Annotated in this window: 60 protein-coding genes, 9 tRNA genes, 6 rRNA genes and 2 other annotated features (2 of these 77 running past the window's edge); all 75 genes read left to right on the forward strand. The window is 45.6% G+C overall.

Translation table 11 applies throughout. From position 1 onward, the window contains the following. A 16S ribosomal RNA gene (locus tag RBH91_RS00505) occupies positions 1-1,242 on the forward strand; it begins 307 nt to the left of the window's first position. A gap of 162 nt (positions 1,243-1,404) precedes the next feature. Then, positions 1,405-4,335: ribosomal RNA gene (locus RBH91_RS00510) — 23S ribosomal RNA — on the forward strand. A gap of 132 nt (positions 4,336-4,467) precedes the next feature. Further along, positions 4,468-4,583, forward strand: a 5S ribosomal RNA gene (gene rrf, locus RBH91_RS00515). A 20-nt stretch (positions 4,584-4,603) separates the two neighbouring features. Continuing rightward, positions 4,604-4,679 (forward strand) — tRNA-Val (locus RBH91_RS00520). A gap of 18 nt (positions 4,680-4,697) precedes the next feature. Beyond that, positions 4,698-4,773 (forward strand) — tRNA-Thr (locus tag RBH91_RS00525). Between the two features lie 35 nt (positions 4,774-4,808). Further along, a tRNA-Lys gene (locus tag RBH91_RS00530) sits at positions 4,809-4,884 on the forward strand. A 6-nt stretch (positions 4,885-4,890) separates the two neighbouring features. Next, positions 4,891-4,973, forward strand: a tRNA-Leu gene (locus RBH91_RS00535). 19 nt (positions 4,974-4,992) lie between these two features. Next, a tRNA-Gly gene (locus tag RBH91_RS00540) sits at positions 4,993-5,067 on the forward strand. A 9-nt stretch (positions 5,068-5,076) separates the two neighbouring features. Then, a tRNA-Leu gene (locus RBH91_RS00545) sits at positions 5,077-5,162 on the forward strand. Between the two features lie 9 nt (positions 5,163-5,171). Beyond that, positions 5,172-5,248 (forward strand) — tRNA-Arg (locus RBH91_RS00550). Positions 5,249-5,258: 10 nt separating this feature from the next. Further along, positions 5,259-5,335, forward strand: a tRNA-Pro gene (locus RBH91_RS00555). Positions 5,336-5,341: 6 nt separating this feature from the next. After that, positions 5,342-5,417: transfer RNA gene (locus RBH91_RS00560), tRNA-Ala, on the forward strand. A 152-nt stretch (positions 5,418-5,569) separates the two neighbouring features. Further along, positions 5,570-7,118: ribosomal RNA gene (locus RBH91_RS00565) — 16S ribosomal RNA — on the forward strand. Between the two features lie 162 nt (positions 7,119-7,280). Then, a 23S ribosomal RNA gene (locus tag RBH91_RS00570) occupies positions 7,281-10,211 on the forward strand. Positions 10,212-10,268: 57 nt separating this feature from the next. Continuing rightward, positions 10,269-10,384: ribosomal RNA gene (rrf, locus tag RBH91_RS00575) — 5S ribosomal RNA — on the forward strand. The 16S, 23S and 5S rRNA genes sit together here with 9 tRNA genes alongside, the layout of an rRNA operon. 184 nt (positions 10,385-10,568) lie before the next feature. Next, positions 10,569-11,033, forward strand: coding sequence for a CtsR family transcriptional regulator (locus tag RBH91_RS00580; RefSeq protein ID WP_076762614.1), 465 nt, complete (start codon positions 10,569-10,571; stop codon positions 11,031-11,033). A 14-nt stretch (positions 11,034-11,047) separates the two neighbouring features. Continuing rightward, a complete protein-coding gene (locus RBH91_RS00585; protein ID WP_076762613.1) occupies positions 11,048-11,605 on the forward strand; it encodes a protein-arginine kinase activator protein McsA in 558 nt (185 codons plus the stop codon). Then, positions 11,605-12,696, forward strand: a complete 1,092-nt coding sequence (locus RBH91_RS00590; RefSeq protein ID WP_307893090.1) for a protein-arginine kinase McsB — start codon at positions 11,605-11,607, stop codon at positions 12,694-12,696. Before RBH91_RS00585 ends, RBH91_RS00590 begins: the two co-directional genes overlap by 1 nt. After that, positions 12,693-15,122, forward strand: a complete 2,430-nt coding sequence (gene clpC / locus RBH91_RS00595; RefSeq protein ID WP_076762611.1) for an ATP-dependent protease ATP-binding subunit ClpC — start codon at positions 12,693-12,695, stop codon at positions 15,120-15,122. The genes RBH91_RS00590 and clpC overlap by 4 nt, the downstream gene beginning before the upstream one ends. Positions 15,123-15,199: 77 nt before the next feature. Then, entirely contained in the window at positions 15,200-16,579 is a 1,380-nt protein-coding gene (gene radA, locus RBH91_RS00600; RefSeq protein WP_076762610.1) for a DNA repair protein RadA, read from the forward strand. A gap of 3 nt (positions 16,580-16,582) precedes the next feature. Continuing rightward, positions 16,583-17,659: a DNA integrity scanning diadenylate cyclase DisA gene (gene disA / locus RBH91_RS00605; protein ID WP_076762609.1), complete on the forward strand. Its 1,077-nt coding sequence runs from the start codon at positions 16,583-16,585 to the stop codon at positions 17,657-17,659. 127 nt (positions 17,660-17,786) lie between these two features. Continuing rightward, positions 17,787-18,875, forward strand: coding sequence for a PIN/TRAM domain-containing protein (locus RBH91_RS00610; RefSeq protein ID WP_307893092.1), 1,089 nt, complete (start codon positions 17,787-17,789; stop codon positions 18,873-18,875). A gap of 15 nt (positions 18,876-18,890) precedes the next feature. Next, positions 18,891-19,586 carry a 2-C-methyl-D-erythritol 4-phosphate cytidylyltransferase gene (ispD, locus tag RBH91_RS00615; RefSeq protein ID WP_076762607.1) on the forward strand — a complete coding sequence of 232 codons (696 nt, stop codon included), beginning with the start codon at positions 18,891-18,893 and terminating at the stop codon, positions 19,584-19,586. Continuing rightward, a complete protein-coding gene (gene ispF / locus RBH91_RS00620) occupies positions 19,579-20,055 on the forward strand; it encodes a 2-C-methyl-D-erythritol 2,4-cyclodiphosphate synthase (protein WP_076762606.1) in 477 nt (158 codons plus the stop codon). Before ispD ends, ispF begins: the two co-directional genes overlap by 8 nt. A 79-nt stretch (positions 20,056-20,134) precedes the next feature. Continuing rightward, a complete protein-coding gene (gene gltX / locus RBH91_RS00625) occupies positions 20,135-21,592 on the forward strand; it encodes a glutamate--tRNA ligase (RefSeq protein WP_307893094.1) in 1,458 nt (485 codons plus the stop codon). After that, positions 21,593-21,823 (forward strand) — a binding site (T-box leader). It abuts the gene before it with no gap. Positions 21,824-21,899: 76 nt separating this feature from the next. Beyond that, entirely contained in the window at positions 21,900-22,550 is a 651-nt protein-coding gene (gene cysE, locus RBH91_RS00630; protein ID WP_076762603.1) for a serine O-acetyltransferase, read from the forward strand. Further along, positions 22,547-23,950: a cysteine--tRNA ligase gene (gene cysS / locus RBH91_RS00635; RefSeq protein WP_307893095.1), complete on the forward strand. Its 1,404-nt coding sequence runs from the start codon at positions 22,547-22,549 to the stop codon at positions 23,948-23,950. The genes cysE and cysS overlap by 4 nt, the downstream gene beginning before the upstream one ends. 2 nt (positions 23,951-23,952) lie before the next feature. Continuing rightward, positions 23,953-24,369, forward strand: coding sequence for a Mini-ribonuclease 3 (locus RBH91_RS00640; RefSeq protein ID WP_076762601.1), 417 nt, complete (start codon positions 23,953-23,955; stop codon positions 24,367-24,369). Beyond that, positions 24,366-25,115 (forward strand): 23S rRNA (guanosine(2251)-2'-O)-methyltransferase RlmB, encoded by a 750-nt coding sequence (gene rlmB / locus RBH91_RS00645; protein ID WP_307893096.1) that lies wholly within the window; start codon positions 24,366-24,368, stop codon positions 25,113-25,115. Before RBH91_RS00640 ends, rlmB begins: the two co-directional genes overlap by 4 nt. A gap of 6 nt (positions 25,116-25,121) precedes the next feature. Next, positions 25,122-25,634 carry a ribosome-dependent mRNA decay endonuclease Rae1/YacP gene (rae1, locus tag RBH91_RS00650; protein WP_076762599.1) on the forward strand — a complete coding sequence of 171 codons (513 nt, stop codon included), beginning with the start codon at positions 25,122-25,124 and terminating at the stop codon, positions 25,632-25,634. Between the two features lie 63 nt (positions 25,635-25,697). Beyond that, positions 25,698-26,369 (forward strand): RNA polymerase sporulation sigma factor SigH, encoded by a 672-nt coding sequence (sigH, locus tag RBH91_RS00655; protein ID WP_026586080.1) that lies wholly within the window; start codon positions 25,698-25,700, stop codon positions 26,367-26,369. Between the two features lie 82 nt (positions 26,370-26,451). Continuing rightward, positions 26,452-26,601, forward strand: a complete 150-nt coding sequence (gene rpmG, locus RBH91_RS00660; protein ID WP_006640304.1) for a 50S ribosomal protein L33 — start codon at positions 26,452-26,454, stop codon at positions 26,599-26,601. Between the two features lie 34 nt (positions 26,602-26,635). Next, on the forward strand, positions 26,636-26,806 hold the full coding sequence (secE, locus tag RBH91_RS00665) for a preprotein translocase subunit SecE (RefSeq protein ID WP_076762598.1): 171 nt from the start codon (positions 26,636-26,638) through the stop codon (positions 26,804-26,806). Positions 26,807-26,972: 166 nt separating this feature from the next. Beyond that, positions 26,973-27,506, forward strand: coding sequence for a transcription termination/antitermination protein NusG (nusG, locus tag RBH91_RS00670; protein ID WP_076762597.1), 534 nt, complete (start codon positions 26,973-26,975; stop codon positions 27,504-27,506). A gap of 169 nt (positions 27,507-27,675) precedes the next feature. After that, positions 27,676-28,101, forward strand: a complete 426-nt coding sequence (rplK, locus tag RBH91_RS00675) for a 50S ribosomal protein L11 (protein WP_003178300.1) — start codon at positions 27,676-27,678, stop codon at positions 28,099-28,101. Positions 28,102-28,203: 102 nt separating this feature from the next. Next, on the forward strand, positions 28,204-28,902 hold the full coding sequence (gene rplA / locus RBH91_RS00680) for a 50S ribosomal protein L1 (RefSeq protein ID WP_076762596.1): 699 nt from the start codon (positions 28,204-28,206) through the stop codon (positions 28,900-28,902). Between the two features lie 47 nt (positions 28,903-28,949). Beyond that, positions 28,950-29,091, forward strand: a sequence feature (ribosomal protein L10 leader region). Between the two features lie 69 nt (positions 29,092-29,160). Further along, positions 29,161-29,661, forward strand: coding sequence for a 50S ribosomal protein L10 (rplJ, locus tag RBH91_RS00685; RefSeq protein ID WP_307893099.1), 501 nt, complete (start codon positions 29,161-29,163; stop codon positions 29,659-29,661). 43 nt (positions 29,662-29,704) lie between these two features. Then, positions 29,705-30,076: a 50S ribosomal protein L7/L12 gene (gene rplL / locus RBH91_RS00690; RefSeq protein ID WP_076762594.1), complete on the forward strand. Its 372-nt coding sequence runs from the start codon at positions 29,705-29,707 to the stop codon at positions 30,074-30,076. 139 nt (positions 30,077-30,215) lie between these two features. Next, positions 30,216-30,821: a class I SAM-dependent methyltransferase gene (locus RBH91_RS00695; protein ID WP_076762593.1), complete on the forward strand. Its 606-nt coding sequence runs from the start codon at positions 30,216-30,218 to the stop codon at positions 30,819-30,821. Positions 30,822-31,071: 250 nt separating this feature from the next. Continuing rightward, the gene (gene rpoB / locus RBH91_RS00700; RefSeq protein WP_307893100.1) at positions 31,072-34,653 is read left to right on the forward strand and encodes a DNA-directed RNA polymerase subunit beta; all 3,582 of its coding nucleotides are present in this window, start codon (positions 31,072-31,074) and stop codon (positions 34,651-34,653) included. A 60-nt stretch (positions 34,654-34,713) separates the two neighbouring features. Further along, positions 34,714-38,313, forward strand: coding sequence for a DNA-directed RNA polymerase subunit beta' (gene rpoC / locus RBH91_RS00705; RefSeq protein ID WP_307893101.1), 3,600 nt, complete (start codon positions 34,714-34,716; stop codon positions 38,311-38,313). Positions 38,314-38,434: 121 nt separating this feature from the next. Then, positions 38,435-38,683 (forward strand): 50S ribosomal protein L7ae-like protein, encoded by a 249-nt coding sequence (locus RBH91_RS00710; protein ID WP_076762590.1) that lies wholly within the window; start codon positions 38,435-38,437, stop codon positions 38,681-38,683. Positions 38,684-38,787: 104 nt separating this feature from the next. After that, positions 38,788-39,204, forward strand: coding sequence for a 30S ribosomal protein S12 (gene rpsL, locus RBH91_RS00715; protein WP_076762589.1), 417 nt, complete (start codon positions 38,788-38,790; stop codon positions 39,202-39,204). 124 nt (positions 39,205-39,328) lie between these two features. Then, the gene (gene rpsG / locus RBH91_RS00720) at positions 39,329-39,799 is read left to right on the forward strand and encodes a 30S ribosomal protein S7 (RefSeq protein WP_076762588.1); all 471 of its coding nucleotides are present in this window, start codon (positions 39,329-39,331) and stop codon (positions 39,797-39,799) included. Between the two features lie 49 nt (positions 39,800-39,848). After that, on the forward strand, positions 39,849-41,927 hold the full coding sequence (gene fusA / locus RBH91_RS00725) for an elongation factor G (protein WP_076762587.1): 2,079 nt from the start codon (positions 39,849-39,851) through the stop codon (positions 41,925-41,927). A 120-nt stretch (positions 41,928-42,047) separates the two neighbouring features. Continuing rightward, positions 42,048-43,238, forward strand: a complete 1,191-nt coding sequence (gene tuf / locus RBH91_RS00730; protein ID WP_307893103.1) for an elongation factor Tu — start codon at positions 42,048-42,050, stop codon at positions 43,236-43,238. Positions 43,239-43,588: 350 nt separating this feature from the next. Next, positions 43,589-43,897, forward strand: a complete 309-nt coding sequence (gene rpsJ, locus RBH91_RS00735; RefSeq protein WP_003156464.1) for a 30S ribosomal protein S10 — start codon at positions 43,589-43,591, stop codon at positions 43,895-43,897. Positions 43,898-43,935: 38 nt separating this feature from the next. Further along, the gene (gene rplC, locus RBH91_RS00740; protein WP_076762585.1) at positions 43,936-44,565 is read left to right on the forward strand and encodes a 50S ribosomal protein L3; all 630 of its coding nucleotides are present in this window, start codon (positions 43,936-43,938) and stop codon (positions 44,563-44,565) included. 27 nt (positions 44,566-44,592) lie between these two features. After that, positions 44,593-45,216 carry a 50S ribosomal protein L4 gene (rplD, locus tag RBH91_RS00745; RefSeq protein WP_076762584.1) on the forward strand — a complete coding sequence of 208 codons (624 nt, stop codon included), beginning with the start codon at positions 44,593-44,595 and terminating at the stop codon, positions 45,214-45,216. Beyond that, positions 45,216-45,503, forward strand: coding sequence for a 50S ribosomal protein L23 (rplW, locus tag RBH91_RS00750; RefSeq protein ID WP_026586066.1), 288 nt, complete (start codon positions 45,216-45,218; stop codon positions 45,501-45,503). Before rplD ends, rplW begins: the two co-directional genes overlap by 1 nt. A 31-nt stretch (positions 45,504-45,534) precedes the next feature. Beyond that, a complete protein-coding gene (gene rplB / locus RBH91_RS00755; protein WP_076762583.1) occupies positions 45,535-46,368 on the forward strand; it encodes a 50S ribosomal protein L2 in 834 nt (277 codons plus the stop codon). Between the two features lie 57 nt (positions 46,369-46,425). Next, a complete protein-coding gene (gene rpsS, locus RBH91_RS00760; RefSeq protein ID WP_076762582.1) occupies positions 46,426-46,704 on the forward strand; it encodes a 30S ribosomal protein S19 in 279 nt (92 codons plus the stop codon). 17 nt (positions 46,705-46,721) lie between these two features. Further along, a complete protein-coding gene (gene rplV / locus RBH91_RS00765; protein WP_076762581.1) occupies positions 46,722-47,066 on the forward strand; it encodes a 50S ribosomal protein L22 in 345 nt (114 codons plus the stop codon). A gap of 3 nt (positions 47,067-47,069) precedes the next feature. After that, positions 47,070-47,726, forward strand: a complete 657-nt coding sequence (rpsC, locus tag RBH91_RS00770) for a 30S ribosomal protein S3 (RefSeq protein WP_076762580.1) — start codon at positions 47,070-47,072, stop codon at positions 47,724-47,726. Position 47,727: 1 nt separating this feature from the next. Beyond that, positions 47,728-48,162, forward strand: coding sequence for a 50S ribosomal protein L16 (rplP, locus tag RBH91_RS00775; RefSeq protein ID WP_006640324.1), 435 nt, complete (start codon positions 47,728-47,730; stop codon positions 48,160-48,162). Beyond that, entirely contained in the window at positions 48,152-48,352 is a 201-nt protein-coding gene (gene rpmC / locus RBH91_RS00780) for a 50S ribosomal protein L29 (RefSeq protein ID WP_003178343.1), read from the forward strand. The genes rplP and rpmC overlap by 11 nt, the downstream gene beginning before the upstream one ends. Positions 48,353-48,376: 24 nt before the next feature. Next, complete coding sequence (gene rpsQ / locus RBH91_RS00785) at positions 48,377-48,640, forward strand: 30S ribosomal protein S17 (RefSeq protein ID WP_003178345.1); 264 nt, start codon at positions 48,377-48,379, stop codon at positions 48,638-48,640. A 41-nt stretch (positions 48,641-48,681) separates the two neighbouring features. Beyond that, on the forward strand, positions 48,682-49,050 hold the full coding sequence (gene rplN, locus RBH91_RS00790) for a 50S ribosomal protein L14 (protein ID WP_076762578.1): 369 nt from the start codon (positions 48,682-48,684) through the stop codon (positions 49,048-49,050). A 37-nt stretch (positions 49,051-49,087) separates the two neighbouring features. Further along, a complete protein-coding gene (gene rplX, locus RBH91_RS00795; RefSeq protein ID WP_307893107.1) occupies positions 49,088-49,399 on the forward strand; it encodes a 50S ribosomal protein L24 in 312 nt (103 codons plus the stop codon). Positions 49,400-49,424: 25 nt separating this feature from the next. After that, positions 49,425-49,964, forward strand: coding sequence for a 50S ribosomal protein L5 (gene rplE / locus RBH91_RS00800; RefSeq protein ID WP_076762576.1), 540 nt, complete (start codon positions 49,425-49,427; stop codon positions 49,962-49,964). 22 nt (positions 49,965-49,986) lie between these two features. Further along, the gene (rpsN, locus tag RBH91_RS00805) at positions 49,987-50,172 is read left to right on the forward strand and encodes a 30S ribosomal protein S14 (RefSeq protein ID WP_076762575.1); all 186 of its coding nucleotides are present in this window, start codon (positions 49,987-49,989) and stop codon (positions 50,170-50,172) included. A 31-nt stretch (positions 50,173-50,203) separates the two neighbouring features. After that, complete coding sequence (rpsH, locus tag RBH91_RS00810) at positions 50,204-50,602, forward strand: 30S ribosomal protein S8 (protein ID WP_076762574.1); 399 nt, start codon at positions 50,204-50,206, stop codon at positions 50,600-50,602. Between the two features lie 29 nt (positions 50,603-50,631). Beyond that, positions 50,632-51,168: a 50S ribosomal protein L6 gene (gene rplF / locus RBH91_RS00815; protein WP_307893108.1), complete on the forward strand. Its 537-nt coding sequence runs from the start codon at positions 50,632-50,634 to the stop codon at positions 51,166-51,168. A 31-nt stretch (positions 51,169-51,199) separates the two neighbouring features. Further along, positions 51,200-51,562 (forward strand): 50S ribosomal protein L18, encoded by a 363-nt coding sequence (gene rplR / locus RBH91_RS00820; protein WP_307893110.1) that lies wholly within the window; start codon positions 51,200-51,202, stop codon positions 51,560-51,562. 24 nt (positions 51,563-51,586) lie between these two features. Continuing rightward, on the forward strand, positions 51,587-52,087 hold the full coding sequence (rpsE, locus tag RBH91_RS00825; protein ID WP_023855910.1) for a 30S ribosomal protein S5: 501 nt from the start codon (positions 51,587-51,589) through the stop codon (positions 52,085-52,087). A 13-nt stretch (positions 52,088-52,100) separates the two neighbouring features. Continuing rightward, the gene (rpmD, locus tag RBH91_RS00830; protein WP_006640333.1) at positions 52,101-52,280 is read left to right on the forward strand and encodes a 50S ribosomal protein L30; all 180 of its coding nucleotides are present in this window, start codon (positions 52,101-52,103) and stop codon (positions 52,278-52,280) included. Between the two features lie 30 nt (positions 52,281-52,310). After that, positions 52,311-52,751 (forward strand): 50S ribosomal protein L15, encoded by a 441-nt coding sequence (gene rplO, locus RBH91_RS00835; RefSeq protein WP_076762571.1) that lies wholly within the window; start codon positions 52,311-52,313, stop codon positions 52,749-52,751. 1 nt (position 52,752) lies between these two features. Continuing rightward, positions 52,753-54,048, forward strand: a complete 1,296-nt coding sequence (gene secY / locus RBH91_RS00840; protein WP_307893112.1) for a preprotein translocase subunit SecY — start codon at positions 52,753-52,755, stop codon at positions 54,046-54,048. 54 nt (positions 54,049-54,102) lie between these two features. After that, positions 54,103-54,756, forward strand: coding sequence for an adenylate kinase (locus RBH91_RS00845; protein ID WP_076762569.1), 654 nt, complete (start codon positions 54,103-54,105; stop codon positions 54,754-54,756). Continuing rightward, on the forward strand, positions 54,753-55,499 hold the full coding sequence (gene map / locus RBH91_RS00850) for a type I methionyl aminopeptidase (protein ID WP_076762568.1): 747 nt from the start codon (positions 54,753-54,755) through the stop codon (positions 55,497-55,499). Before RBH91_RS00845 ends, map begins: the two co-directional genes overlap by 4 nt. A gap of 10 nt (positions 55,500-55,509) precedes the next feature. Then, complete coding sequence (locus tag RBH91_RS00855) at positions 55,510-55,839, forward strand: KOW domain-containing RNA-binding protein (protein WP_076762567.1); 330 nt, start codon at positions 55,510-55,512, stop codon at positions 55,837-55,839. Further along, positions 55,817-56,035, forward strand: coding sequence for a translation initiation factor IF-1 (infA, locus tag RBH91_RS00860; RefSeq protein ID WP_003156508.1), 219 nt, complete (start codon positions 55,817-55,819; stop codon positions 56,033-56,035). Before RBH91_RS00855 ends, infA begins: the two co-directional genes overlap by 23 nt. A gap of 30 nt (positions 56,036-56,065) precedes the next feature. Next, positions 56,066-56,179, forward strand: coding sequence for a 50S ribosomal protein L36 (gene rpmJ / locus RBH91_RS00865; RefSeq protein ID WP_003156543.1), 114 nt, complete (start codon positions 56,066-56,068; stop codon positions 56,177-56,179). A 23-nt stretch (positions 56,180-56,202) separates the two neighbouring features. Next, complete coding sequence (rpsM, locus tag RBH91_RS00870) at positions 56,203-56,568, forward strand: 30S ribosomal protein S13 (protein WP_076762566.1); 366 nt, start codon at positions 56,203-56,205, stop codon at positions 56,566-56,568. A 20-nt stretch (positions 56,569-56,588) separates the two neighbouring features. Then, positions 56,589-56,724, forward strand: the 5' end (the start) of a protein-coding gene (gene rpsK / locus RBH91_RS00875) for a 30S ribosomal protein S11 (RefSeq protein WP_076762565.1). 260 nt of this gene lie beyond the right edge of the window; 136 of the gene's 396 nt are visible here — the first part of the coding sequence; the start codon lies at positions 56,589-56,591; its stop codon lies off the right edge, out of view.

A 56,724-nucleotide genomic window follows, 5' to 3' on the forward strand; every position in this document is an offset into this window, starting at 1 on the left:
GGTGATCGGCCACACTGGGACTGAGACACGGCCCAGACTCCTACGGGAGGCAGCAGTAGGGAATCTTCCGCAATGGACGAAAGTCTGACGGAGCAACGCCGCGTGAGTGATGAAGGTTTTCGGATCGTAAAGCTCTGTTGTTAGGGAAGAACAAGTACCGTTCGAATAGGGCGGTACCTTGACGGTACCTAACCAGAAAGCCACGGCTAACTACGTGCCAGCAGCCGCGGTAATACGTAGGTGGCAAGCGTTGTCCGGAATTATTGGGCGTAAAGCGCGCGCAGGCGGTTTCTTAAGTCTGATGTGAAAGCCCCCGGCTCAACCGGGGAGGGTCATTGGAAACTGGGGAACTTGAGTGCAGAAGAGGAGAGTGGAATTCCACGTGTAGCGGTGAAATGCGTAGAGATGTGGAGGAACACCAGTGGCGAAGGCGACTCTCTGGTCTGTAACTGACGCTGAGGCGCGAAAGCGTGGGGAGCGAACAGGATTAGATACCCTGGTAGTCCACGCCGTAAACGATGAGTGCTAAGTGTTAGAGGGTTTCCGCCCTTTAGTGCTGCAGCAAACGCATTAAGCACTCCGCCTGGGGAGTACGGTCGCAAGACTGAAACTCAAAGGAATTGACGGGGGCCCGCACAAGCGGTGGAGCATGTGGTTTAATTCGAAGCAACGCGAAGAACCTTACCAGGTCTTGACATCCTCTGACACCCCTAGAGATAGGGCTTCCCCTTCGGGGGCAGAGTGACAGGTGGTGCATGGTTGTCGTCAGCTCGTGTCGTGAGATGTTGGGTTAAGTCCCGCAACGAGCGCAACCCTTGATCTTAGTTGCCAGCATTCAGTTGGGCACTCTAAGGTGACTGCCGGTGACAAACCGGAGGAAGGTGGGGATGACGTCAAATCATCATGCCCCTTATGACCTGGGCTACACACGTGCTACAATGGACAGAACAAAGGGCAGCGAAGCCGCGAGGCTCAGCCAATCCCACAAATCTGTTCTCAGTTCGGATCGCAGTCTGCAACTCGACTGCGTGAAGCTGGAATCGCTAGTAATCGCGGATCAGCATGCCGCGGTGAATACGTTCCCGGGCCTTGTACACACCGCCCGTCACACCACGAGAGTTTGTAACACCCGAAGTCGGTGAGGTAACCTTTTGGAGCCAGCCGCCGAAGGTGGGACAGATGATTGGGGTGAAGTCGTAACAAGGTAGCCGTATCGGAAGGTGCGGCTGGATCACCTCCTTTCTAAGGATATTATACGGAATATAAGACCTTACCGGTCTTATAGACAGGTGCGTTTAGATCTTGTTTAGTTTTGAAGGATCATTCCTTCAAAACGTGTTCTTTGAAAACTAGATAACGAAAAGTAGACATTCACAAGAATTTTCTGTAGTGATTCTTTTTAATGGTTAAGTTAGAAAGGGCGCACGGTGGATGCCTTGGCACTAGGAGCCGATGAAGGACGGGACGAACACCGATATGCTTCGGGGAGCTGTAAGCAAGCTTTGATCCGGAGATTTCCGAATGGGGAAACCCACTGCTCGTAATGGAGCAGTATCCATATCTGAATTCATAGGATATGAGAAGGCAGACCCGGGGAACTGAAACATCTAAGTACCCGGAGGAAGAGAAAGCAAATGCGATTCCCTGAGTAGCGGCGAGCGAAACGGGAACAGCCCAAACCAAGAGGCTTGCCTCTTGGGGTTGTAGGACACTCTGTACGGAGTTACAAAAGAACGAGGTAGATGAAGAGGTCTGGAAAGGCCCGCCATAGGAGGTAACAGCCCTGTAGTCAAAACTTCGTTCTCTCCTGAGTGGATCCTGAGTACGGCGGAACACGTGAAATTCCGTCGGAATCCGGGAGGACCATCTCCCAAGGCTAAATACTTCCTAGTGACCGATAGTGAACCAGTACCGTGAGGGAAAGGTGAAAAGCACCCCGGAAGGGGAGTGAAATAGATCCTGAAACCGTGTGCCTACAAGTAGTCAGAGCCCGTTAACGGGTGATGGCGTGCCTTTTGTAGAATGAACCGGCGAGTTACGATCCCGTGCAAGGTTAAGTTTGAAAAGACGGAGCCGCAGCGAAAGCGAGTCTGAATAGGGCGCATGAGTACGTGGTCGTAGACCCGAAACCAGGTGATCTACCCATGTCCAGGGTGAAGTTCAGGTAACACTGAATGGAGGCCCGAACCCACGCACGTTGAAAAGTGCGGGGATGAGGTGTGGGTAGGGGTGAAATGCCAATCGAACCTGGAGATAGCTGGTTCTCTCCGAAATAGCTTTAGGGCTAGCCTCAAGGTAAGAGTCTTGGAGGTAGAGCACTGATTGGACTAGGGGCCCCTACCGGGTTACCGAATTCAGTCAAACTCCGAATGCCAAAGACTTGTCCTTGGGAGTCAGACTGCGAGTGATAAGATCCGTAGTCGAAAGGGAAACAGCCCAGACCGCCAGCTAAGGTCCCAAAGTATACGTTAAGTGGAAAAGGATGTGGAGTTGCTTAGACAACCAGGATGTTGGCTTAGAAGCAGCCACCATTTAAAGAGTGCGTAATAGCTCACTGGTCGAGTGACTCTGCGCCGAAAATGTACCGGGGCTAAACGTATCACCGAAGCTGCGGACTGTTCTTACGAACAGTGGTAGGAGAGCGTTCTAAGGGCTGTGAAGCGAGACCGGAAGGACTCGTGGAGCGCTTAGAAGTGAGAATGCCGGTATGAGTAGCGAAAGAGGGGTGAGAATCCCCTCCACCGAATGCCTAAGGTTTCCTGAGGAAGGCTCGTCCGCTCAGGGTTAGTCGGGACCTAAGCCGAGGCCGAAAGGCGTAGGCGATGGATAACAGGTTGATATTCCTGTACCACCTCCTCACCATTTGAGCAATGGGGGGACGCAGGAGGATAGGGTAAGCGCGGTATTGGATATCCGCGTCCAAGCAGTTAGGCTGGGAAATAGGCAAATCCGTTTCCCGTAAAGGCTGAGCTGTGATGGCGAGCGAAATATAGTAGCGAAGTTCCTGATTCCACACTGCCAAGAAAAGCCTCTAGCGAGGTGAGAGGTGCCCGTACCGCAAACCGACACAGGTAGGCGAGGAGAGAATCCTAAGGTGATCGAGAGAACTCTCGTTAAGGAACTCGGCAAAATGACCCCGTAACTTCGGGAGAAGGGGTGCTCTGTTAGGGTGCAAGCCCGAGAGAGCCGCAGTGAATAGGCCCAGGCGACTGTTTAGCAAAAACACAGGTCTCTGCGAAGCCGTAAGGCGAAGTATAGGGGCTGACGCCTGCCCGGTGCTGGAAGGTTAAGAGGAGCGCTTAGCGTATGCGAAGGTGCGAATTGAAGCCCCAGTAAACGGCGGCCGTAACTATAACGGTCCTAAGGTAGCGAAATTCCTTGTCGGGTAAGTTCCGACCCGCACGAAAGGCGCAACGATCTGGGCACTGTCTCAACGAGAGACTCGGTGAAATTATAGTACCTGTGAAGATGCAGGTTACCCGCGACAGGACGGAAAGACCCCGTGGAGCTTTACTGCAGCCTGATATTGAATGTTGGTACAGCTTGTACAGGATAGGTAGGAGCCTTGGAAACCGGAGCGCTAGCTTCGGTGGAGGCATCGGTGGGATACTACCCTGGCTGTATTGACCTTCTAACCCGCTGCCCTTATCGGGCAGGGAGACAGTGTCAGGTGGGCAGTTTGACTGGGGCGGTCGCCTCCTAAAAGGTAACGGAGGCGCCCAAAGGTTCCCTCAGAATGGTTGGAAATCATTCGCAGAGTGTAAAGGCACAAGGGAGCTTGACTGCGAGACCTACAAGTCGAGCAGGGACGAAAGTCGGGCTTAGTGATCCGGTGGTTCCGCATGGAAGGGCCATCGCTCAACGGATAAAAGCTACCCCGGGGATAACAGGCTTATCTCCCCCAAGAGTCCACATCGACGGGGAGGTTTGGCACCTCGATGTCGGCTCATCGCATCCTGGGGCTGTAGTCGGTCCCAAGGGTTGGGCTGTTCGCCCATTAAAGCGGTACGCGAGCTGGGTTCAGAACGTCGTGAGACAGTTCGGTCCCTATCCGTCGCGGGCGCAGGAAATTTGAGAGGAGCTGTCCTTAGTACGAGAGGACCGGGATGGACGCACCGCTGGTGTACCAGTTGTTCTGCCAAGGGCATCGCTGGGTAGCTATGTGCGGACGGGATAAGTGCTGAAAGCATCTAAGCATGAAGCCCCCCTCAAGATGAGATTTCCCATTCCGCAAGGAAGTAAGATCCCTGAAAGATGATCAGGTTGATAGGTCTGAGGTGGAAGTGTGGTGACACATGGAGCTGACAGATACTAATCGATCGAGGACTTAACCTAAATATTTTTGTGAAATGTCTGACCGTTATCTAGTTTTGAGAGAATGCTCTCAAAAGCCAAAGGCAAGGAAACTCGGCTAAAGGCCCTCACTTCCTGTGAGGAACGCCCAGTACCTTCGTCCTGAAGGCATAGTTTGGTGGCGATAGCGAAGAGGTCACACCCGTTCCCATGCCGAACACGGAAGTTAAGCTCTTCAGCGCCGATGGTAGTTGGGGGTTTCCCCCTGTGAGAGTAGGACGCCGCCAAGCTGTTGCACGCAAGTGCAAACGGAGGATTAGCTCAGCTGGGAGAGCATCTGCCTTACAAGCAGAGGGTCGGCGGTTCGATCCCGTCATCCTCCACCATTAATATCTTTATAACGAGCCGGTGTAGCTCAATTGGTAGAGCAACTGACTTGTAATCAGTAGGTTGGGGGTTCAAGTCCTCTTGCCGGCACCACTTTTATATGATATTATATTAAAGTCTCTTTTAAAGAGCCATTAGCTCAGTTGGTAGAGCATCTGACTTTTAATCAGAGGGTCGAAGGTTCGAGTCCTTCATGGCTCACCATTTTATGCGGGTGTGGCGGAATTGGCAGACGCGCTAGACTTAGGATCTAGTGTCTTTATGGCGTGGGGGTTCGAGTCCCTTCACCCGCATTCTTAAAAATTCTAATATGCGGAAGTAGTTCAGTGGTAGAACACCACCTTGCCAAGGTGGGGGTCGCGGGTTCGAATCCCGTCTTCCGCTCCAACCATCCACGCCGGGGTGGTGGAATTGGCAGACACACAGGACTTAAAATCCTGCGGTAGGTGACTACCGTGCCGGTTCAAGTCCGGCCCTCGGCATTGACATATGCGCCCGTAGCTCAATTGGATAGAGCGTTTGACTACGGATCAAAAGGTTAGGGGTTCGACTCCTCTCGGGCGCGCCATTATGTGTAACGGGAAGTAGCTCAGCTTGGTAGAGCACATGGTTTGGGACCATGGGGTCGCAGGTTCGAATCCTGTCTTCCCGACCATTCTTTGGGGCCTTAGCTCAGCTGGGAGAGCGCCTGCTTTGCACGCAGGAGGTCAGCGGTTCGATCCCGCTAGGCTCCACCATTTATTTTAAAAAAGCACTTGACTATTTATTTCAATAGAGATATAATAATAGAGTTGCTTTAACAATGATCTTTGAAAACTAAACAAGACAAACGTACCTGTTAATTCATTAAATAAATCGCACATGCGAATGTGCGTAGTCATTATCAAACTTCATGGAGAGTTTGATCCTGGCTCAGGACGAACGCTGGCGGCGTGCCTAATACATGCAAGTCGAGCGGACCGACGGGAGCTTGCTCCCTTAGGTTAGCGGCGGACGGGTGAGTAACACGTGGGTAACCTGCCTGTAAGACTGGGATAACTCCGGGAAACCGGGGCTAATACCGGATGCTTGATTGAACCGCATGGTTCAATCATAAAAGGCGGCTTCGGCTGCCGTTTACAGATGGACCCGCGGCGCATTAGCTAGTTGGTGAGGTAATGGCTCACCAAGGCGACGATGCGTAGCCGACCTGAGAGGGTGATCGGCCACACTGGGACTGAGACACGGCCCAGACTCCTACGGGAGGCAGCAGTAGGGAATCTTCCGCAATGGACGAAAGTCTGACGGAGCAACGCCGCGTGAGTGATGAAGGTTTTCGGATCGTAAAGCTCTGTTGTTAGGGAAGAACAAGTACCGTTCGAATAGGGCGGTACCTTGACGGTACCTAACCAGAAAGCCACGGCTAACTACGTGCCAGCAGCCGCGGTAATACGTAGGTGGCAAGCGTTGTCCGGAATTATTGGGCGTAAAGCGCGCGCAGGCGGTTTCTTAAGTCTGATGTGAAAGCCCCCGGCTCAACCGGGGAGGGTCATTGGAAACTGGGGAACTTGAGTGCAGAAGAGGAGAGTGGAATTCCACGTGTAGCGGTGAAATGCGTAGAGATGTGGAGGAACACCAGTGGCGAAGGCGACTCTCTGGTCTGTAACTGACGCTGAGGCGCGAAAGCGTGGGGAGCGAACAGGATTAGATACCCTGGTAGTCCACGCCGTAAACGATGAGTGCTAAGTGTTAGAGGGTTTCCGCCCTTTAGTGCTGCAGCAAACGCATTAAGCACTCCGCCTGGGGAGTACGGTCGCAAGACTGAAACTCAAAGGAATTGACGGGGGCCCGCACAAGCGGTGGAGCATGTGGTTTAATTCGAAGCAACGCGAAGAACCTTACCAGGTCTTGACATCCTCTGACACCCCTAGAGATAGGGCTTCCCCTTCGGGGGCAGAGTGACAGGTGGTGCATGGTTGTCGTCAGCTCGTGTCGTGAGATGTTGGGTTAAGTCCCGCAACGAGCGCAACCCTTGATCTTAGTTGCCAGCATTCAGTTGGGCACTCTAAGGTGACTGCCGGTGACAAACCGGAGGAAGGTGGGGATGACGTCAAATCATCATGCCCCTTATGACCTGGGCTACACACGTGCTACAATGGACAGAACAAAGGGCAGCGAAGCCGCGAGGCTCAGCCAATCCCACAAATCTGTTCTCAGTTCGGATCGCAGTCTGCAACTCGACTGCGTGAAGCTGGAATCGCTAGTAATCGCGGATCAGCATGCCGCGGTGAATACGTTCCCGGGCCTTGTACACACCGCCCGTCACACCACGAGAGTTTGTAACACCCGAAGTCGGTGAGGTAACCTTTTGGAGCCAGCCGCCGAAGGTGGGACAGATGATTGGGGTGAAGTCGTAACAAGGTAGCCGTATCGGAAGGTGCGGCTGGATCACCTCCTTTCTAAGGATATTATACGGAATATAAGACCTTACCGGTCTTATAGACAGGTGCGTTTAGATCTTGTTTAGTTTTGAAGGATCATTCCTTCAAAACGTGTTCTTTGAAAACTAGATAACGAAAAGTAGACATTCACAAGAATTTTCTGTAGTGATTCTTTTTAATGGTTAAGTTAGAAAGGGCGCACGGTGGATGCCTTGGCACTAGGAGCCGATGAAGGACGGGACGAACACCGATATGCTTCGGGGAGCTGTAAGCAAGCTTTGATCCGGAGATTTCCGAATGGGGAAACCCACTGCTCGTAATGGAGCAGTATCCATATCTGAATTCATAGGATATGAGAAGGCAGACCCGGGGAACTGAAACATCTAAGTACCCGGAGGAAGAGAAAGCAAATGCGATTCCCTGAGTAGCGGCGAGCGAAACGGGAACAGCCCAAACCAAGAGGCTTGCCTCTTGGGGTTGTAGGACACTCTGTACGGAGTTACAAAAGAACGAGGTAGATGAAGAGGTCTGGAAAGGCCCGCCATAGGAGGTAACAGCCCTGTAGTCAAAACTTCGTTCTCTCCTGAGTGGATCCTGAGTACGGCGGAACACGTGAAATTCCGTCGGAATCCGGGAGGACCATCTCCCAAGGCTAAATACTTCCTAGTGACCGATAGTGAACCAGTACCGTGAGGGAAAGGTGAAAAGCACCCCGGAAGGGGAGTGAAATAGATCCTGAAACCGTGTGCCTACAAGTAGTCAGAGCCCGTTAACGGGTGATGGCGTGCCTTTTGTAGAATGAACCGGCGAGTTACGATCCCGTGCAAGGTTAAGTTTGAAAAGACGGAGCCGCAGCGAAAGCGAGTCTGAATAGGGCGCATGAGTACGTGGTCGTAGACCCGAAACCAGGTGATCTACCCATGTCCAGGGTGAAGTTCAGGTAACACTGAATGGAGGCCCGAACCCACGCACGTTGAAAAGTGCGGGGATGAGGTGTGGGTAGGGGTGAAATGCCAATCGAACCTGGAGATAGCTGGTTCTCTCCGAAATAGCTTTAGGGCTAGCCTCAAGGTAAGAGTCTTGGAGGTAGAGCACTGATTGGACTAGGGGCCCCTACCGGGTTACCGAATTCAGTCAAACTCCGAATGCCAAAGACTTGTCCTTGGGAGTCAGACTGCGAGTGATAAGATCCGTAGTCGAAAGGGAAACAGCCCAGACCGCCAGCTAAGGTCCCAAAGTATACGTTAAGTGGAAAAGGATGTGGAGTTGCTTAGACAACCAGGATGTTGGCTTAGAAGCAGCCACCATTTAAAGAGTGCGTAATAGCTCACTGGTCGAGTGACTCTGCGCCGAAAATGTACCGGGGCTAAACGTATCACCGAAGCTGCGGACTGTTCTTACGAACAGTGGTAGGAGAGCGTTCTAAGGGCTGTGAAGCGAGACCGGAAGGACTCGTGGAGCGCTTAGAAGTGAGAATGCCGGTATGAGTAGCGAAAGAGGGGTGAGAATCCCCTCCACCGAATGCCTAAGGTTTCCTGAGGAAGGCTCGTCCGCTCAGGGTTAGTCGGGACCTAAGCCGAGGCCGAAAGGCGTAGGCGATGGATAACAGGTTGATATTCCTGTACCACCTCCTCACCATTTGAGCAATGGGGGGACGCAGGAGGATAGGGTAAGCGCGGTATTGGATATCCGCGTCCAAGCAGTTAGGCTGGGAAATAGGCAAATCCGTTTCCCGTAAAGGCTGAGCTGTGATGGCGAGCGAAATATAGTAGCGAAGTTCCTGATTCCACACTGCCAAGAAAAGCCTCTAGCGAGGTGAGAGGTGCCCGTACCGCAAACCGACACAGGTAGGCGAGGAGAGAATCCTAAGGTGATCGAGAGAACTCTCGTTAAGGAACTCGGCAAAATGACCCCGTAACTTCGGGAGAAGGGGTGCTCTGTTAGGGTGCAAGCCCGAGAGAGCCGCAGTGAATAGGCCCAGGCGACTGTTTAGCAAAAACACAGGTCTCTGCGAAGCCGTAAGGCGAAGTATAGGGGCTGACGCCTGCCCGGTGCTGGAAGGTTAAGAGGAGCGCTTAGCGTATGCGAAGGTGCGAATTGAAGCCCCAGTAAACGGCGGCCGTAACTATAACGGTCCTAAGGTAGCGAAATTCCTTGTCGGGTAAGTTCCGACCCGCACGAAAGGCGCAACGATCTGGGCACTGTCTCAACGAGAGACTCGGTGAAATTATAGTACCTGTGAAGATGCAGGTTACCCGCGACAGGACGGAAAGACCCCGTGGAGCTTTACTGCAGCCTGATATTGAATGTTGGTACAGCTTGTACAGGATAGGTAGGAGCCTTGGAAACCGGAGCGCTAGCTTCGGTGGAGGCATCGGTGGGATACTACCCTGGCTGTATTGACCTTCTAACCCGCTGCCCTTATCGGGCAGGGAGACAGTGTCAGGTGGGCAGTTTGACTGGGGCGGTCGCCTCCTAAAAGGTAACGGAGGCGCCCAAAGGTTCCCTCAGAATGGTTGGAAATCATTCGCAGAGTGTAAAGGCACAAGGGAGCTTGACTGCGAGACCTACAAGTCGAGCAGGGACGAAAGTCGGGCTTAGTGATCCGGTGGTTCCGCATGGAAGGGCCATCGCTCAACGGATAAAAGCTACCCCGGGGATAACAGGCTTATCTCCCCCAAGAGTCCACATCGACGGGGAGGTTTGGCACCTCGATGTCGGCTCATCGCATCCTGGGGCTGTAGTCGGTCCCAAGGGTTGGGCTGTTCGCCCATTAAAGCGGTACGCGAGCTGGGTTCAGAACGTCGTGAGACAGTTCGGTCCCTATCCGTCGCGGGCGCAGGAAATTTGAGAGGAGCTGTCCTTAGTACGAGAGGACCGGGATGGACGCACCGCTGGTGTACCAGTTGTTCTGCCAAGGGCATCGCTGGGTAGCTATGTGCGGACGGGATAAGTGCTGAAAGCATCTAAGCATGAAGCCCCCCTCAAGATGAGATTTCCCATTCCGCAAGGAAGTAAGATCCCTGAAAGATGATCAGGTTGATAGGTCTGAGGTGGAAGTGTGGTGACACATGGAGCTGACAGATACTAATCGATCGAGGACTTAACCTAAATATTTTTGTGAAATGTCTGACCGTTATCTAGTTTTGAGAGAACACCTCTCAATGGTTTGGTGGCGATAGCGAAGAGGTCACACCCGTTCCCATGCCGAACACGGAAGTTAAGCTCTTCAGCGCCGATGGTAGTTGGGGGTTTCCCCCTGTGAGAGTAGGACGCCGCCAAGCGCTTAGGAAGACCAGCTGATATCAGCTGGTCTTTTTTGTTTTTATTTATTTATCCAAAGGTTTTATGATAGTCAAAAGTGGAAATAATAAAGATGGAAGAGCAATTAGTTGAAAAAAAAACGAAAACCACTTATAGTAAAGTTAAAGTCAAATATAGTCAAAGTCAAGTGAAGGAGGGGGCTGAGTGGGGAAAAATATTTCTGATATCATCGAACAGTATTTAAAACAAGTATTAGAAAAGAACGGTAAGGAAATTTTGGAGATTAAACGGAGTGAAATAGCCGACAAGTTTCAATGTGTCCCTTCCCAGATCAATTACGTCATCAATACGCGATTTACAAGTGAACGGGGATATATTGTCGAAAGCAAAAGAGGCGGTGGAGGCTATATCCGGATCATTAAAATTAAAATGAACGACAAAATTGATTTGATCAATAATATTATAAATCAAATCTATACAAGACTCTCACAGGCTGCCTCGGATGACATCATTTTACGGCTGTTAGAAAATGGCGTGATCACAGAAAGTGAAGCAAAATTGATGGTCAGTGTAATGGATCGTTCTGTTTTATATATCGATTTACCTGAACGTGATGAGTTAAGGGCAAGAATGATGAAGGCCATGCTTACGTCACTTAAATTTAAGTAAAGCGGGTGAAAAGCGTGATATGTCAAGAATGTAATAAAAGGCCGGCTACTTTTCACTTTACAAAAGTCATAAATGGCGAAAAAAAAGAAATGCATATTTGTGAACAATGTGCGAAAGAGAACAGTGAATCATACTCTATGAATGAAAATGGCGGATTCTCCATCCACAACTTGTTATCCGGACTTTTAAATATTGATTCGTCTTTTACAAACAGCAGTGAGGCTCAACTTTTTAAACAGCCTGAACAAGTCCTTCGGTGCAAAAAGTGCGATATGACATTCTCTGAATTCAGAAAAACCGGACGTTTTGGATGTTCGGAGTGCTATAAAACATTCCACTCATACATCACGCCAGTTTTGCGTAAAGTCCACAGTGGAAATACCGTCCATGCAGGAAAGATTCCGAAGCGAATTGGAGGAAACCTGCATGTGAGAAGACAAATCGAGACATTGAAAAAAGAGCTGAAAGAGTTGATTCAGCAGGAGGAGTTTGAAAAAGCGGCCAATATCAGAGATCAAATCAGGTCACTTGAGCAAAATTTGAATGCAAACAAGAAGGAGGGAGAAGACTGATGTCACTGCAGCATTTTATTCAGGACGCGCTAAGCAACTGGATGCGGCAAAAAGGCCCTGAGAGTGACATCGTGTTGAGCAGCCGGATCCGCCTTGCGCGCAATTTTGAGAAAGTTCGTTTTCCAACGCTTTTTTCAAATGAAGAAGCAGCAGCTATTATTGCTTTATTTGAAGAACAATTCACCGGATATGAGGTTCCCGGTATCGGGAAGTTTGAGCTGGTGAAAATGGAGCAGGTTCAACCGTTGGAAAAAAGGGTGCTTGTAGAAAAACATCTGATCAGCCCGCATTTGACAGAAGCCTCTTTCGGTGCATGCCTTCTTTCTGAAAATGAAGAAGTCAGCATTATGTTAAATGAGGAAGATCATATACGTATTCAATGTCTTTTCCCGGGATTTCAGCTGTCTGAAGCTTTAAAAGCGGCAAACCAAGTGGACGATTGGATTGAAGAGCGGGTCGACTATGCTTTTTCAGAACAAAGAGGCTACTTGACGAGTTGCCCTACAAATGTCGGAACTGGGCTGAGGGCATCTGTCATGATGCATCTCCCTGCACTAGTGCTAACTAGGCAAATCAATCGAATTATACCGGCAATTAATCAATTAGGGCTTGTTGTTAGAGGAATTTACGGTGAAGGCAGCGAAGCATTAGGAAATATCTTTCAAATTTCAAATCAAATAACCCTTGGAAAATCAGAACATGACATTGTTGAAGACCTTAACAGCGTCGTTGCTCAACTAGTCGAACAAGAACGTTCAGCAAGAAAGGCGCTTTATCAGACTTCACAAATTGAACTTGAAGACCGCGTCTACAGATCCTACGGCGTTCTTTCCAACTGCCGGATGATCGAATCGAAAGAGACAGCACGGTGTCTTTCAGACGTTCGTCTGGGAATTGACCTGGGAATAATAAAAGGTCTTTCCAGCAATATACTTAATGAACTGATGATCTTAACTCAGCCCGGCTTTCTGCAGCAATATTCAGGAGGTGCACTAAGGGCAAACGAGAGGGATGTCAGGAGAGCCGCTCTTATCAGGGAGAGGTTAAAACTAGAAAACAACGGCAATAGACAGGAGGATGAATCAATATGATGTTTGGAAGATTTACAGAAAGAGCACAAAAAGTATTGGCGCTTGCTCAAGAAGAGGCTCTGCGTCTGGGTCATAATAATATTGGAACTGAACATATTCTCCTCGGCCTTGTTCGTGAGGGAGAAGGCATTGCGGCGAAGGCATTGCAGGCGTTGGGACTCAGCCCTGACAAAATTCAAAAAGAGGTTGAAAGTCTAATTGGCCGCGGCCAGGAAATGTCCCAATCCATTCATTACACACCAAGAGCCAAAAAAGTAACTGAGCTTGCGATGGATGAAGCAAGAAAGCTGGGGCATTCATATGTGGGAACCGAACACATCCTCCTGGGCTTAATTCGCGAAGGAGAAGGTGTAGCGGCAAGAGTGCTGAATAACTTAGGCGTCAGCTTAAATAAAGCGAGACAGCAAGTATTGCAGCTTTTGGGCAGCAATGAGAGCGGCGGAACTTCAGGCGCAAACAGCAACGCTAATACACCTACATTAGACAGTCTTGCTCGCGATTTAACGGCCATTGCCAAAGAAGACAGCCTCGATCCCGTCATCGGACGAAGCAAAGAGATCCAGCGCGTCATTGAAGTATTGAGCAGGAGAACGAAAAACAACCCTGTTTTAATCGGAGAGCCCGGTGTCGGTAAAACAGCGATAGCCGAAGGTTTGGCCCAGCAGATCATCAACAATGAAGTGCCGGAAATTTTACGCGACAAGCGTGTCATGACGCTTGATATGGGAACAGTTGTCGCAGGCACAAAATACCGCGGGGAGTTTGAAGACCGCCTTAAAAAAGTGATGGATGAAATCCGTCAGGCCGGAAATATCATCCTGTTTATCGATGAACTGCATACTTTAATCGGAGCCGGCGGAGCAGAAGGCGCTATCGATGCATCCAATATCCTGAAACCGTCACTGGCACGGGGCGAGCTGCAATGCATCGGTGCTACAACCCTTGATGAATACCGTAAATACATCGAAAAAGATGCTGCCCTTGAACGGCGTTTTCAGCCGATTCAAGTCGATCAGCCGTCACCTGAAGAAAGCATTCAAATTTTAAGAGGGCTCAGAGACCGCTATGAAGCTCACCACCGCGTATCGATTACAGATGAAGCGATCGAGGCGGCTGTAAAGCTGTCAGACCGCTATATTTCAGACCGTTTCCTGCCTGACAAAGCGATCGATCTAATCGATGAGGCCGGTTCAAAAGTTCGCCTGCGTTCATTCACAACACCTCCTAATTTAAAAGAGCTTGAACAAAAATTGGATGAGGTGCGTAAAGAAAAAGATGCCGCTGTCCAAAGCCAGGAATTTGAAAAAGCAGCATCTTTACGTGATACAGAACAGCGTCTGCGGGAACAGGTGGAAGAAACAAAGAAAACATGGAAAGAAAAGCAAGGTCAAGAAAACTCCGAAGTAACGGTTGAGGATATCGCGATGGTCGTATCAAGCTGGACTGGAGTGCCGGTTTCAAAAATAGCGCAAACTGAGACAGATAAACTGCTGAACATGGAGAGCATTCTCCATTCACGGGTAATCGGCCAGGATGAAGCCGTTGTCGCGGTAGCCAAAGCTGTCAGACGTGCGCGTGCCGGATTGAAAGATCCAAAGCGTCCGATCGGGTCATTTATTTTCCTTGGTCCTACAGGGGTAGGTAAAACAGAGCTTGCCCGCGCGCTTGCCGAATCTATTTTTGGCGATGAAGAAGCGATGATTCGCATTGATATGTCAGAGTACATGGAGAAACATTCAACATCAAGACTAGTCGGTTCACCTCCGGGATATGTCGGCTATGATGAGGGAGGACAGCTGACTGAAAAAGTGAGAAGAAAACCTTATTCAGTCGTCTTGCTCGATGAGATTGAAAAAGCGCACCCTGACGTCTTCAATATTTTGCTTCAAGTGCTTGAAGACGGACGTTTGACTGATTCAAAAGGGCGCACAGTAGACTTTAGAAATACGATTCTCATCATGACATCCAATGTAGGAGCCAGCGAGCTGAGAAGAAATAAATACGTCGGGTTCAACGTGCAGGATGAAACCCAGACATACAAAGATATGAAAGATAAGGTCATGGGTGAATTAAAACGCGCTTTCAGACCAGAATTCATTAACCGGATTGATGAAATCATCGTCTTCCACTCTTTGGAGAAAAAACACTTAAAGGATATCGTCTCGCTCATGTCAGAACAATTGACAAAGCGTCTTAAAGAACAAGATCTTTCAATTGAGCTGACGGAAGCGGCAAAAGAAAAGATTGCCGAAGAAGGAGTGGACCTTGAGTACGGAGCCCGTCCACTCAGAAGAGCCATCCAAAAACATGTCGAAGACCGGCTGTCTGAGCAACTTCTGAAAGGTCAAATCGATAAAGGGCAGAACATTGTTCTCGACGTAGATAATGGAGAATTTGTCGTAAAAACAGAAGCAAAAACGAATTAATATAGAGACAAAAGACAGAGGCATACGTTTCATAAGTATGCCTCACTTTCTTATAAAGGGAGCGTTTTGAAAAACCAATGGCTAAAACAAAAACTAAATTTATCTGTCAATCATGCGGCTATGAATCTGCCAAGTGGATGGGGAAGTGTCCGGGATGCGGCGCATGGAACACGATGGTCGAAGAAACGGTTAAGAAACCGGCCGCCAACCGAAGAACCGCTTTTTCGCATTCCGTTCAAACGGTGCAGAAGCCTTCCCCTATTACATCAATTGAAACGACGGAAGAGCCGAGGATACAAACGAAATCGGGCGAATTTAACCGCGTATTGGGCAATGGCATCGTCAAAGGTTCGCTTGTGTTAATCGGCGGCGACCCCGGCATCGGAAAGTCGACTTTGCTGCTGCAGGTGTCTGCCCAGCTTGCTGATTCGAAGGAAAATGTCTTGTACATATCAGGGGAAGAGTCAGTTAAACAAACAAAGCTGAGGGCGGACCGATTAGGAATCAACAGTCCAACTCTTCACGTTTTATCTGAAACCGATATGGAGTATATTACGTCTTCTATAGAAGAGATGAATCCTTCATTTGTGGTGGTTGACTCGATTCAAACCGTTTATCAAAGCGATATCACTTCAGCCCCGGGCAGTGTGTCCCAAGTCAGGGAATGCACCGCAGAGCTGATGAGAATGGCCAAAACAAAAGGAATTCCTATATTTATCGTCGGGCATGTGACGAAAGAGGGTTCGATTGCAGGGCCGAGACTGCTGGAACATATGGTCGACACCGTCCTTTACTTTGAAGGGGAGAGACACCATACTTTCCGCATTCTGAGAGCCGTCAAAAACCGTTTCGGCTCGACAAATGAGATGGGAATTTTTGAAATGAGGGAAGAAGGTCTGACAGAGGTTCTGAACCCGTCAGAAATTTTTCTGGAAGAACGCTCGGCGGGTGCGGCCGGATCAAGTGTCGTCGCTTCAATGGAAGGCACGAGGCCGGTCTTAGTCGAAATACAGGCGCTCATCTCACCTACGAGCTTTGGAAACCCGCGCCGGATGGCAACGGGAATTGATCATAATCGCGTCTCATTGCTCATGGCGGTCTTGGAAAAAAGAGTGGGGCTTCTTCTTCAAAATCAGGATGCCTATTTAAAAGTGGCCGGCGGAGTGAAGCTGGATGAACCGGCAATTGACCTTGCCGTTGCGGTCAGCATCGCTTCAAGCTTCAGAGATACCCCGCCTCATCCGACAGATTGTTTTATCGGAGAGGTCGGCTTAACAGGAGAGGTCCGAAGAGTATCTAGAATTGAACAGAGGGTTCAGGAAGCCGCAAAGCTTGGCTTTAAGAGAATGATTATTCCTTCTGCGAATGCGGAAGGCTGGACCAAGCCGAAAGGAATTGAGATCGTCGGCGTTGAAAATGTAGCTGAGGCGCTTCGGGCTTCATTAGGAGGATCATGATAAATGGAAAAAGAAAAAAAAGGAGCGAAACAGGATCTTTCGGAAATATTGCAGTTTGTCGCCCCCGGCACGCCTCTTCGCGAAGGAATTGAAAATGTACTGCGGGCAAAAACGGGCGGATTAATTGTTGTCGGCTTTAACGATAAAGTAAAAGAAGTGGTTGACGGAGGATTTCACATTAACTCTGCTTTTTCTCCGGCCCATTTGTACGAGCTGGCTAAAATGGACGGCGCAATTATTCTCAGCGATTCAGGACAAAAGATCTTATATGCCAATACGCAGCTCATGCCCGAGGCAACGATTCCCTCTTCAGAAACAGGGATGAGACACAGGACAGCTGAACGTGTGGCCAAGCAGACCGGTTGTCTGATCATCGCAATATCTGAAAGGCGGAATGTCATTACGCTCTATCAGGAAAATATGAAATATATTCTTAAGGATATTGGCTTTATTTTGACAAAAGCCAATCAGGCTATTCAGACTCTTGAAAAATATAAATTAATTTTGGACACCGCGATTGCCACTTTGAGCGCTTTGGAGTTTGAAGAGCTTGTCACATTCGGAGACGTCATTTCCGTTATGCATCGATATGAAATGGTGCTGCGAATCAAAAATGAAATTAATATGTATATTAAAGAGCTCGGAACGGAAGGCCACCTTATCAGGCTTCAAGTAAGCGAGCTGATCACAGATATGGAGCAGGAAGCGGCGCTGTTTGTAAAAGACTATGTCAAAGAAAAAATTAAAGACCCATTCGTCCTGCTGAAACAGCTTCAAGATATGTCGAGCTTTGAATTGCTGGATGATGTCATTCTGCTGAAGCTTCTCGGTTATTCAGCTTCAACGAATATGGAGGAATACGTATTTCCTCGAGGCTTCAGACTGCTTCACAAAATTCCCCGGCTGCCTATGCCGATTGTCGAAAATGTTGTCGAAGCGTTTGGCCATTTAAAGCTCATCATCGAAGCGGATGTAAAAGAATTGGATGAAGTGGAAGGAATTGGGGCTGTTCGTGCCCAAAAGATAAAGAAGGGTTTAAAAAGACTTCAAGAAAAACATTATATTGACAGGCAGCTGTAAGAAATTTTTCTAAAAGCGATTAAAATATGCAATTTATGGGTATATTATTCTTACTTTTTGTTTTCCCTTTACAGATTGACACAGCTGCATTTATAAAAATCTAACCATAATAAAAGGAGGTGAAGGTATGTTAAAACGAATAGTTCAAGCGTTCTTTGCGATTTTGGGAGGCGTTATCGGTATTTTTCTCATACCGGAATTGTTTGTACTGTTAAATGTACAGGACATACCTTTAGTAACAAACCCGTATGCGTCCGCTTGTTTGGGAGCTATCATCTTTTTTCTTCTGGGCATCTGGTGTGCGGATCATGTCATTAACTGGGTGAAACGGATTGAGGATTCTCTAATAAAAGCTCCAGTATCAGACTTGTTGTTTGGCTCTTTGGGATTAATCTTCGGACTTATGCTAGCTTATCTTATCGTCAACGTTATTCCGTTAAAAGACTTCCCATATCAGCTGATCAGCACGGTGATTCCGATTGTGCTTGCAGCTTTCCTGGGCTACCTCGGATTCCGGGTCGGCTTTAAGAAAAAAGACGAGATGCTCACCCTTTTCTCTTCCCGAAAGAAAAAAGGCACGACTGAAGAAGAGCGTACAGAAGAAGACAAAAAGCTGAAAATTTTAGATACAAGTGTTATTATAGATGGGAGAATTGCTGATATTTGTCAGACCGGTTTTCTTGAAGGCGTCATCGTGATTCCGCAGTTTGTACTGGAGGAACTTCAGCATATCGCCGACTCTTCCGATGTCCTCAAACGCAACAGAGGACGACGAGGGCTTGATATTTTAAACCGGATCCAAAAAGAACTTGATATCAAAGTGGAAATTTACGAAGGCGATTTTGAAGACATTCAAGAAGTTGACAGCAAACTCGTCAAACTTGCAAAGCTGACTTCAGGTGTCGTCGTCACAAACGATTTCAACTTGAACAAAGTATGCGAACTTCAGAAGGTAGCCGTATTAAACATAAACGACCTTGCCAATGCCGTCAAACCTGTCGTGCTTCCGGGAGAAGAAATGAAGGTACAGGTGATTAAAGACGGAAAAGAACATAATCAGGGCGTGGCTTATTTGGACGATGGCACAATGATTGTCGTTGAAGAAGGACGAAACTATATCGGCAAACATATCGACGTGCTTGTGACCAGTGTGCTGCAGACAGCAGCCGGCAGAATGATATTCGCCAAGCCGAAACTGCTGGAAAAGGCGCTTTAAAAAGGGAGAAAGCAGATGAATTATGAAGTCGTTATTCCTGCTGCCGGACAAGGTAAACGAATGAATGCCGGGAAAAACAAACTGTTTATCAAGGCAAAAGGAATACCAGTTATTATTCATACACTAAAGGTGTTTGAAGAGCATGATGCCTGTAAAAGGATCATTCTCGTCATCAATGAACAAGAGTTCAGCGAATTCAGCACCCATTTAAAACAACACCATTTTACAACTCCGATCGAGGTCGTACCTGGCGGCAAAGAGCGCCAGCAAAGCGTATTTCAAGGCATTAAAGCGGCCGGACAAGAGGAGATGGTCCTTGTTCATGACGGAGCGAGGCCCTTTATTAAACAGAAACATATCGAACAGCTAGTTAATAAAGCCAAACAAACAGGTGCAGCCATCGTTGCTGTACCTGTTAAAGACACGATAAAACGCGTTCAAAACGATGAGGTAGCCGGAACGATTGAACGCTCAAGCTTGTGGGCCGCGCAAACCCCACAAGCTTTTCGTCTTTCTATTCTGATGAACGCTCATCTTGAAGCTGAAGCAAAGGGCTTTTTGGGAACGGATGATGCCAGTCTGGTCGAGGAAGCGGGAGGCAAGGTTTCGATCGTTGAGGGGGATTATCAAAACATTAAACTGACGACTCCCGATGATCTGCTTGTCGCCGAAGCGATATTAGAAGCGGAAAAGAGGAATGAACATGTTTAGAATTGGACAAGGGTTTGACGTTCATCAGCTTGCAGAAGGGAGGCCGCTCATTATAGGAGGGATCACGATTCCTTATGAGAAAGGCCTTCTCGGACATTCAGATGCTGATGTGCTTTTACATACGATTGCGGATGCTTGTCTCGGTGCAATTGGCGAAGGCGATATTGGAAAGCATTTTCCCGATACCGATCCGGAATTCAAAGATGCCGATTCATTCAAGCTCCTTCGCCACGTCTGGTTGCTTGTGAAAGAAAAAGGCTATACACTTGGAAATCTTGATTGTACAATCATCGCCCAAAAACCTAAGATGGCCCCATATATTGAAGACATGAGAGCCAGAATTGCCGAAGGATTGGAAGCGGAGGTTTCCCAAATTAACGTAAAAGCGACCACGACAGAAAAGCTCGGGTTTACGGGAAGAGCTGAAGGAATTGCCGCTCAGGCTTCGGTTCTGCTCCAAAAGGCATAATTCATTTTGAAGACCGATTCATTTGATGATAGAATAAGAATAAATTTGAACTCTGATTGAGACGAAAGGAAGTAGACAGATGGGAAACGAAGTTCGGGTTCGTTATGCGCCGAGTCCTACAGGCCATTTACATATCGGAAATGCAAGAACTGCACTCTTTAATTATTTGTTTGCCCGGAGCCAAGGCGGGAAATTCATCATCCGTATTGAAGATACAGACCGAAAGCGCAACATTGAAGGCGGGGAGCAAAGCCAGCTTAACTACTTAAAGTGGCTCGGCATCGACTGGGATGAAAGTGTGGATGTCGGCGGAGAATATGGACCATACCGCCAATCCGAAAGAAATGACATTTACAAAACATATTATGATGAGCTTCTTGACAAAGGCCTCGCTTATAAGTGCTACTGTACAGAAGAAGAGCTTGAGAAAGAACGGGAAGAACAGACGGCCCGCGGAGAAATGCCGCGCTACTCCGGCAAATGCCGCAGCTTGACAAAAGAAGAGCAGGACAAGCTGGAAGCTGAAGGAAGACAGCCGAGCATCCGCTTCAAAGTTCCCCAAGGAGAAGTCATCAGCTTCAATGATATCGTAAAGGATGACATTTCTTTTGAAACGGACGGTATCGGCGATTTTGTTATCGTGAAAAAAGATGGAACGCCAACTTACAATTTCGCTGTAGCTGTCGATGACTATTTAATGAAAATGACACATGTGCTTCGGGGAGAGGACCATATTTCAAACACGCCGAAGCAGATTATGATATACAATGCGTTTGGCTGGGATGTTCCGACATTTGGACACATGACACTGATCGTCAACGAAAATCGCAAAAAACTCAGCAAACGGGATGAATCCATTATTCAGTTTATTGAACAGTATGAGGAGCTTGGCTATTTGCCGGAAGCGCTCTTTAACTTTATCGCACTGCTTGGCTGGTCCCCGGCAGGAGAAGAAGAGCTGTTTACAAAAGAACAATTTATTGAAATATTTGATGTGAAGCGTTTGTCAAAATCACCAGCTGTGTTTGACACGCATAAACTGAAATGGGTTAATAACCAGTATGTGAAAAAGCTTGACCTTGATCAGGTCATCGAACTGACTGTTCCTCATTTGCAGAAAGCCGGCAAGGTATCAAAAGAACTTTCCGGAAGCGAAAAAGAGTGGGTTCGCAAGCTGATTTCACTTTATCAGGAGCAGCTAAGCTTCGGTGCAGAAATTGTCGAGTTAACAGAGTTGTTCTTTAAAGAGGAAATCCAGTATAATCGTGAAGCAAGAACAGTTTTAGATGAAGAACAGGTTCCGGAAGTGCTGCGGGTGTTTTCTGAAAAGCTTGAACAGCTGGAGGAATTCACGGCAGACGAGATCAAAGCGTCGATCAAAGCCGTCCAAAAGGAAACGGGGCATAAAGGGAAAAAGCTGTTTATGCCGATCCGCGTGGCGACAACCGGTCAGTCCCATGGGCCTGAGCTGCCTCAGTCCATTGAGCTATTAGGAAAAGACACCGTTTTGAAACGGCTGAATAACATTAATCAATAAGATAAATCGTTGACAGGGAAAAGTATAAAGCTATGGCCTTTAAAGAGAGAGTCTTCATCGGCTGGAAAAGACTTAAGTGCCCGGCTTTAGAAATGCGCCTCTTGAGACCTTTGAAGAACGTTTGATGACAAGTATTCAAAGGCGGTATCCGCCGTTATGGATCAAAGTTGAGGAAACAGCTGTGCCGTTTTCTAAACAGAGTGGAACCGCGCGTCAAAAAGCGTCTCTGTCATCAGACAGAGGCGTTTTTTATATGGTTTGATAAAAAGATGAGAGACAGAAGGAAGCGGGGAACGGGGGGAATCATGTGTTCTTTAAAATGTTGAAAGAAGATGTAGATGTCGTTTTTGACCAAGATCCGGCTGCGAGGAGCTATATCGAAGTCATATTAACATATTCGGGTTTGCATGCTATATGGGCTCATCGAATTGCACATGCTTTATATAAAAGAAAAAGATTTTTCATGGCCAGATCAATCTCTCAAATCGCCCGCTTCTTTACAGGAATCGAAATTCATCCGGGTGCAAAGATCGGCAGAAGGTTTTTCATTGACCACGGGATGGGGGTCGTGATCGGCGAAACCTGTGAGATCGGAAACAATGTCACGGTTTTTCAGGGAGTAACGCTCGGGGGAACAGGCAAAGAAAAAGGAAAAAGGCATCCCACAATCGAGGATGATTCGCTGATATCAACGGGAGCCAAAGTGCTTGGCTCCATTACGATCGGAAAAGGGTCGAAGATCGGCGCAGGCTCCGTCGTCCTTCACGATGTGCCTGAATGCTCCACCGTTGTTGGCATCCCGGGACGCGTCGTTGTGCAAAACGGCAAGAAAATCAGGCGCGACCTGAATCATCAGGATTTGCCGGATCCGGTGGCTGACCGCTTTAAAGAATTGGAAAATGAAATCAGGCAGCTGAAACAAGAGCTCCAGAGAAAAGAAAGGGAAGATGAGCTGTGACACTTACACTGTATAATACACTCACACGAAAAAAAGAGCCGTTTGTGCCTCTTGAAGAAGGAAAGGTTAAAATGTATGTATGCGGTCCGACCGTATATAATTACATTCATATCGGAAATGCAAGGCCGGCTATCGTGTATGATACGGTCAGAAAATATTTGGAGTATAAAGGCTATGACGTTCACTACGTCTCCAATTTTACAGATGTGGACGACAAATTGATTAAAGCGGCTAACGAGCTTGGTGAAGAGGTGCCTGTCATTGCCGAACGCTTTATCAATGCATATTTCGAGGATGTCGGTTCACTTGGCTGCACAAAAGCGGACTGCCATCCGCGCGTCACTGAAAACATGGACGATATCATCGACTTTATCCGGACGCTGATTGAAAAGGACTATGCTTATGAAGCGGACGGTGATGTTTATTACAAAACAAGGTCGTTTGAAGGCTATGGAAAACTATCGCATCAATCGATCGACGAGTTGAGAACAGGCGCGCGGATACAAGTAGGCGAGAAAAAAGATGACGCTCTGGATTTCGCATTATGGAAAGCGGCCAAAGATAACGAAATCTCTTGGGATAGCCCTTGGGGCAAAGGGCGCCCGGGCTGGCACATTGAGTGCTCTGCAATGGCGAGAAAATATTTGGGCGATTCAATCGACATTCATGCGGGCGGCCAGGATTTAACCTTCCCTCACCACGAAAACGAAATTGCTCAATCAGAAGCCTTAACAGGAAAGCCTTTTGCGAAGTATTGGCTTCATAACGGCTATATTAATATTGATAATGAAAAAATGTCAAAATCACTCGGCAATTTTGTGCTTGTGCATGACATTATTAAAGAGCATGATCCCCAAGTGCTGCGGTTTTTCATGCTGTCCGTTCATTACAGACATCCGATCAATTATTCGGTTGAGCTTCTGGAGAACACAAAAAACGCTTTTGGCCGCTTAAAAACCGCTTATAGCAATTTGCAGCATCGGCTGAAAAGCAGTACAAATTTAACAGAGGGCGATTCCGAGTGGCTCGAAAAAATCGACGGGCAGCGAAAAGCCTTCGAAACGGCAATGGATGATGACTTCAATACAGCGAATGCGATCTCCGTCTTGTTTGATCTGGCTAAACACGCCAACTACTATCTGCAGGAAAAGAACACCGCTGAACATGTGATTCAAGCATTCCTTCAGCTGTTTGATGAGATTTGCTCTGTGCTCGGCTTCTCACTGAAGGAGCAAGAGCTTTTGGATCAGGAAGTCGAGGAGCTTATCGAAAAGAGAAATGAAGCTCGCAGAAACAGGGACTTTGCTACATCTGACCAAATTCGCGATCAGCTGAAAAGCATGAACATCATCTTGGAGGATACTCCTCAGGGGACACGCTGGAAAAGAGGAGAATCATAAAGATGAATTTAGAAACCATAAAAGACGCCAAACAATTAAATGGTTTGGCGCTTGCTTATATGGGTGATGCCGTTTTGGAAATATACGTCAGGCATCACCTGTTAAAGAAAGGCATGACCAAGCCCAATGATCTGCACAAGCAGTCGAGCCGCTATGTCTCAGCAAAATCACAGGCAAACATGCTGTTTGCCCTTGAGGAGCAGGGATTTTTTACCGAAGAAGAGAAGGCTGTGCTAAGAAGAGGGCGGAATGCAAAATCCGGAACGGTGCCTAAAAACACGGATGTCCAAACGTACCGTTACAGCACAGCTTTTGAAGCCGTTATTGGGTATCTTTTTCTTGAGAACAAGGAAGCGAGGCTTGATGAGCTCATCAAAAAAGCGTTGGAAAAACGGGACGGCAGGGAGGAAATCAAATGAGCCAGCAGCATGATTACGTCATAGGAAAAAACGCGGTCATTGAAACGTTAAAATCCGGCCGTGAACTGTATAAGCTTTGGATGGCGGAAAACACAGTAAAGGGACAGGCTCAGCAAGTCATTGATCTCGCAGTCAAAAAAGGCATCACGATTCATTATGTCCCGAGAAAAAAACTCGATCAAATGGTCACTGGCCAGCATCAAGGTGTCGTCGCCCAAGTGGCGGCTTACGAGTATGCCGAACTGGACGACCTGTTTCAAAAGGCCGAAGACAAAAATGAACAGCCGTTTATTCTCGTGCTAGATGAAATCGAAGATCCGCATAACCTAGGATCGATCATGAGGACGGCTGACGCGGTCGGCGCCCACGGCATCATCATTCCAAAAAGGCGTGCCGTCGGCCTTACGACGACTGTCGCCAAAGCCTCGACAGGTGCGATTGAACATATTCCGGTGGTAAAAGTGACGAATCTATCGCGGACATTGGAAGAAATGAAAGAGCGGGGCATCTGGGTCGTCGGCACAGATGCATCGGGGCAGCAGGACTACAGGTCGCTGGACGGAAACATGCCTCTTGCGCTGATCATCGGAAGCGAAGGAAAAGGTATGGGAAGGCTGGTTAAAGAAAAATGCGACTTTCTCATCCGTCTGCCGATGGCTGGAAAAGTCACATCACTGAACGCCTCTGTCGCAGCCGGTCTGCTGATGTATGAAGTGTACCGGAAGCGAAGCCCTTTAGGGGAATAGAAAAGGATGGATATCCTGCTAGTCGACGGTTATAACATGATTGGGGCATGGCCTCAGCTGAAAGACCTAAAAGCAAACAGCTTTGAAGAAGCAAGGGACCTTTTGATTCAAAAAATGGCGGAATATCAATCGTATACCGGTTTTCGTGTCATAGTTGTTTTTGATGCACATCTTGTCAAAGGGATTGAGAAAAAAAGAATCAATCATCGCGTAGAGGTGATATTCACAAGGGAAAATGAAACGGCCGACGAACGGATTGAGAAGCTTGCGTCAGATTTAAATAATATTCAAACACAGATCCATGTTGCCACATCCGATTATACTGAGCAGTGGGCAATCTTTGGGCAGGGAGCGCTGCGCAAGTCGGCCAGGGAGCTGCTCAGGGAAGTTGAAGCGATTGAAAGGAAAATCGAAAAGAGGGTGAAAAAAATCACCTCAGAACGTCCTGCCGGGAAAATTCCTTTATCAGAAGATGTCCTGAAGATATTTGAAAAATGGCGGCGGGGCGATTTGGATTAGGTTGACGCTTTTTTGTCCATTACTGTATAATATTTCTATCTACGTGCGGTCGGGGGGATCGGAGTGAACTTACAAAACAACCAGGGAAAATTCAGCAAAGAGCAGTTCAGCAAAGAACAGTTTTGCCAGTTGGAAGACGAGCAGGTCATTGAAATGGTTCATGTCGGAGACAGTGATGCGTTAGATTATTTGATTACAAAATACCGTAATTTTGTAAGGGCAAAAGCAAGATCCTACTTTCTGATTGGGGCTGATCGGGAGGACATCGTTCAGGAAGGCATGATTGGACTCTACAAATCTATCCGCGATTTTAGAGAGGACAAGCTGACTTCATTTAAAGCTTTTGCAGAATTATGCATTACCCGCCAGATTATTACCGCTATAAAAACAGCTACTCGCCAGAAACATATTCCGCTCAATTCTTATGTGTCGCTGGACAAGCCCATTTATGACGAGGAGTCAGATCGGACGCTTCTCGACGTGATTTCAGGAGCCAAGGTCATGAATCCTGAAGAGCTGATCATCAATCAGGAAGAATTCGATGATATCGAGCTGAAAATGGGAGAATTGCTCAGCGATTTGGAAAGAAAAGTTCTTGCGCTCTATCTCGACGGAAGATCCTATCAGGAAATATCTGAAGAATTAAACCGCCATGTAAAATCAATCGATAATGCGCTCCAGCGTGTCAAAAGAAAGCTGGAAAAGTACCTGGAGCTCCGCGAAATCAGCCTGTAGCAGCTGCTTATGGCATATTGACAGTAATTTTAGGACTGTGATATGTTACTTAAGAAATGATAGTCCAGAAAAAGGTGTAAACATGAAGAAAAAAATAACGTTGGCCTGTAAAAATTGCGGGAACCGTAATTATACGACAATGAAAAGCTCCGCAGCTTTGGCTGAACGGCTCGAAGTAAAGAAATACTGCAATAACTGCAATTCACATACAGTACATCTGGAAACAAAATAGGTTTTGTTTTTGGGTTGTGGAGGTTTCTTATATTATGAAATTCTTGAAGAATGTCGGAAAAGAAATGAAAAAGGTCACATGGCCTAAAGGAAAAGACTTAACGCGCTATACGATCACTGTCATCACCACTGTTATCTTTTTCGCCATCTTTTTTGCACTAATCGATTCGGGTATTACGCAATTAATTCGTTTAATAGTTGAATAATGATCAGCATAACGTGTTATAATAGATCTAAATATGACTTGCCAAAAAACCCGTTTTACGGGTTTTTTCATTGTTTCGAAATATGAGGCTCGTATAAAAGAAGTGTCAATTTCCAATAAACTTTTAAGGTGTGGGGAGGGAAGGACTTAAAGAGTCCTGAATGAGAATGGAAAAGAAATGGTATGTTGTTCACACGTACTCCGGCTACGAAAATAAGGTAAAGGCGAATTTGGAAAAACGGGTTGAATCGATGGGGATGCAGGATAAGATTTTCCGCGTCGTTGTGCCTGAGGAAGAAGAGACAGATTTTAAAAACGGCAAGAAAAAGGTTGTCAAAAAGAAGGTATTCCCAGGCTATGTTCTTGTGGAACTGGTCATGACGGACGATTCCTGGTATGTTGTTCGGAATACGCCGGGTGTGACAGGTTTTGTCGGTTCAGCGGGATCTGGTTCAAAACCGACGGCTTTGCTTCCGGGCGAAGCAGAAAGAATTCTGAAACGGATGGGTCTTGAAGAACGTAAAACAGAAATTGACTTTGAACTGAAAGAAACCGTTAAGGTCATTGACGGTCCATTCGCTGATTTCACAGGGACGATTGAGGAAATCGACCATGACAAAAATAAGGTCAAAGTATTTGTTAACATGTTCGGAAGAGAGACCCCGGTTGAACTCGAATTTACTCAAGTTGACAAATTGTAATGGAAAAGCGCTTGAAATCACTATATAAAAGTGGTAATATACAAAGGTGCGTCTTGGCAAAATGGCTAAGGCAGCTAGCTTGATATTTTCATCATTCATATAAAGAATGAGACCTTGAGTGGGAGGGTTCACCCTATTACCACATCACGGACTTAAGGAGGTGTGTCTCGTGGCTAAAAAAGTAGTTAAAGTTGTAAAATTGCAAATTCCTGCTGGGAAAGCGAATCCAGCTCCGCCAGTTGGACCTGCATTAGGTCAAGCCGGTGTTAACATCATGGGATTCTGTAAGGAGTTTAACGCTCGTACATCTGACCAGGCTGGTCTTATTATTCCTGTAGAAATTTCGGTTTACGAAGACCGTTCATTTACATTTATTACAAAAACTCCGCCTGCTGCTGTATTGCTTAAAAAAGCGGCTGGGATTGAGTCAGGTTCTGGTGAGCCTAACCGTAATAAAGTCGCAACCGTTAAACGCGATAAAGTACGTGAAATCGCCGAAACAAAAATGCCTGACTTAAATGCGGCAGATGTTGAAGCGGCTATGCGTATGGTTGAAGGAACTGCCCGCAGTATGGGTATTGTGATCGAAGACTAATTTTTTGTTTCTTTGATGGGTTGCGAGTTTGGATCAGACAAGTTCGCAACCCTTATTCGTGGGAGGTTATTCCGCTAAAACCACTAAGGAGGAAATTTTCAAATGGCTAAAAAAGGTAAAAAATACGTCGAAGCTACCAAGCTTGTAGAGCGTACAAAAGCTTACGATGTAAATGAAGCGATTGAGCTTGTGAAGAAAACAAACACAGCTAAATTCGATGCTACTGTTGAAGCGGCATTTCGTTTAGGTGTTGACCCTCGTAAAAACGACCAGCAAATCCGCGGTGCAGTTGTTCTTCCAAACGGAACAGGCAAAACTCAGCGCGTCCTTGTTTTCGCTAAAGGAGAGAAAGCGAAAGAAGCAGAAGCTGCTGGTGCAGACTACGTAGGCGATGTTGATTACATCAACAAAATTCAGCAGGGCTGGTTTGACTTTGATGTCATCGTTGCGACTCCTGACATGATGGGTGAAGTCGGTAAGATCGGACGCGTGCTTGGACCAAAAGGTCTAATGCCAAACCCTAAAACAGGAACAGTTACATTCGAAGTTGAAAAAGCAGTAAAAGAAATCAAAGCCGGTAAAGTTGAATACCGCGTTGATAAAGCAGGGAACATCCATGTTCCAATCGGAAAAGTGTCATTCGAAGAAGGCAAACTTGTTGAAAACTTTGCAACAATGTATGACACAATTTTGAAAGCAAAACCTGCTGCCGCTAAAGGCGTATACGTGAAAAACGTATCTGTTACATCTACAATGGGACCTGGAATCAAAGTGGACCCATCAACTTTCAACGTAAAATAATATTGACTCTTATTATACGTTCTGATATAATTCAAAACGTTGTATAATAAAATATGTCATTTATACCGTAGACAGTAGGTGTCCCCAAGGCTTAATTTCCTACCGAGGTGTATATATATCACAGCTCTTACGTTACGTATGCTTGTATATACAGCCTCCATGTCGAATGGAGGCTTTTTATATGGACCCCGTCGTTCAAGAACGTGATCACCAAACGGTATAAGTGTTACACAGATGAATCTTACAGGAGGTGTAACCATGAGCAGCGCAATTGAAACAAAAAAAGTTGTTGTTGAAGAGATTGCTTCTAAACTGAAAGAAAGTAAATCAACGATCATCGTTGACTATCGCGGCCTTAACGTATCTGAAGTAACAGAACTTCGCAAACAGCTTCGCGAAGCTAACGTTGAGTTCAAAGTTTATAAAAACACAATGACTCGCCGTGCGGTTGAACAAGCTGAACTTGATGGTTTAAACGATTTCTTAACTGGACCGAATGCAATTGCATTCAGTACTGAAGATGTTGTTGCTCCAGCTAAAGTTCTTAACGAGTTTGCTAAAAAGCACGAAGCGCTTGAAATCAAAGCCGGTGTTATCGAAGGCACAGTTTCTACTGTTGAAGAAGTGAAAGCTCTTGCTGAACTTCCATCCCGCGATGGCTTGCTTTCTATGTTGCTTAGCGTACTTCAAGCTCCAGTTCGCAACCTTGCTCTTGCAACTAAAGCTGTTGCAGAACAAAAGGAAGAACAAGGCGCTTAATGTAATCAGTATTTAAAAAATAAACAAAATGGAGGAATTACAAATGGCTTTAAATATCGAAGAAATCATTGCTTCCGTTAAAGAAGCAACTGTACTTGAATTGAACGACTTAGTAAAAGCAATTGAAGAAGAATTTGGCGTAACTGCTGCTGCTCCTGTAGCTGTAGCTGGCGGAGCTGCTGGCGGCGGTGCTGCTGAAGAACAAACAGAATTTGATCTTGTTCTTGCTGGTGCAGGAGATCAAAAAATCAAAGTCATCAAAGTTGTTCGTGAAATCACTGGTCTTGGCTTGAAAGAAGCTAAAGAACTTGTTGACAACACTCCAAAACCTCTTAAAGAAGGTATTGCGAAAGAAGAAGCTGAAGAGCTTAAAGCTAAACTTGAAGAAGTTGGCGCTTCTGTAGAAGTTAAGTAATCTTCACCTAATCTTTAGGGGAAAGCTCGCTTTTAAAAGCGAGCTTTTTCTTTGCTAATTAATTGTAGTCCCTTCCGCATAAGAAAAGCCATCTTGTTTCAAGATATCTGGAGAGTTCACCAACTGAGGAGGTTCTGTGATGACTGACCATTATTATTCGGAAAAACCTTCAGCAAAAAGCAGCAGAAAAACGTGGACATTTCGTTTAAGAAACCGGACGTTTACTTTTATCAGCGACAGCGGGGTCTTTTCAAAAAAAGAGGTTGATTTTGGTTCAAGACTGCTGATTGAAGCTTTCCGTGAACCTGATGCAGAAGGTGATTTTTTGGATGTAGGCTGCGGCTATGGCCCGATTGGTCTTTCGCTTGCTGCGGATTTCGAAGATCGAATGGTTCACATGGTTGATGTCAATGAAAGAGCTGTCGAACTTTCGAAGGAAAACGCGTTAAATAATCAGATCGAAAATGTTGAGGTATACCAAAGCGATCTGTTTTCAAACGTCGAACCTGCAAAAAAATTCGCTTCCATTATTACAAATCCCCCCATACGAGCCGGGAAAAAAACTGTACACGCCATTTTTGAAAAAAGCGCTGAATATTTGCGGCCTTCAGGCGACTTATGGGTCGTCATTCAGAAAAAACAAGGCGGGCCTTCTGCCATTGATAAATTAAAAGAACTTTTTGCGAACGTAGAAGTCGTTCAAAAAAAGAAAGGGTACTATATCATCAAAGCAAAAAAAGTTTGACTCGGATTTTCAGCTATGTTAATATTATAAAATGCCAATGTATATATTTTGCTGACATTTTTAAGAAACGCCTTGGTTTGTATAAAATATACATTTTTGGGAAGACTAATAAAATCGGTATTTTGTTTTTGGATGTGGTTTTCTAATAAGAAACCCTTTTTTCTTTTGTCTTGTAAAAGTATTTCTTACATATTTTGAGGAAGAAATGCTTGTTACACATATATTACGCATGATTTGAGGGGTGAATCAGTTGACAGGTCAACTAGTTCAGTATGGACGACACCGCCAGCGCAGAAGCTATGCACGCATTAGCGAAGTGTTAGAATTACCAAATCTCATTGAAATTCAAACCTCTTCTTATCAGTGGTTTCTTGATGAGGGTCTTAGAGAGATGTTTCAAGACATATCGCCAATTGAGGATTTCACTGGTAACCTCTCTCTGGAATTTATTGATTACAGCTTGGGTGATCCTAAGTATCCGGTAGAAGAATCAAAAGAACGTGATGTAACCTACTCAGCTCCGCTGCGGGTTAAAGTTCGCTTAATCAACAAAGAGACCGGCGAGGTAAAGGATCAGGATGTCTTTATGGGGGATTTCCCTATCATGACAGACACTGGAACCTTTATTATCAACGGTGCAGAACGGGTCATCGTATCTCAGCTCGTTCGTTCTCCAAGTGTATATTTTAGTGGTAAAGTAGACAAAAACGGTAAAAGAGGTTTTACCGCGACTGTCATTCCAAACCGTGGCGCATGGTTAGAATACGAAACTGATGCGAAAGATGTTGTGTATGTACGCATTGATCGCACACGTAAGTTGCCGGTTACGGTTCTTTTGCGTGCTCTTGGCTTCGGATCTGATCAAGAGATCATTGATCTTGTCGGTGAAAATGAGTATTTGCGCAATACGCTTGATAAAGATAACACTGAAAACACCGATAAAGCGCTTCTTGAAATCTACGAGCGTCTTCGTCCTGGAGAACCGCCTACAGTAGAAAACGCAAAAAGCTTGCTTGATTCAAGATTCTTCGATCCGAAAAGATATGATCTTGCAAGTGTAGGACGTTATAAAATTAATAAAAAGCTTCATATCAAAAACCGTCTTTTCAATCAGCGGCTTGCCGAAACGCTTGTCGATCCTGAAACAGGGGAAATCCTTGCCGAAAAAGGCGCGATTTTGGACAGAAGAACACTTGATAAAGTGCTGCCATACTTGGAAAGCGGAATCGGATTTAAAAAGCTTTATCCAAATGGCGGAGTAGTCGAAGATGAAGTGACACTTCAATCTATCAAAATCTACTCACCTACTGATCAAGAAGGCGAGCAGACAATCAATGTGATTGGAAATGCTTTTATCGAGGAAGGCGTTAAAAATATTACACCTTCTGATATTATCTCTTCGATCAGCTATTTCTTTAATCTGCTTCACGGAGTAGGCGATACAGATGATATCGATCATCTAGGAAACCGCCGTCTTCGTTCAGTAGGAGAGCTTCTGCAGAACCAGTTCCGCATCGGTTTAAGCCGAATGGAGCGCGTTGTTCGTGAAAGAATGTCTATTCAGGATACAAACACGATCACACCGCAGCAGCTGATTAATATTCGCCCAGTCATCGCTTCAATTAAAGAGTTTTTCGGAAGCTCACAGCTTTCTCAGTTCATGGATCAGACGAATCCGCTCGCTGAGCTGACGCACAAGCGTCGTCTATCAGCGCTTGGACCTGGCGGTTTGACCCGTGAGCGCGCCGGAATGGAAGTGCGTGATGTTCACTACTCCCACTACGGCCGGATGTGTCCGATCGAAACGCCTGAGGGCCCGAACATCGGATTGATCAACTCGCTTTCTTCATTCGCGAAGGTTAACCGTTTCGGTTTTATTGAAACACCGTACCGCCGTGTTGATCCTGAGACAGGAAAAGTAACGCCGAGAATCGACTATTTGACAGCTGATGAAGAAGACAACTATGTTGTTGCACAAGCGAACGCACGCCTTAATGATGACGGCTCATTTGTAGACGACAGCATTGTCGCCCGCTTCAGAGGGGAGAACACTGTTGTTCCTAAAGATCGAGTCGATTACATGGACGTTTCGCCTAAGCAAGTTGTTTCTGCCGCAACTGCATGTATTCCTTTCTTGGAAAACGATGACTCGAACCGCGCCCTGATGGGAGCGAACATGCAGCGTCAGGCTGTGCCGTTGATGCAGCCTGAGTCGCCGGTTGTCGGAACAGGAATGGAATATGTATCTGCGAAAGATTCCGGTGCAGCCGTCATCTGCCGCTATCCGGGAATCGTGGAACGGGTGGAAGCGAAGAATGTATGGGTGCGCCGCTATGAAGAAATCGACGGCCAAAAAGTAAAAGGAAACCTTGATAAATACAGCCTGCTGAAGTTTATTCGTTCCAACCAAGGAACTTGCTATAACCAGCGTCCGATCGTAAGCGTCGGAGACGAGGTTGTAAAAGGTGAAATTTTAGCTGACGGCCCATCTATGGAAAAAGGCGAGCTCGCCCTTGGACGCAACGTCATGGTCGGCTTTATGACATGGGATGGCTACAACTATGAGGATGCCATCATCATGAGCGAACGCCTTGTAAAAGACGACGTTTATACGTCTATCCATATTGAAGAATACGAATCAGAAGCCCGGGATACTAAACTCGGACCTGAAGAGATCACACGCGATATTCCGAACGTTGGTGAGGATGCGCTCCGCAATCTGGATGAACGCGGAATTATCCGTGTCGGTGCTGAAGTAAAAGACGGAGACCTTCTCGTCGGAAAAGTAACGCCAAAAGGTGTTACCGAGCTTACAGCAGAAGAACGCCTGCTTCATGCTATCTTCGGTGAAAAAGCGCGCGAAGTCCGCGATACGTCTCTCCGTGTACCGCACGGCGGCGGAGGTATTATCCTTGACGTGAAAGTCTTCAACCGCGAAGACGGCGATGAACTGCCTCCTGGCGTGAACCAGCTTGTCCGTGTGTATATCGTTCAGAAACGTAAAATCTCTGAAGGGGACAAAATGGCCGGACGCCACGGTAACAAAGGTGTTATTTCGAAGATTCTTCCTGAAGAAGATATGCCGTATCTGCCTGACGGAACACCGATTGACATCATGTTAAACCCGCTTGGCGTTCCATCCCGTATGAACATCGGGCAGGTATTGGAGCTTCACCTTGGTATGGCTGCACGCCGCCTTGGTCTGCATGTCGCGTCACCGGTATTTGACGGTGCCCGTGAAGAAGACGTGTGGGAAACACTCGAAGAAGCCGGCATGTCAAGAGATGCGAAAACCGTTCTGTATGACGGCCGTACTGGAGAACCATTTGATAACCGGGTTTCCGTGGGAATCATGTATATGATCAAACTGGCCCACATGGTTGACGACAAACTGCATGCCCGTTCAACAGGTCCTTATTCACTCGTTACCCAGCAGCCTCTCGGAGGTAAAGCACAGTTCGGAGGACAGCGCTTTGGTGAGATGGAAGTGTGGGCGCTTGAAGCTTACGGTGCGGCATACACGCTTCAAGAAATTCTTACTGTAAAATCCGATGATGTCGTGGGTCGTGTGAAAACTTACGAAGCCATCGTAAAAGGCGACAACGTTCCAGAACCAGGTGTTCCTGAATCGTTCAAAGTATTAATCAAAGAACTTCAAAGCTTGGGTATGGACGTTAAAATTCTGTCAAGCGATGAAGAAGAAATTGAAATGAGAGACCTGGAAGACGATGAAGATACGAAACAAAACGAAGGTCTTTCTCTGTCAAATGAAGAAGAAACCGAAGAGTTTGTTTCTACTGATATAGAACGAGATGTCGTGACAAAAGACTAAATAAATTTTTGACGCAAGTGACATGGGTATAACCCGAAGATAAAAAGGGAGGTAGGCCCCTTGCTGGATGTGAACAATTTTGAGTATATGAACATCGGTCTCGCTTCACCTGATAAAATCCGTTCATGGTCTTACGGAGAAGTGAAAAAGCCTGAAACAATCAACTACCGTACTTTGAAACCTGAAAAAGATGGTTTGTTCTGCGAGCGCATTTTCGGTCCTCAAAAGGACTGGGAATGCCATTGCGGGAAGTACAAGCGAGTTCGTTATAAGGGCGTAGTCTGTGACCGTTGTGGAGTTGAAGTAACCCGGGCTAAAGTCCGTCGTGAGAGAATGGGGCATATCGAACTGGCAGCCCCGGTTTCTCACATCTGGTATTTTAAAGGAATCCCAAGCCGCATGGGTCTTGTGCTGGATATGTCTCCGCGTGCATTGGAAGAAGTCATTTACTTCGCTTCTTATGTCGTTACAGATCCGGCAAATACGCCGCTTGAGAAAAAACAGCTTCTTTCTGAAAAAGAATATCGGGCGTATCTTGATAAATACGGCAGTAAGTTTCAAGCTTCTATGGGTGCTGAAGCGATTCATAAGCTTCTTCAGGATATCGATCTCGTAAAAGAAGTGGATATGCTTAAAGAAGAGCTTAAAACGTCTCAAGGACAGCGCCGCACACGTGCGATCAAGCGTCTTGAAGTGCTGGAAGCATTCCGTAACTCCGGAAATAAACCATCTTGGATGATCCTTGATGTTCTTCCGGTCATTCCGCCTGAACTGAGACCAATGGTACAGCTTGACGGAGGACGTTTTGCGACATCTGACCTTAACGACCTTTACCGCCGTGTCATCAACCGTAACAATCGTTTGAAGCGTCTGTTGGATCTTGGAGCGCCAAGCATTATCGTTCAAAACGAGAAGCGCATGCTTCAAGAAGCTGTAGACGCCCTGATCGATAACGGACGCAGAGGCCGTCCTGTAACAGGTCCGGGAAACAGACCGTTAAAATCCCTTTCCCACATGCTGAAAGGTAAACAAGGCCGTTTCCGTCAAAACCTTCTCGGTAAGCGTGTTGACTATTCAGGTCGTTCGGTTATCGTCGTAGGTCCGAACCTGAAAATGTACCAATGCGGTCTGCCGAAAGAAATGGCTTTGGAACTGTTTAAGCCTTTCGTCATGAAAGAGCTTGTAGAAAAAGGTCTTGCCCACAACATAAAGAGTGCGAAGCGTAAAATTGAACGCGTTCAGCCTGAAGTATGGGATGTGCTTGAGTCAGTCATCAAGGAACACCCGGTTCTTCTAAACCGTGCACCTACGCTTCACAGACTGGGAATCCAAGCGTTTGAACCAACGCTTGTTGAAGGCCGTGCTATCCGTCTTCACCCGCTTGTATGTACTGCATACAACGCTGACTTCGACGGTGACCAAATGGCGGTTCACGTACCTTTATCTGCCGAGGCGCAAGCTGAAGCGCGCATTCTCATGCTCGCTGCGCAAAACATCCTGAACCCTAAGGACGGAAAACCGGTTGTTACGCCGTCTCAGGATATGGTACTTGGAAACTACTACTTGACGCTTGAACGCCCTGGCGCAGTCGGCGAAGGCATGGTTTTCAAAGATACGGATGAAGCGCTGCTTGCTTATCAAAACGGATATGTTCATTTGCATACAAGAGTGGCCGTTGCGGTTAACTCCTTGAAAAATGAAACATTTACAGACGAACAGCGTTCCAAGCTGCTCATTACAACTGTAGGAAAACTGATCTTCAACGAAATTCTTCCGCCGTCGTTCCCATACATGAACGAACCGACGAAGAGCAACATTGAAGAAAAAACGCCTGACCGTTTCTTCTTGGATTACGGTACAGATGTTAAAGAAGCCATTAAGAACCAGGAAGTCAACGCACCGTTCAAAAAAGGCATCCTTGGTAAAGTCATTGCGGAGATCTTCAAAAGATTCCACATCACAGAAACGTCAAAAATGCTTGACCGCATGAAGAATCTCGGCTTTAAGTATTCAACAAAAGCCGGAATCACGGTCGGTGTTTCCGATATCGTCGTTTTGGATGACAAAAAGAAAATCCTTGAAGAAGCGCAAGGGAAAGTCGATAACGTTCTGAAGCAGTTCAGACGCGGTCTGATCACTGAAGAAGAGCGCTATGAACGCGTTATTTCCATTTGGAGTGCGGCTAAAGATACAATCCAAGGCAAGCTGATGAAGTCCCTGGATGAAGTTAACCCAATCTATATGATGAGTGATTCAGGAGCCCGGGGTAACGCATCAAACTTTACACAGCTTGCGGGTATGCGCGGTCTGATGGCCAACCCGGCCGGACGAATCATCGAACTTCCAATCAAATCAAGCTTCCGCGAAGGTTTAACGGTTCTGGAGTACTTTATCTCCACCCACGGTGCTCGTAAAGGTCTTGCCGATACAGCACTGAAGACAGCTGACTCAGGCTACCTGACACGCCGTCTCGTAGATGTTGCCCAAGATGTTATCATTCGTGAGACAGATTGCGGCACTGACCGGGGAATTCTTGCAGAATCTATCACAGAAGGCACAGAAGTGATCGAGCGTCTTGAAGAACGTCTCATCGGCCGTTTTGCGAGAAAACCAGTTAAACATCCGGAAACCGGCGAAATTCTCGTTAAAGAAAACGAACTGATCGACGAAGACAAAGCATTAGAAATCGTTGAAGCCGGTATCGAGGAAGTGTGGATCCGTTCTGCATTTACATGTAATACGTCACATGGAGTATGTAAACGATGCTACGGCCGAAACCTGGCAACGGGAACCGATGTTGAAGTCGGAGAAGCGGTCGGAATCATCGCTGCCCAATCCATCGGTGAGCCTGGTACACAGCTGACAATGCGTACCTTCCATACGGGCGGGGTTGCCGGAGACGATATTACACAAGGTTTGCCGCGTATCCAGGAATTATTCGAAGCGCGTAACCCTAAAGGTCAGGCCACGATTTCTGAAATTGACGGTGTCGTAGCTGAAATCAACGAAGTGCGTGATAAACAGCAGGAAATCGTTGTACAGGGTGAAGTTGAAAGCCGTTCATATACGGCCCCATACAACGCCCGCCTAAAAGTATCTGAAGGAGATAAAATCTACCGCGGCCAGGTGCTGACGGAAGGTTCAGTCGATCCGAAAGAGCTTCTGAAAGTAACAGACATCACGACGGTTCAAGAATATCTTCTACATGAAGTGCAGAAGGTTTACCGTATGCAGGGTGTTGAAATCGGGGATAAACACGTCGAGGTTATGGTCCGCCAGATGCTTCGCAAAGTGCGTGTGATCGATGCCGGGGATACAGAAGTACTGCCTGGCACACTTCTCGATATTCATCAGTTTACTCAAGCAAACAAAAAAGTGTTGCTTAAAGGACAACGACCTGCTACAGGCCGTCCGGTGCTGCTCGGTATTACAAAAGCATCTCTTGAAACGGATTCCTTCTTGTCTGCCGCATCATTCCAGGAAACAACACGCGTCCTGACAGATGCAGCAATCAAAGGAAAACGGGATGAGCTTCTCGGTCTGAAAGAGAATGTCATCATCGGTAAGCTTGTTCCGGCTGGAACAGGAATGCTCAACTACCGCAAAGTGAAGCCGGTATTGCAAGTTCAATCTTCGGATGAAATGGTTCCGGCAGAATAAATTTAAAATGTCCTAAAGAAGGATGTCACTAAAAATTGTCATACTGTGTTGACATCCTTCTTTCAGGATGATAATATAACCAAGGTGCTCAATTTAAACCTGTTACTTTGGAGGATGTATGATGTCTTATGATAAAGTATCACAGGCTCAATCCATTATTATCGGTACGAAGCAGACAGTTAAAGCACTCAAACGCAACTCTGTAAAGGAAGTTGTCGTAGCAAAAGACGCAGATCCTTGTCTGACGGCTGGTGTCATTAACCTGGCGAATGAACAAGGCGTTCCCGTCACATTGGCAGAGTCAATGAAAAAGCTCGGCAAAGCTTGCGGAATTGAGGTCGGTGCGGCAGCTGTTGCCATTATTCAATAACGTACTCGTTGTTTTTGCTTCCATGCAAAGGCATTGTTTTTTTGCTTTTAAATGAACCACCTGGGTATGTGGGTTATAAAACATGATGAAGGGAGGAATACAACATGCCTACAATTAATCAGTTGATACGCAAGGGACGCGTGAACAAAGTTGAAGCTTCTAAGTCCCCTGCACTTAATAAAGGATACAACAGCTTTAAGAAAGAGCACACTAACGTATCTTCACCACAAAAACGCGGGGTATGTACTCGTGTTGGTACAATGACACCGAAGAAACCGAACTCAGCGCTTCGTAAATATGCCCGTGTTCGCTTAACAAACGGAATCGAGGTTACGGCTTATATTCCTGGTATCGGACACAACCTGCAAGAGCACAGTGTCGTATTGATCCGCGGCGGACGTGTTAAAGACTTACCGGGGGTACGCTACCACATCGTGCGTGGCGCGCTTGATACTGCCGGAGTTGAAAACCGTGCACAAGGCCGTTCAAAATACGGTACAAAACGTCCTAAGAAAAAATAAGTCAGTTTAAATACAAATAAAAGGGTTTTTAAAAGCAAGGAGTTCTGGCAATGCTGATAAAGGCATGAGCCGCGAAATCCCTCTGCTTGCTTAAACCCGTAACAAGAGAAGGGAGGATAATCAGATGCCACGTAAAGGTCCTGTAACAAAAAGAGACGTTTTACCTGATCCGCTTTACAACTCTAAGCTTGTAACTCGTTTGATCAACAAAATGATGATCGACGGTAAAAAAGGTAAAGCTCAAACAATCCTATACAAGTCATTCGATATCATTAAAGAACGTACCGGCAACGATGCAATGGAGGTTTTCGAACAAGCATTGAAAAACATCATGCCAGTACTTGAAGTTAAAGCACGCCGTGTAGGTGGTGCGAACTACCAAGTGCCTGTAGAGGTTCGTCCTGAAAGACGTACGACTCTTGGTCTTCGCTGGTTAGTAAACTACGCTCGTCTTCGCGGAGAAAAAACGATGGAAGAGCGTTTAGCCAACGAAATTCTTGATGCAGCTAACAACACTGGTGCTGCTGTTAAGAAACGTGAAGATACGCATAAGATGGCTGAAGCAAACAAAGCGTTCGCTCACTATCGCTGGTAATCTTGTACGACAAAATATTATTCCCTAAGAAGGAAGGAGAAAAGACCCAATGGCAAGAGAGTTCTCCTTAGAAAAAACTCGTAATATCGGAATCATGGCTCACATCGATGCCGGTAAAACGACGACAACTGAACGTATCTTGTTCTACACAGGCCGTATCCACAAAATTGGTGAAACTCATGAAGGAGCTTCCCAAATGGACTGGATGGAACAGGAACAAGAACGTGGTATCACAATCACATCTGCTGCAACAACTGCACAATGGAAAGGATACCGCGTTAACATCATCGATACACCAGGACACGTAGACTTCACAGTTGAGGTTGAACGTTCCCTGCGCGTACTTGATGGTGCCGTTGCCGTCCTTGACGCACAATCAGGCGTTGAGCCTCAAACAGAAACAGTATGGCGCCAAGCAACAACTTACGGAGTTCCGCGTGTCGTATTTGTCAACAAAATGGACAAAATCGGAGCAGACTTCCTTTACTCTGTAGGTACTTTAAGAGACCGTCTTCAAGCTAACGCCCATGCAATCCAATTGCCAATCGGTGCTGAAGACAACTTCGAAGGTATCATCGACCTTGTAGAAAACGTTGCGTATTTCTACGAAGATGATCTTGGAACTCGTTCTGATGCGAAAGAAATCCCTGAAGAGTACAAAGAACAAGCCGAAGAGCTTCGTAACAGCTTAATTGAAGCTGTCGCAGAGCTTGATGAAGAGCTTATGGAAAAGTACCTCGAAGGTGAAGAAATCACAATCGACGAGTTGAAAGCTGCAATCCGTAAAGGTACTTTGAATGTTGAATTCTATCCAGTACTAGTCGGTTCTGCTTTCAAAAACAAAGGTGTTCAGCTTGTACTTGATGCAGTTCTTGACTACCTTCCTGCACCAACTGATGTTGCTGCAATCAAAGGTGTACGCCCGGAAACTGATGAAGAGATCGTTCGTCATTCTTCTGATGAAGAGCCATTCTCTGCACTTGCATTTAAAGTAATGACTGACCCTTATGTTGGTAAGCTGACGTTCTTCCGTGTGTACTCTGGAACTCTTGATTCCGGTTCATACGTGAAAAACTCAACGAAAGGCAAACGTGAGCGTGTCGGACGTATCCTGCAAATGCATGCCAACAGCCGTGAAGAGATCGCTACTGTTTACGCAGGAGATATCGCAGCTGCTGTAGGCCTAAAAGATACATCTACTGGAGATACTCTATGTGATGAAAAGGATCTTGTAATCCTTGAATCAATGGAATTCCCAGAGCCGGTTATCGATGTAGCGATTGAGCCTAAATCAAAAGCTGACCAAGATAAAATGGGTATCGCTTTAGCTAAACTTGCTGAAGAAGATCCTACATTCCGTACTCAAACAAATCCGGAAACTGGTCAGACGATCATCTCTGGTATGGGTGAACTTCACCTTGATATCATTGTTGACCGTATGAAGCGTGAATTCAAAGTAGAAGCTAACGTAGGTGCTCCTCAAGTTGCGTACCGTGAAACATTCCGTACAGGTGCAAAAGTTGAAGGTAAATTCGTACGTCAATCTGGTGGACGCGGTCAGTTCGGACACGTTTGGATTGAATTCCAACCTAATGAAGAAGGCGCTGGATTTGAATTCGAAAACGCAATTGTCGGTGGTGTTGTTCCTCGTGAATACATCCCAGCCGTACAAGCAGGTCTTGAAGACTCTCTTGAAAATGGTGTCTTAGCAGGATTCCCTCTAATTGACATCAAGGCAAAACTTTTTGATGGATCTTACCATGATGTTGACTCAAACGAAATGGCGTTTAAAGTCGCTGCTTCAATGGCATTGAAAAATGCAGTCAGCAAATGTAACCCTGTTCTTCTTGAACCAATTATGAAAGTTGAAGTTGTTATTCCTGAAGAATACATGGGAGACATCATGGGTGATGTTACTTCTCGTCGCGGACGCGTAGAAGGTATGGAAGCTCGCGGTAACGCACAAGTTGTTCGCGCGATGGTTCCTCTTGCTGAAATGTTCGGTTACGCTACTGCACTTCGTTCTAATACGCAAGGTCGCGGTACGTTCACTATGTTCATGGATCACTACGAAGAAGTACCGAAGAGCATCTCTGAAGAGATCATCAAAAAAAATAAAGGCGAATAATTGATTTTGCCTCTTCATTAAAGTATAACTACTATTGTAAGATGAGAAAGTGAAACAAAGCTTTCACTTTCTATCACTCTATATAATCAAAAATAAACCTTTTTAAGGAGGATTTTTAGAATGGCTAAAGAAAAATTCGACCGTTCCAAATCACATGCCAACATTGGTACAATTGGACACGTTGACCATGGTAAAACTACATTAACAGCTGCTATCACTACAGTACTTCATAAGAAATCTGGTAAAGGTACTGCTATGGCATACGACCAAATCGACGGTGCTCCAGAAGAACGTGAGCGTGGAATCACAATCTCTACTGCACACGTTGAGTACGAAACTGATACTCGTCACTATGCACACGTTGACTGCCCAGGACACGCTGACTATGTTAAAAACATGATCACTGGTGCTGCGCAAATGGACGGAGCTATCCTTGTTGTTTCTGCTGCTGACGGCCCAATGCCGCAAACTCGTGAGCACATCCTTCTTTCTCGTAACGTAGGTGTGCCTTACATCGTAGTATTCTTGAACAAATGCGACATGGTAGACGACGAAGAGCTTCTCGAACTAGTTGAAATGGAAGTTCGCGATCTTCTTTCTGAGTACGAATTCCCTGGTGATGATGTACCAGTAATCAAAGGTTCTGCTCTTAAAGCTCTTGAAGGTGATGCTGATTACGAAGCTAAAATCTTCGAACTGATGGACGCGGTTGACGAATACATCCCAACTCCAGAACGTGACACTGAAAAGCCATTCATGATGCCAGTTGAGGACGTATTCTCAATCACTGGCCGTGGAACAGTTGCTACTGGACGCGTAGAGCGCGGACAAGTTAAAGTCGGTGACGAAGTTGAAATCATCGGTCTTCAAGAAGAAAACAAGAAAACAACTGTTACAGGTGTTGAAATGTTCCGTAAGCTTCTTGACTATGCTGAAGCTGGTGACAACATCGGTGCACTTCTTCGCGGTGTATCTCGTGAAGATATCCAACGTGGTCAAGTACTTGCTAAACCAGGTACAATCACTCCACACAAAAAATTCAAAGCTGAAGTTTACGTTCTTTCTAAAGATGAAGGCGGACGTCACACTCCATTCTTCTCTAACTACCGTCCTCAGTTCTACTTCCGTACAACTGACGTAACTGGTATCATTCAGCTTCCTGAAGGCGTAGAAATGGTTATGCCTGGAGACAACATCGAAATGACTGTTGAATTGATTTCAACAATCGCGATCGAAGACGGAACTCGCTTCTCTATCCGTGAAGGCGGACGTACAGTTGGTTCTGGCGTTGTTTCTTCTATCACTGAATAATACTTATAAAATAAAAAAACGAGATCCAGCCGGGTCTCGTTTTTTATTTGCGGTCTGATTCTGGTGTTCTTCTTTTCTAAGAGGGTTTAATACAGGGATTTATTTTCCGGCTATAAATCCTTGATTAACAATGTCTGAATCTGTATAATAAGAAAAGTGTGCAAAACGAGGTGATATTTAATATTGCCTTGCATTATGCCTATAAATTTTGTATAATAGTGCATGTTGGTCTTTGACTGCGATGAAGTGAGAGGTTGCTGACACACCCGGCCGCTTTGCCATGGCAAGGTGAATCAGGTTTTTCTCACGGAGAACTGTCTAATGTAAGTAGGCGAAAAGGAGGGAAAATAATGGCAAAACAAAAAATTCGTATTCGATTAAAAGCGTATGATCATAGAATCCTTGATCAATCTGCTGAGAAGATTGTTGAAACGGCAAAACGTTCTGGTGCCAGCGTGTCTGGTCCGATTCCGTTGCCAACTGAGAAATCAGTATACACAATTCTTCGTGCGGTGCATAAATACAAAGATTCTCGTGAGCAATTTGAAATGCGTACACATAAACGCTTAATCGACATTGTGAACCCAACACCGCAAACTGTCGATGCTTTAATGCGATTAGATTTACCATCTGGTGTCGATATCGAAATCAAACTTTAATCTAAAATATAGAATGATCTTTATAGGAGGTGTGACGAATGACCAAAGGAATCTTAGGAAGAAAAATTGGTATGACGCAAGTTTTCGCAGAAAACGGTGATCTTATTCCGGTAACTGTTATCGAAGCTGCAGCTAACGTTGTACTTCAAAAGAAAACGGCTGAAAACGAAGGCTATGAAGCGATTCAGATCGGTTTTGACGACAAGCGCGATAAGCTTGCCAACAAGCCGGAAAAAGGCCACGTCGCAAAAGCGGAAACTGCACCTAAGCGCTTCGTTAAAGAATTACGCGGAGTGGAAATGGATGCGTATGAAGTTGGTCAGGAAGTCAAAGTTGATATTTTCTCTAACGGAGAAATCGTAGATGTAACAGGAACATCGAAAGGTAAAGGTTTCCAAGGTGCAATCAAGCGCCACGGACAATCTCGCGGACCTATGTCTCACGGTTCCCGCTACCATCGTCGTCCTGGTTCAATGGGACCGGTAGACCCTAACCGTGTATTCAAAGGAAAGCTATTGCCTGGACGTATGGGCGGAGAGCAAATCACTGTTCAGAACCTTGAAATTGTAAAAGTTGATGCTGAGCGCAATCTTCTTTTAGTTAAAGGAAATGTTCCTGGTGCAAAAAAATCACTAGTCACTATTAAAAGTGCTGTTAAATCTAAATAATTCTCTTAGGAAAGGAGGAAATTGATCATGCCAAAAGTAGCATTATATAACCAAAACGGTTCTACTGCTGGCGATATCGAATTAAACGACTCTGTATTTGGAATCGAGCCAAATGAGAGCGTAGTATTCGACGCTATTTTAATGCAAAGAGCTTCCTTGCGACAAGGAACTCATAAAGTAAAAAATCGTTCTGAAGTTCGTGGCGGAGGTCGCAAACCTTGGCGTCAAAAAGGTACTGGCCGTGCGCGTCAGGGATCTATCCGTTCACCGCAATGGCGCGGAGGTGGTATCGTATTCGGTCCTACACCACGCAGCTATTCTTATAAATTACCGAAAAAAGTTCGCCGCTTGGCAATCAAATCAGCATTGTCTTCAAAAGTGAATGACAACAACTTGATCGTTCTTGAAGATCTTTCTCTTGATACGGTTAAAACAAAAGAAATGGCAGCTGTTATTAAAGGGCTGTCTATCGAGAAAAAAGCTTTAATCGTAACTGCGGATCAAAACGAAACAGTTGCATTATCTGCACGCAATCTTCCTGGAGTTACAGTTGTTGAAGCAAACGGAATCAACGTACTCGATGTTGTCGGTCACGAGAAGCTTGTGATGACGAAAGCAGCGGTTGAAAAAGTAGAGGAGGTGCTTGCATAATGAAAGATCCTCGTGATGTTCTTAAGCGCCCCGTCATTACTGAACGTTCTGCTGATTTAATGGCTGAAAAAAAATATACGTTTGAAGTAGATGTAAGAGCTAATAAAACAGAAGTGAAAGATGCAGTTGAAGAAATCTTTGGAGTGAAAGTTGAAAAAGTCAACATTATGAACTACAAAGGGAAATTCAAACGTGTCGGCCGCTACTCTGGTATGACGAACAAACGCAGAAAAGCAATTGTCAAGCTTACTGCAGACAGTAAAGAAATCGAAATTTTTGAAGCTTAATTACTTGTAAAAAGAAGGAGGGAAATTCAAAATGGCGATTAAAAAGTACAAACCGACCTCTAACGGACGTCGCGGCATGACATCTTCTGATTTTGCTGAAATCACGACAGATCAGCCGGAAAAATCCTTGCTTGCCCCGCTTCACAAAAAAGGCGGACGCAACAACCAAGGTAGATTAACTGTACGTCATCAAGGCGGCGGACATAAACGCCAATACCGCATTATCGACTTCAAACGCGATAAAGATGGTATACCTGGACGCGTTGCTACAGTTGAGTACGATCCAAACCGTTCAGCTAACATTGCTCTAATTAACTATGTAGACGGAGAAAAACGCTACATCCTGGCTCCTAAGGGGCTTCAAGTAGGCACTGAAATCATGTCAGGTCCAGAATCCGACATTAAAGTAGGGAATGCACTGCCACTGATCAACATCCCAGTTGGTACAGTTGTGCACAACATTGAAATGAAACCTGGAAAAGGCGGACAGCTTGTACGTTCAGCTGGTACATCTGCTCAGGTTCTTGGTAAAGAAGGTAAATACGTTCTTGTACGTCTTAACTCTGGTGAAGTTCGCATGATTCTTTCTGCTTGCCGCGCTACAATCGGTCAAGTAGGTAACGAGCAGCACGAACTGATCAACATCGGTAAAGCAGGACGTTCACGCTGGAAAGGCGTTCGCCCTACAGTTCGCGGTTCTGTTATGAACCCTAACGATCACCCGCACGGCGGTGGTGAAGGACGCGCTCCTATCGGACGTAAATCACCTATGTCTCCATGGGGTAAACCAACTCTTGGATTCAAGACTCGTAAGAAAAAGAACAATTCAGATAAATTCATCGTACGTCGTCGCAAAAATAAATAACGGGGTTGTCTACGGTTCATATCGGACCGTAGTGCAATCACGAAGGGAGGTTCCAAAATGGCTCGCAGCTTAAAAAAAGGACCATTTGTCGATGGACATCTAATGACAAAAATCGAGAAATTAAATGAAACGGATAAGAAACAAGTTGTGAAAACTTGGTCTCGCCGTTCCACTATTTTCCCACAATTTATCGGTCACACAATCGCAGTCTATGACGGACGCAAACATGTGCCTGTTTACATCTCTGAAGATATGGTAGGCCACAAGTTGGGTGAATTCGCACCAACTCGTACTTACAAAGGTCATGCTAGTGATGACAAAAAAACAAGACGCTAATGAGAGGAGGCTTTTAAATGCAACAAGCTAAAGCTGTCGCAAGAACAGTCCGTATTGCTCCTCGTAAGGCACGTCTAGTAATGGACCTGATTCGAGGCAAGCAAGTAGGTGAAGCAGTATCGATCTTAAATCTCACGCCAAAAGCTGCTTCCCCGATTATTGAAAAAGTTTTGAAATCTGCTGTCGCTAATGCTGAGCACAACTATGAAATGGATGCAAACAACCTGGTTGTTACTCAAGCTTACGTGAACGAAGGCCCTACGTTGAAAAGATTCCGTCCACGCGCTATGGGACGTGCAAGCCAAATCAACAAACGTACGAGCCACATTACTATCGTTGTATCAGAAAAGAAGGAGGGATAACTCGTGGGTCAAAAGGTAAATCCAGTCGGTCTTCGTATTGGGGTTATACGTGATTGGGAATCTAAGTGGTACGCTGGCAAAGATTACGCTGACTTCCTTCACGAAGATCTAAAAATCCGTGAATTTATTAATCAACGCCTGTCTGACGCTTCTGTTTCTAAAGTAGAAATCGAGCGTGCGGCAAACCGTGTAAATATTTCGATCCACACAGCTAAGCCTGGTATGGTTATCGGTAAAGGCGGTTCTGAAGTCGAAGCGCTTCGCAAAGCCCTTAACAGTCTTACTGGCAAGCGTGTACACATTAACATTCTTGAAATCAAAAGAGCTGATCTTGATGCTCAGCTAGTTGCAGATAACATTGCTCGTCAATTGGAAAACCGTATTTCATTCCGTCGTGCACAAAAGCAACAAATCCAACGCACAATGCGCGCTGGTGCACAAGGTGTGAAAACAATGGTATCCGGTCGTCTTGGCGGCGCTGACATCGCTCGTTCTGAATACTACAGTGAAGGAACTGTTCCATTGCACACATTGCGTGCTGACATCGACTATGCTACATCTGAAGCTGACACTACTTACGGTAAGCTTGGTGTGAAAGTCTGGATCTATCGTGGAGAGGTTCTTCCTACTAAGAAGAAAACTGAGGAAGGAGGAAAATAATATGTTAATGCCAAAACGCGTTAAATATCGCAGAGAGCATCGCGGAAAAATGCGCGGCCGTGCGAAAGGCGGCACTGAAGTGCATTTCGGTGAATACGGTATCCAGGCGCAAGAAGCTTCTTGGATTACAAACCGCCAAATTGAAGCTGCACGTATTGCGATGACTCGTTACATGAAACGTGGCGGTAAAGTTTGGATCAAAATTTTCCCTTCTAAGCCTTACACAGCTAAGCCTCTAGAGGTTCGGATGGGTTCCGGTAAAGGTGCTCCTGAAGGATGGGTAGCTGTTGTAAAACCGGGCAAAGTTTTATTTGAAATTTCTGGTGTGTCTGAGGAAGTCGCTCGTGAAGCTCTTCGTCTTGCATCTCACAAATTGCCAATTAAAACGAAGTTCGTAAAACGTGAAGAAATTGGTGGTGAATCAAATGAAAGCTAATGAAATTCGTGACCTTACCACTGCTGAAATTGAACAAAAAGTAAAGTCTCTTAAAGAAGAACTTTTCAATCTTCGCTTTCAATTAGCGACAGGACAACTTGAAAATACTGCTCGCATTCGTGAAGTGCGCAAGTCAATCGCGCGCATGAAAACTGTGATTCGGGAAAGAGAAATTGCTGCCAACAAATAATTCCGGAGGGAGGTTCTCTAAAACATGAGCGAACGCAATCAGCGTAAAGTCTACCAAGGACGTGTTGTTTCTGACAAAATGGATAAAACCATTACTGTCGTTGTAGAAACGTACAAAAAACATTCACTCTACGGTAAACGCGTAAAGTACTCTAAAAAATTCAAAGCACATGATGAAAATAATCAAGCTAAAATCGGTGACATCGTAAAGATCATGGAAACTCGTCCATTATCTGCGACTAAACGTTTTCGTCTAGTTGAAGTTGTCGAAGAAGCTGTTATTATCTAATAAAGTTCGGAAATCCTTTTTCCGAAGGGAGGTAACAAATAATGATTCAACAAGAGACTCGTTTAAAAGTAGCTGATAATTCTGGCGCCCGTGAAGTTCTTACGATCAAGGTGCTTGGCGGTTCCGGTCGCAAAACAGCTAACATTGGTGATGTCATTGTTTGCACGGTTAAACAAGCAACACCAGGAGGCGTTGTCAAAAAAGGTGAAGTCGTAAAAGCTGTTATCGTTCGTTCTAAGAGCGGAGCGCGCAGAAATGACGGATCTTACATCAAATTCGATGAGAATGCATGTGTTATCATCCGTGACGACAAAAGCCCGCGCGGAACTCGTATCTTCGGACCTGTTGCACGTGAACTTCGTGACAACAACTTTATGAAAATTGTTTCTTTAGCTCCAGAAGTACTTTAATGATATCAATGCCGGACTTGAAGGAGGTGCGATCAGGATGCATGTTAAAAAAGGCGATAAAGTAATGGTTATCTCTGGTAAAGATAAAGGGAAACAAGGAGTGATCCTTGCAGCATTCCCTAAAAAAGACCGTGTACTTGTTGAGGGTGTCAATATGGTGAAGAAGCACGCTAAGCCGACACAAGCAAACCCTCAAGGCGGAATCTTAAACCAAGAGGCGCCAATTCATGTGTCAAACGTAATGCCGCTCGATCCTAAAACAGGTGAAGTGACTCGCGTAGGATACAAAGCAGAAAATGGAAAAAAAGTTCGTATTGCAAAAAAATCTGGGCAAGTTCTAGATAACTAGTAATAAAGGAAGGGAGGTCTATCTCATGAACCGCCTTAAAGAAAAGTACAATAAAGAAATTTCACCTGCATTAATGTCTAAGTTTGACTACAATTCTGTGATGCAAGTGCCAAAAATCGAAAAAATCGTAATCAACATGGGTGTTGGTGACGCTGTTCAAAACGCTAAAGCGATCGATAGCGCAGTTGAAGAACTAACGTTTATCGCTGGTCAGAAACCTGTCGTTACTCGTGCGAAGAAATCTATTGCTGGATTCCGTCTTCGTGAAGGAATGCCGATCGGTGCGAAAGTAACTCTTCGCGGAGAGCGCATGTACGATTTCCTTGATAAACTTATTTCTGTTTCTTTACCGCGTGTACGTGACTTCCGCGGAATTTCTAAAAAGTCTTTTGACGGACGCGGAAACTACACTCTAGGAATTAAAGAACAGCTGATCTTCCCTGAAATTGACTATGATAAGGTTACTAAGGTTCGCGGTATGGATATCGTTATTGTAACGACTGCCAATACGGATGAAGAAGCTCGTGAACTATTAACTCAATTAGGTATGCCATTCCAGAAATAATCAATGAAAGGGAGGCGAAATCGTGGCTAAAAAGTCAATGATTGCGAAACAAAAACGCTCACCGAAGTTTAAAGTACAAGAGTACACTCGCTGCGAACGCTGCGGACGTCCACACTCAGTTATTCGTAAATTTAAACTTTGCCGTATTTGTTTCCGTGAACTTGCATATAAAGGACAAATTCCTGGCGTTAAAAAAGCTAGCTGGTAATCCCCATTTATGGGAAGGAGGTTATTAAATAATGGTTATGACAGATCCGATTGCAGATATGCTGACTCGTATTCGTAATGCAAACATGGTACGTCATGAGAAGCTTGAAATCCCTGCTTCTAAGTTGAAAAGAGAAATCGCTGAAATCTTGAAAAGAGAAGGTTTCGTCCGTGACGTAGAATTCATTGAAGATAACAAACAAGGCATCATCCGTGTTTTCTTGAAATACGGACAAAACAACGAGCGTGTCATCACTGGCCTTAAAAGAATCAGCAAACCTGGTCTGCGCGTTTACGCTAAGTCAAACGAAGTGCCTCGCGTACTGAACGGACTTGGAATTGCAATTCTTTCTACATCACAAGGTGTGTTAACAGATAAAGAAGCCCGCGCTAAACAGGCTGGCGGAGAAGTATTAGCATACGTTTGGTAAGAAGTTTAACATGAATGGAGGTGTTTGGTATGTCTCGTGTAGGTAAGAAGCTACTTGAGATTCCTTCAGGCGTTACAGTTACATTGAACGACAACACTGTAACCGTGAAAGGACCAAAAGGAGAATTAACTCGTACGTTTCATCCTGATATGAAGATTAAAATTGAGGACAGTGTACTGACTGTAGAACGTCCTTCTGATAATAAAGAACATCGTGCGCTGCATGGCACAACTCGCAGCATCGTTGGAAACATGGTTGAAGGTGTATCTAAAGGTTTTGAAAGAGGTTTGGAATTAGTCGGTGTCGGTTACCGTGCTTCTAAATCCGGAAACAAACTTGTTTTAAACGTTGGATACTCTCATCCAGTAGAAATCGTTCCTGAAAACGGAATCGAAATCGAAGTTCCATCTCAAACAAAAGTAGTTGTTAAAGGTACAGATAAAGAACGCGTTGGTGCTACTGCTGCCAACATTCGCGCTGTGCGTTCTCCAGAGCCTTACAAAGGCAAAGGGATCCGCTATGAAGGAGAAATGGTTCGTCGTAAAGAAGGTAAGTCTGCTAAGTAAAACCGCTTAAAGTGAGAAAGGAGTGACCCAGATGATTACGAAAACAAGCAAGAATGCTGCACGTCTTAAAAGACACGCTCGTGTTCGTTCGAAGCTTTCAGGAACGCCTGAAAGACCTCGTCTAAATGTTTTCCGTTCAAACAAACATATTTACGCACAAGTGATCGATGACGTGAACGGTGTTACACTTGTGAGTGCATCTACTCTTGATAAAGACTTTAACGCCGAAAGTAACGGCGATACGTCTGCGGCTGCAAAAGTTGGAGAGCTTGTTGCAAAACGCGCTTCTGAAAAAGGTATCACAAACGTCGTGTTCGACCGTGGCGGTTACCTTTATCATGGACGTGTAAAAGCATTGGCTGATGCTGCACGCGAGGCTGGATTAGAATTTTAATAAAAGAAGGAGGGACATATGAATATGCGTCGTATTGACCCAAGCAAATTAGAGTTAGAAGAACGCTTAGTTACCGTTAACCGCGTAGCGAAAGTTGTTAAAGGTGGTCGTCGTTTCCGTTTCGCAGCTCTAGTCGTTGTCGGTGACAAAAACGGTCACGTTGGATTCGGAACTGGTAAAGCACAAGAAGTGCCGGAAGCGATCCGCAAAGCTGTTGAAGATGCGAAAAAGAATTTGATTGAAGTACCAATGGTTGGAACTACAATTCCTCACGAAATCATCGGACGTTTCGGTGCAGGCAACATCTTGTTAAAACCTGCTTCTGAAGGTACGGGAGTTATCGCTGGAGGCCCAGTACGTGCGGTACTTGAGCTTGCCGGTGTAGCTGATATCCTTTCTAAGTCTTTAGGTTCTAACACTCCGATCAACATGATCCGTGCAACAGTCCAAGGTTTAAGCGAACTGAAACGCGCTGAGGATGTTGCTAAGCTTCGTGGAAAATCTGTAGAAGAACTGTTAGGATAAGGAGGGAACATTAATGGCTAAATTAGAAATTACCCTCAAACGCAGTGTAATCGGACGCCCGGAAGACCAGCGCATCACTGTTAGAACGCTTGGTTTAAAGAAAACAAACCAAACAGTCGTTCATGAAGACAACGCTGCAATCCGCGGTATGATTAACAAAGTATCTCATTTAGTTTCTGTTAAAGAACAATAAAAATAAACGATAAGCTAAGGAGGTGTCCTAATGAAACTTCATGAATTAAAGTCCGCAGAAGGTTCACGCAAAACGCGCAACCGCGTAGGTCGTGGTATTGGTTCTGGCAACGGTAAAACAGCTGGTAAAGGTCATAAAGGTCAAAACGCTCGTTCTGGCGGCGGTGTACGTCCTGGATTCGAGGGTGGACAAATGCCTTTATTCCAACGTCTTCCTAAACGCGGTTTTACAAACATCAACCGCAAGGACTTCGCTGTAGTCAACCTAGACAAACTCAACAGCTTTGCAGAAGGGACGGAAGTTACTCCTGAACTTCTTTTAGAAACAGGTGTAATTAGCAAGTTGAAATCTGGAGTTAAGATTCTTGGCGACGGTAAATTAGAAAAAAAATTAACTGTTAAGGCCAATAAATTCTCCGCTTCTGCTAAACAAGCAATTGAGGCTGCTGGCGGTACAGCTGAGGTGATCTAACTTGTTTAAGACAATCTCCAATTTTATGCGTGTGAAGGATATTCGGAATAAGATTATCTTCACTCTTTTAATGCTTATCGTCTTTCGTCTCGGTTCATTCATTCCTGTGCCGCACGTAAACACAGAGGCTTTGAAGGCACAGGATCAAATGAGTGTATTTGGAATCCTAAACACATTTGGCGGCGGTGCATTATTCAACTTCTCCATTCTTGCGATGGGGATCATGCCTTACATCACAGCTTCAATCATCATCCAGCTTCTGCAGATGGATGTTGTGCCGAAGTTTACTGAGTGGTCAAAGCAGGGGGAAGTTGGTCGCCGAAAAATAGCTCAGTTCACAAGGTACTTCACAATTATTCTTGGATTTATCCAAGCTTTAGGTATGTCTTACGGGTTTAATAACATGGCCGGTGGCGCGTTAATCAATGACCCGGGAGTCGGTACTTATTTGATCATTGCGATTGTACTGACCGCTGGAACTGCTTTTTTAATGTGGCTTGGTGAACAAATTACGTCCCATGGAGTTGGCAACGGAATCTCGATTATCATCTTTGCTGGTATCGTTGCCGGTATTCCGCAGACGATTAATCAGATCTACGCTCAGCAGTTTGTAGATGCTGGAGATCAGTTATTCATGCAAATCTTAAAGGTTGTCATCATATTGTTTGCGATTTTGGCGATTGTCGTGGGTGTTATTTTCATTCAAGAGGCAGTAAGAAAAATCTCAATTCAATATGCGAAAGGTTCAGGTCGTTCACCTGTTCCTGGCGGTCAGTCAACACACTTGCCGCTGAAGGTTAACCCGGCGGGTGTTATTCCAGTCATCTTTGCTGTTTCGTTTATCATTACACCGCGGACTGTGGCTTCGTTCTTTGGTTCCAATGACGTTACAAATTGGATTCAAAAGACATTTGATTACACCCATCCCGTTGGAATGGCAATCTATGCAGCATTGATTATTGCCTTTACCTATTTCTATGCATTTGTCCAGGTAAACCCTGAACAAATGGCCGATAATCTTAAAAAACAAGGCGGCTATATTCCGGGAGTTCGTCCAGGAAAAATGACTCAAGATAGAATTACGAGCATTTTGTATCGACTTACATTTGTAGGCTCCATCTTCTTGGCCGTGATTGCCATACTTCCTGTCTTGTTTGTTAATATTGCTGGGCTGCCTTCTTCCGCACAAATTGGCGGAACAAGTTTGCTGATTGTTATCGGTGTCGCACTTGAAACAATGAAGCAGCTTGAAAGCCAGCTGGTGAAACGAAATTATCGTGGATTTATGAAGCACTAGAGGAAATGGGGTGCGCCCATTCCCTCTTAAAATAGAGAGGACGGGGAATCCGAAATGAACTTAGTCTTAATGGGACTGCCTGGAGCCGGTAAAGGAACTCAGGCTGAACGGATTGTTGACGATTTTGGGATACCTCATATCTCAACAGGAGACATGTTCCGCGCTGCGATGAAAGAAGAAACGGATCTGGGACTCGAAGCCAAATCATATATTGATAAAGGCGAGCTTGTTCCGGATGAAGTAACAATTGGTATTGTCAGGGAGAGACTTGGCAAGAATGATTGTGACCGGGGTTTTCTTCTGGACGGATTTCCGAGAACAGTCGCTCAAGCTGAAGCACTTGAGGAAATTCTTGAAGGACTTGGCAAGTCGATAGACCATGTCATCAACATTCAAGTCGATAAAGATGCATTGATGGAACGTCTTACAGGACGCAGAATCTGCAAAAACTGCGGTGCAACTTATCATTTAGTCTTTAATCCGCCTGCAAAAGAAAATGTATGCGATAAGTGTGGAGGAGAACTCTATCAGCGTGAAGATGATAACGAGGCTACTGTATCCACACGCCTTGAGGTCAACTTGAAGCAAACCCAGCCTTTACTCGATTTTTATGCGGATAAAGGGTATCTTGTAAACATTGACGGGCAAAAGCACATCAATGAAGTATACAGCGATATTAAGGAGCTTCTCGGAGGCCTGGACAAATGATTATTTGTAAAACTCCCCGAGAAATCGAAATCATGCGGGAAGCGGGACGGATTGTTGCTTTAACTCATCAGGAGCTAAAAAAACACATTAAACCCGGTATCTCGACAAAAGAATTGGATCAAATTGCCGAACGTTTTATTACAAAGCAAGGTGCAATCCCATCTTTTAAAGGGTATAATGGTTTTCGCGGGAGCATTTGCGTTTCTGTCAACGAAGAGCTGGTTCACGGGATTCCGGGAAGCCGGGTGCTTCGTGACGGTGACATCATCAGCATCGATATCGGTGCAAAGCTAAACGGTTATCATGGCGACTCTGCATGGACTTATCCAGTGGGGACGGTCAGCGCTGATGATCAAAAGCTGCTGGAAGTGACAGAGGAGTCTTTATATAGAGGCTTGCAGGAAGCAAAACCGGGAGAACGTTTGTCGAATATTTCCCACGCCATACAAACGTATGTCGAAAGCGAACATTACTCAGTTGTCAGGGAATATGTAGGGCATGGGGTCGGCCAGGATTTGCACGAGGATCCGCAAATTCCTCACTACGGTCCGCCAAACAAAGGCCCGCGGTTAAAGCCCGGCATGGTCTTGGCTATTGAGCCGATGGTCAATGCAGGCACCCGGTATGTCAAAACATTGGCTGATAACTGGACGGTTGTAACAGTGGACGGGAAAAAATGTGCTCATTTTGAACACACGATCGCGATTACGGAGACGGGTTTTGATATACTGACAAAAGCCTAGGTGAAATGAGATGAATCGGAAAACGCCTGAAATTGGACAGTTCGTACGTGTTACACGAGGAAGCGAATTGGATCAATACGCAGTTGTCATTGATATATTCGATCATCAATATGTGCTGGTAGCAGACGGAGAAAAGCGTAAATTTCATTCTCCTAAGAAAAAGAATATCAATCATTTAACCTTTTATGATTGCGTATCTCCGGAAGTTCAGAACAGTATAAATGAAACTGGGCGTGTGACAAACGGAAAATTGAGATTTTCTCTTTTGAAATTTGTCAGAAAGCAAGTTACTGATTTGAAGAAGGGAGAACACTTGAATGGCGAAAGACGATGTAATTGAAGTGGAAGGTACTATAGTCGAAACGCTGCCCAACGCAATGTTCAAAGTTGAACTTGAAAATGGCCACACGGTTTTGGCTCATGTATCTGGTAAAATCCGCATGCACTTCATTCGCATTTTACCTGGAGACAAAGTTACGGTAGAATTATCTCCATATGACTTAACTCGTGGTAGAATTACGTACCGTTACAAATAAAGCACTCCGGAAGAAGGAGGTTGGAAACACATGAAAGTGAGACCATCAGTTAAACCGATCTGTGAAAAGTGCAAGGTCATTCGCAGAAAAGGAAAAGTAATGGTGATCTGTGAGAATCCAAAGCATAAACAAAAACAAGGATAATTTTTAAGGAGGTGCCAGAGAGAATGGCTCGTATTGCTGGTGTAGATATTCCACGTGATAAGCGTGTTGTTATTTCTTTAACATACATCTTTGGAATCGGCCGTACAACGGCTCAGCAAGTTCTAACAGAAGCTGGTGTTTCTGAAGATACTCGCGTTCGCGATTTGACTGAAGAAGAACTTGGTAAAATCCGTGACGCGATCGACAAATTGAAAGTTGAAGGTGACCTTCGCCGTGAAGTGTCTCTTAACATTAAACGTCTGATCGAAATCGGAAGCTACCGCGGAATTCGTCATCGTCGCGGATTGCCTGTTCGCGGTCAAAATACTAAAAATAATGCGCGTACTCGTAAAGGTCCGCGTCGTACTGTAGCTAACAAGAAAAAATAAGTAAGGGAGGTAACTAAACTATGGCTGCTGCTCGTAAATCAAACACGCGTAAACGCCGCGTAAAAAAGAATATTGAAGCTGGAATCGCTCATATTCGTTCAACTTTTAACAACACCATCGTTACTATTACAGATGTTCATGGCAATGCTCTTTCTT

Origin of the sequence: Bacillus swezeyi (genome assembly GCF_030908325.1) — a bacterium.
GTDB lineage: Bacteria > Bacillota > Bacilli > Bacillales > Bacillaceae > Bacillus > Bacillus swezeyi.

Excerpts from the sequence above, each read along its gene's own strand:
- rplR (WP_307893110.1), top strand. The coding sequence starts at position 51,200 with ATGATTACGAAAACAAGCAAGAATGCTGCACGTCTTAAAAGACACGCT.
- rpsH (WP_076762574.1), top strand. The coding sequence starts at position 50,204 with ATGGTTATGACAGATCCGATTGCAGATATGCTGACTCGTATTCGTAAT.
- rpmG (WP_006640304.1), top strand. The coding sequence starts at position 26,452 with ATGAAGAAAAAAATAACGTTGGCCTGTAAAAATTGCGGGAACCGTAAT.
- infA (WP_003156508.1), top strand. The coding sequence starts at position 55,817 with ATGGCGAAAGACGATGTAATTGAAGTGGAAGGTACTATAGTCGAAACG.
- rpsM (WP_076762566.1), top strand. The coding sequence starts at position 56,203 with ATGGCTCGTATTGCTGGTGTAGATATTCCACGTGATAAGCGTGTTGTT.
- rplA (WP_076762596.1), top strand. The coding sequence starts at position 28,204 with ATGGCTAAAAAAGGTAAAAAATACGTCGAAGCTACCAAGCTTGTAGAG.
- rplF (WP_307893108.1), top strand. The coding sequence starts at position 50,632 with ATGTCTCGTGTAGGTAAGAAGCTACTTGAGATTCCTTCAGGCGTTACA.
- rplD (WP_076762584.1), top strand. The coding sequence starts at position 44,593 with ATGCCAAAAGTAGCATTATATAACCAAAACGGTTCTACTGCTGGCGAT.
- map (WP_076762568.1), top strand. The coding sequence starts at position 54,753 with ATGATTATTTGTAAAACTCCCCGAGAAATCGAAATCATGCGGGAAGCG.
- rplB (WP_076762583.1), top strand. The coding sequence starts at position 45,535 with ATGGCGATTAAAAAGTACAAACCGACCTCTAACGGACGTCGCGGCATG.
- RBH91_RS00610 (WP_307893092.1), top strand. The coding sequence starts at position 17,787 with ATGTTAAAACGAATAGTTCAAGCGTTCTTTGCGATTTTGGGAGGCGTT.
- rplN (WP_076762578.1), top strand. The coding sequence starts at position 48,682 with ATGATTCAACAAGAGACTCGTTTAAAAGTAGCTGATAATTCTGGCGCC.
- rpmC (WP_003178343.1), top strand. The coding sequence starts at position 48,152 with ATGAAAGCTAATGAAATTCGTGACCTTACCACTGCTGAAATTGAACAA.
- fusA (WP_076762587.1), top strand. The coding sequence starts at position 39,849 with ATGGCAAGAGAGTTCTCCTTAGAAAAAACTCGTAATATCGGAATCATG.
- rplL (WP_076762594.1), top strand. The coding sequence starts at position 29,705 with ATGGCTTTAAATATCGAAGAAATCATTGCTTCCGTTAAAGAAGCAACT.
- rpsQ (WP_003178345.1), top strand. The coding sequence starts at position 48,377 with ATGAGCGAACGCAATCAGCGTAAAGTCTACCAAGGACGTGTTGTTTCT.
- RBH91_RS00855 (WP_076762567.1), top strand. The coding sequence starts at position 55,510 with ATGAATCGGAAAACGCCTGAAATTGGACAGTTCGTACGTGTTACACGA.
- RBH91_RS00845 (WP_076762569.1), top strand. The coding sequence starts at position 54,103 with ATGAACTTAGTCTTAATGGGACTGCCTGGAGCCGGTAAAGGAACTCAG.
- tuf (WP_307893103.1), top strand. The coding sequence starts at position 42,048 with ATGGCTAAAGAAAAATTCGACCGTTCCAAATCACATGCCAACATTGGT.
- RBH91_RS00590 (WP_307893090.1), top strand. The coding sequence starts at position 11,605 with ATGTCACTGCAGCATTTTATTCAGGACGCGCTAAGCAACTGGATGCGG.
- rplV (WP_076762581.1), top strand. The coding sequence starts at position 46,722 with ATGCAACAAGCTAAAGCTGTCGCAAGAACAGTCCGTATTGCTCCTCGT.
- clpC (WP_076762611.1), top strand. The coding sequence starts at position 12,693 with ATGATGTTTGGAAGATTTACAGAAAGAGCACAAAAAGTATTGGCGCTT.
- gltX (WP_307893094.1), top strand. The coding sequence starts at position 20,135 with ATGGGAAACGAAGTTCGGGTTCGTTATGCGCCGAGTCCTACAGGCCAT.
- rplC (WP_076762585.1), top strand. The coding sequence starts at position 43,936 with ATGACCAAAGGAATCTTAGGAAGAAAAATTGGTATGACGCAAGTTTTC.
- RBH91_RS00640 (WP_076762601.1), top strand. The coding sequence starts at position 23,953 with ATGAATTTAGAAACCATAAAAGACGCCAAACAATTAAATGGTTTGGCG.
- nusG (WP_076762597.1), top strand. The coding sequence starts at position 26,973 with ATGGAAAAGAAATGGTATGTTGTTCACACGTACTCCGGCTACGAAAAT.
- rpsE (WP_023855910.1), top strand. The coding sequence starts at position 51,587 with ATGCGTCGTATTGACCCAAGCAAATTAGAGTTAGAAGAACGCTTAGTT.
- rpsS (WP_076762582.1), top strand. The coding sequence starts at position 46,426 with ATGGCTCGCAGCTTAAAAAAAGGACCATTTGTCGATGGACATCTAATG.
- rpmD (WP_006640333.1), top strand. The coding sequence starts at position 52,101 with ATGGCTAAATTAGAAATTACCCTCAAACGCAGTGTAATCGGACGCCCG.
- RBH91_RS00695 (WP_076762593.1), top strand. The coding sequence starts at position 30,216 with ATGACTGACCATTATTATTCGGAAAAACCTTCAGCAAAAAGCAGCAGA.
- rplW (WP_026586066.1), top strand. The coding sequence starts at position 45,216 with ATGAAAGATCCTCGTGATGTTCTTAAGCGCCCCGTCATTACTGAACGT.
- RBH91_RS00710 (WP_076762590.1), top strand. The coding sequence starts at position 38,435 with ATGTCTTATGATAAAGTATCACAGGCTCAATCCATTATTATCGGTACG.
- rpmJ (WP_003156543.1), top strand. The coding sequence starts at position 56,066 with ATGAAAGTGAGACCATCAGTTAAACCGATCTGTGAAAAGTGCAAGGTC.
- radA (WP_076762610.1), top strand. The coding sequence starts at position 15,200 with ATGGCTAAAACAAAAACTAAATTTATCTGTCAATCATGCGGCTATGAA.
- ispF (WP_076762606.1), top strand. The coding sequence starts at position 19,579 with ATGTTTAGAATTGGACAAGGGTTTGACGTTCATCAGCTTGCAGAAGGG.
- ispD (WP_076762607.1), top strand. The coding sequence starts at position 18,891 with ATGAATTATGAAGTCGTTATTCCTGCTGCCGGACAAGGTAAACGAATG.
- rpsG (WP_076762588.1), top strand. The coding sequence starts at position 39,329 with ATGCCACGTAAAGGTCCTGTAACAAAAAGAGACGTTTTACCTGATCCG.
- rplX (WP_307893107.1), top strand. The coding sequence starts at position 49,088 with ATGCATGTTAAAAAAGGCGATAAAGTAATGGTTATCTCTGGTAAAGAT.
- rpsL (WP_076762589.1), top strand. The coding sequence starts at position 38,788 with ATGCCTACAATTAATCAGTTGATACGCAAGGGACGCGTGAACAAAGTT.
- rplO (WP_076762571.1), top strand. The coding sequence starts at position 52,311 with ATGAAACTTCATGAATTAAAGTCCGCAGAAGGTTCACGCAAAACGCGC.
- rlmB (WP_307893096.1), top strand. The coding sequence starts at position 24,366 with ATGAGCCAGCAGCATGATTACGTCATAGGAAAAAACGCGGTCATTGAA.
- rplJ (WP_307893099.1), top strand. The coding sequence starts at position 29,161 with ATGAGCAGCGCAATTGAAACAAAAAAAGTTGTTGTTGAAGAGATTGCT.
- disA (WP_076762609.1), top strand. The coding sequence starts at position 16,583 with ATGGAAAAAGAAAAAAAAGGAGCGAAACAGGATCTTTCGGAAATATTG.
- secE (WP_076762598.1), top strand. The coding sequence starts at position 26,636 with ATGAAATTCTTGAAGAATGTCGGAAAAGAAATGAAAAAGGTCACATGG.
- rplE (WP_076762576.1), top strand. The coding sequence starts at position 49,425 with ATGAACCGCCTTAAAGAAAAGTACAATAAAGAAATTTCACCTGCATTA.
- rpsJ (WP_003156464.1), top strand. The coding sequence starts at position 43,589 with ATGGCAAAACAAAAAATTCGTATTCGATTAAAAGCGTATGATCATAGA.
- rplP (WP_006640324.1), top strand. The coding sequence starts at position 47,728 with ATGTTAATGCCAAAACGCGTTAAATATCGCAGAGAGCATCGCGGAAAA.
- rae1 (WP_076762599.1), top strand. The coding sequence starts at position 25,122 with ATGGATATCCTGCTAGTCGACGGTTATAACATGATTGGGGCATGGCCT.